The sequence below is a fragment of the Thermocladium modestius genome (genome assembly GCF_055398215.1).
This window is the reverse complement of sequence record NZ_AP043731.1, coordinates 114,233-169,643: the sequence shown is the minus strand read 5'-3', so window position 1 is coordinate 169,643 and position 55,411 is coordinate 114,233. Positions and strand designations below refer to the sequence as shown.

Genomic DNA, 55,411 nt, shown 5'->3' with positions numbered 1-55,411 from the left:
CCTTCTATTGGGATTACGCTGAGGAGTACGTGTTATGCGATAACTACTTCACCGCGGTTATGACTGAGTCGCTGCCCAACTTCCTGGCCCTATGGAGCGGCACGACAGTGGTCAGCAACGACGTGGGCCCACCCCCATACCTGCCGCTGAACGATACCATCTTTTACCAGCTTTCTCAAAACAACGTGAGTTGGGGGGTCTTTGGGCTATATAGTTCAGCTCAATCCCCTCCACCGAGCGAGATCGGATGGCTAGACGACGTGCAGGGCTTCGCCGGGAACCCGGCAATGATGAGCCACGTGTACAACATGTCGGTGTTCTACCAAATGCTCAAGAACAACACATTACCGGCCTACGTGTTCATAGACGATTACGGAATCGCCCACGGCGTATCGGATCATCCCCCAGACAACATAACCTACTCCGAGATGTGGACCGTCAACGTGATAAACGCGGTGATGCAAAGCCCAGAATGGAACAGCTCGGCCATATTCGTGACCTGGGACGACGAGGGAGGCTTCTATGACCACGTTCCACCGCCCCAAATAAACGGCTTGGGCCTGGGGCTCAGGACCGCTTGCCTAGTAATATCTCCATACGCAAAGGAGGATTACATAGATCACCAAGTCCTCAGCCACTACAGCCTGCTGAAGTTCGTGGAGTGGAACTGGAACCTGCCCTACCTAAATGGTTACGTAGCCAATGCAAACCTGCCCCTGGCCGCCTTTAACTTCAACCAGAAGCCAAGGCCCCCCGTGATACTAGGGCCAACCCCGGACATAGCTGGAACGCTGGGGGTCAACCGTGGCTACGTGTACTTCGAGAACGGCTCTGCCTACGCATTGACGGCCGTCCAAGCATCCAAGCAATACCCAGTACCGCTTCAAATTCCAATCGATGAGCTTCCATACGCTGCGCCCCAAAATTATTCCGGCGATATGGGCTTTACGGCGAGTTATAACTACGTAACCCCATCATGGGTACTGCCGGTCCAATTCTACCTCCTCTTATCGTCGCTCGCGCTCCTAGTAGCAGTTCTCGCATTTAATGGGCGTGGCCCATCTTCATTAGATCTAAGATCGCCGCTCCTCGTGATCGCCATCGCTTTGGATCTACTTGGTTCGGCTCTGGGGATAATATATCCAGCCGTGCCTCCGGCCCCGCTGCCCCCCGCTCAACCTACTTACTCCATGCTCACTGGCATTGGCCTATTCGTATTGGCGGTGGAGATCGTTATTCTAGCCCTCCCGCTCATCAAGAGGTTCTCTGAGAAAAAACCTGGAGAGCTTTCCAGATAACCCGGTTTGCGGCCCTGCTTCTAATCATCGCGATCTAGAGCTTGTTATACTTAACGTTTCTCCCCCTGGCCTTCTCCACGGGGTATCTCTCCTCGTTTATGGCCAGTTTTCTAAGAAGTGATTGTGTTAGGTCGAAGCCGTACTTCTGGGCGAGTCTGAGAAGCATGAAGAGGACATCCGCCATCTCCATCGCCACCTCATCCCTGGCCTCCGCGTCCTTCATCAATTCCTCTCCCTCCCTCTCGCTCTTGAACCTGAATATCTCCAACAGCTCGGCCGCCTCGGTTATGGTTCCTATCGCAAGGTCCTTCGGGTTATGGAATTGATCCCAATCCCTGGCTTCACAGAACTCCCTCACCCTTTCCTTGAGGAACTCCAAATTGGTCGTACTATCGCTCATGGATTGATTAAGCCGCTCACGTTTAACTAACTTGTGAATCCAGGTTAAGGTATCACTGACCAGCCTCCTCTCGGTTCCTTGGGCGGATTTTGAAGAAAAATTTATTTTACTGATAAAGCATCGGCTAGACATGGTCTACGACGTGCCTTTCGTGCCCACTCCAGAGGTGGTGGTGAAGAGAATGCTTCAATTAGCCAACGTTAAGCCGGGGGAGGTCTTGTACGACTTGGGATGCGGCGACGGCAGGATAATAATAACCGCGGCGAGGGACTTCGGGGCGCGTGCCTTCGGCGTGGAGATAAGGAAGGACCTATATGAGCAGTGCGTGCGCAGGATAAAGGAGTTGGGGCTGGAGGATAGGATAACCGTGATAAACGGCAACTTCTTCGAGGTGCCTGTGTCGGACGCGGACGTGGTCACAATGTATTTATTGACGAGTGTTAATGAGCGGTTAAGGCCCAAGCTGGAGAAGGAGTTGAGGCCAGCCACGCGTGTGGTCAGCCATGATTTCGAGATGATAGGGTGGAAGCCTGTTATAGCCGAGGACCTATACGAGGAATGGAGGAGCCACAAGATTTACCTCTATAAAATGCCCGGCGCAGAGATACCGATACCGTCTCGGCCTTTGACTGACGTGGATGAGAAGTACAGGGACGTGGCCATGTTGATAGATGGGAATAACTCTATTGAGAGGATAGCATCCAAGCTCAACACGACTGTCAGGAACGTTAGAAACGTGGTTCAAGAGCTGCAGAAGCTGGGCTATGTTAGCGAGGTAAAAGTGGTCAAGTAACCATTCATATGGGCGCCCGGCCTCGCAGGTCCAATCCTTGGATCCCGCACCTTAGAGGCGAGAACTAAGGAAATGGCGTGCCCATCCTTGGGCTTCTCAAGGAGAAATAAAGTTATTAAATGAATATAGGCCCCCTCATTCGATGAACGTTGATCACCCTGTATTGGATGTGGAGCCTAACATACATACCATCGATGAGTTAATAGATGCGTTCGGGAGGAGCGGGGGCTTCATGGCGGGTCACCTATACGATGGAGTCAAGATAATGGAACAAATGCTGGCGGACCCCGATACGACTGTCTTCCTCTCCTTCACCGCCGACTTAGTTGCCACCGGCCTCAGGGGCCTGCTGGCCAAGTTCGTGGAGCGGGGCTTCGCCGACGTGGTGATCACCACTGCGGGCACGCTTGATCATGACTTGGCCAAATCCATGGGGGGCGTGTACTTCAGGGGCACCTTCGATGCAGATGATAGCTACCTGCTCAGGGAGGGCATAAACAGGATCGGCAACGTATTCGTGAGGAAGGAGCATTACGGTCCATTGATAGAGAAGGCGGTCCACGGGGCGTTAGCGGACGTGGAGGGCGTGGTGGGGGTCAGGGAGCTGATTTGGAGGATAGGAGGGGGGGTAAGCGATGATTCATCAATAGTCAAGGCAGCCTCCCGCTCCTGCGTCCCCATATACGTGCCGGGATTCGTGGATGGCGCCTTCGGCACGGCATTGCTTACCCTGAACGATATGAGGAGGGCCAGGGGCAAGTCGGGGGTATTGGTGGACGTCATCAAGGATGAGAGGGAGATAATGGATATAGTGTATTCAAGCAAGAAGCTTGGAGCTATAATAGTGGGAGGGGGGATCAGCAAGCACCACGTGATTTGGTGGAGCCAGTTCAAGGATGGGCTGGACTACGTGGTCTACGTCACCACGGCCACGGAGTGGGATGGATCGCTGAGTGGCGCTAGGCCCAAGGAGGCCATCTCCTGGGGTAAGGTGAAGCCCACGGCCGCTTCGTCATTCGTGTTCTCCGACGCAACGGTGGCATTGCCCATAATGTTCTCATATGTTGCAAATAAGCTGGGGTTCAGGCGCAGAAATTTGGGGATATATCCATGGAGTTGCTCCCAGTGATCTCTGCAGCGGCGGCGGAGGCGGTTGCGCTTTACTTGATCGCCAGGTGCAGGTGCGTCCTTGCGCCCGATATACATAAGGCGGGCCAGCCGCGCATTCCAAAGATAGGGGGTCTCGGCTTGATAGTCGCAATTCCATTTCTATGGCTTCTCTGGAACCCTGTCAGCAGCGTTGCCGTGGCGTTCTTCTCCGTGCCCCTAGTGATGGGCGTGGTGGGCCTCCTCGACGATGTATACTCCATCAATGAGTACGTTAGGGTTGCGGTATCGCTGGGGTACCCGGTGGCACTGTACGCGGTCGGCTTAATGCCCAAGATGATTTATGTGCCGTTGATAGGGAGGTTCAGCGACGCATTGCTGGTGGGAGCCATAACCGTGGCCTCCTACCTCATATTCTCGAACGCGGTCAACATGTTGGACGTGGTTAATGGAGTGGTTCCGTTCTCCATGTCGTTGATACCGCTCTCGTCGCTCGTGTACGGCGTGGTCGCCGGCAATGAAACCGCCGTGTACCTATCCATCGCCTCGCTGGTGGTCTCGCTTGTTCTCTTCGTATTTAATGCCTATCCGGCCAAGCTATTCAATGGCAACGGTGGGACCCACGTGCTTGGAGCGATCTTGAGCGGGCTATTCCTATACACGGGGGCATCCACGTTCGTGCTGATGGCCGCATTGCCGTACATAATAAACGGCATACTGATAATCTTCTCCTCCCGCGGCATAAAGGGCAGGGATAAGTTGAGCAGGCCAACAAAGGTAATCAATGGACTGGTTTATCCCAACGAGAACAGCAGGGGCGTGTTGACGTTAGTTAAGTCCATAGTAATGGATGGGCCAAGGGATGAGTGGGGAATAATAAAGGCCATATACGCGTTGTTCCTAGCCTCCTTCGTGTTATCCCTGTTGACAATTTACCTATGGCGATTAATATGAGGACCTCGCTATCGTTGCTGGCGTTCTCCTGGGCAACACTGGTGGCGGTTCTCCTCCTTCTGAGGTTCATGAACGAGGAGCTGGGCGGCTATATTCCATTACTAGTGGCTGGGCTAGTGCTAATATTTTTGTGGGCTGCCGGCGTCTACAGGCTGGCTAAGTCGTTGGAGGAAAGAATGATGCGAAAAGTTCCGCGCTGATTGGTGAGGATAACCGCCGACGCTGACGTGGGGGAGATTCCATGACCTCCAATGATGCTCCTCACTTCGGGGTAGCTATGCTGTCCCAGCTTATGCGCGGCGTCAACATGGTCATGTTGCATGATGTAAAGGCAGTTCAATAGTTCGCGTCTCTCGTAGATGTGGGGGAAATAAATATAATTATTTATTATTTAGAAAGGATGAAAATTTATAAAGATGCCTTATCGTATTGAGCCATGGCTCTGATAGAGCTTAGGTGGCATGGCAGGGGCGGCCAGGGGGCGGTGACCGCCTCGCAGGCATTGGCAACGGCCGCCATAATAGAGGGCAGATATGCTCAGTCCTACCCGGAGTACGGCGCGGAGAGGCGCGGAGCGCCTGTTAGGGCTTACACCAAGATAAGCACGGACCCCATAATGGATAGGGAACCCGTGATAAATCCCGACATAATAGTGATATTGGATAAATCCCTTCTGGTGATGCCGGATGTATTGAGCGGGTTGAAGCCGAATGGTTATGTGGTGGTGAACTCCAGGACCCCCGTCGCGGTGAACGGCGCGCGGGTCGTTTACTTGGATGCCACCGGCCTCGCCACCAAGTTGCTGGGAAAGCCCATAGTTAATACAGCCATGTTGGGGGCAGTGGCGAGGGTAATGGGAGATTTCATGAGCATAGACAGCATAACCGCCGCTCTTGCGCAATACTTTGGAGGCAAGATCCTCTCCATAAATAGGGAACTGGTTTTAAAGGCCTATGAGGCGACCACACTATGAGCTCGCTGTCATCATGGAAGGAGCTAGTCATTGGTGGGACGATAACTGAGCCGGGCAGCACCGTTAATGTTCGCACTGGTACTTGGAGGACGAAGAAGCCGGTCATAAATCAAGATGCTTGCACCAGGTGCAGGATATGCTGGGAGTACTGCCCGGAGGGGGTAATACAGGAGCTGGATAAGCCTTTCGTGTCGAAGAAGGGCATTAAGTATGCGGTTACCTACGAGGTAAACTACGACTACTGCAAGGGATGCGGCATATGCGCAAATGAGTGCCCGGTGAAGGCCATAGACATGGTGAGCGAGTATGAGTAGTACATCAATTGTAGAGAAGGCCGTGAAAAAACAGACAGGGCCGACGCGTGTCGCATTGACGGGCAATTACGCCGCCGCCTATGCTGCCAAGATGGCCGACATAGATTTGGTCGCGATATACCCGATAACTCCTCAGACCACCATAGCGGAGAAGCTGAGCGAGTTCGTGGCGGATGGAGAGTTGGCCGCGGAGTTAATACACGTGGAGAGCGAGCACTCAGCCCTCAGCGCAACCATAGGCGGCGCGGCCGTGGGGGCCAGGGCATTCACCGCAACGTCGTCACAGGGATTGGAGTTAATGCACGAGATACTTCATATAGCGGCTGGCCTTAGGTTGCCCATCGTGATGGCGGTTCCATCCAGGGCGCTGTCGGCGCCCATAAGCATCCATAACGATAATTCCGACATAATGAACGCGAGGGAAACTGGTTGGATAATGTTGAACGCCTCAGATGCACAAGAGGTGTTCGACATGGTGATCCAAGCATTCAAGATAGCGGAGGATCCGAGAGTGCTTCTGCCGGTAATGGTGACATATGATGGATTCGTGGTGAGCCACACCGTGGAGGGAGTGGAGCTGCCCGACGCAGAGGCGGTTAGGTCGTTCATACCAAAAGGCAAGTGGCATACCTTGGATCCATCGCGTCCATCATCCATGGGCCCCATAGCTGGGCCGGATTGGTATTACGAGATAAAATTCGGCCAGTACAACGCGATGCGTGACTCAATAAAGGTGATAGCGGAGGTCATGGATGGCTTTGGCAAGAAGTTTGGAAGAAGCTACTCGCCCGTGGTGGGCTATATGATGGGAGATGCCGACTTCGCCGTAGTGACCTACGGGGTAACTTGGGGTTTCGTCAAGGCCGCCGTCGATAGGGCAAGAAGCATGGGAATTAAGGCCGGCGCGATAAAGCTGAACGTGATAAGGCCGTTCCCCTCCGATGCCGTTTTCTCGTACCTAAGGGGATTGAAGTCCTTCGCCGTGGTGGACAGGGCAATATACTACGGCGCCCCGTCTCCGGGCCCCATATATACCGATGTAGCCTCCGCGCTCTTCATGCGCGGCTACGCCGTGCCCGCGCTCAACGTGATACATGGGATAGGGCAGAGGACCATGTACATAAACGACTTCGTCGAGGTGTTCAAGGAATTGACCAAGCTTGACGAAAGCAAGGTGGTCTTCATGGGGGTGAGGGAGTGATGCAGGAAGGCAGGCAGATAAGGACCATTAAGGACCTCCCCCGCGAGGAGAGGTTTGCCCCCGGCCACGCTATGTGCGCTGGATGCGGTGCGGCGATAGCGATGAGGTGGCTCAACAAATACATAGGGGATAACGCCATAATAGCGAACGCGACGGGATGCGTGGAGGTAACCACCACCACTTACCCCTACACTGCCTGGAGGAATCCCTGGATACACGTGGCATTCGAGAATGCCGCTGCCGTAGCCAGCGGCTTGAGGAAGGGAATAGACGTGTTAAAGAGGAAGGGAGCTTGGAAGAACGGGGACACCAGGATAGTGGTGGTTGGAGGCGATGGAGGCACCGTGGATATAGGCCTACAAAGCCTGAGCGGAATGCTGGAGCGCGGCGATAAGGTGATGTACTTCCTCTATGATAATGAGGCCTACATGAATACGGGAATACAGAGGAGCGGCGCCACGCCTATGTATGCGTGGACGACGACGACGCCCGTGGGGCATGTCCTTCACGGGAAGCCCCAGATGAAGAAGGACATATTTGATATAGTGCTCGCCCACGGCATTAAGTACGCTGCCACGGCAACCATATCAGACGTAATAGATATGTCCAATAAGATACGGAAGGCCATGGATTACAGCGAGGAGGGGCCTACATTCATTCATGTATTGTCCCCATGCCCGCCTGGGTGGAAGTACGACGAGAGCAAAACTGTGGAGGTAGCCAAGAAAGCCATTGAAACGGCGTATTGGATAAACTTGGAGTACGATCATGGGGTTTGGAGCGTGACCACCAAGGTGCCTGTTAGGAAGCCCGTCTCCGAGTTCCTTCGCATGCAGGGCAGGTTCTCCCACTTAACGCAGGGCGAGGTGGAGGAGATACAGAAGTGGGTGGATGCCAGGGTTGCCTCCGTCAATAAGCTGGTGGGCAAGGAAGTGATAGGCCCCGTCAAGGAGAGGTAAGCCGCCTCTCCATTGACTCAACATTTTTAATAGTAACTTTTAAAAATGCTCGAACATCTTCATCAACGTAATGTACAATGTCTTCATCGAGGAGCAGTCAGCGGAGTCCACCAGGTATAAGTTGACCAGCGAGATAGATGGCAAGATGATCGAGCTAAGCGTGGTTGAGTCTATTCCCGGCATCAGGCTCAGGCTTGCATCGCTGAGACCCATAAATGAGAACGAGTTCGCAATACTCGCGCCGGCCATGGGCAGGATCGGATTCTATGCAGACTATGTTAAGGAGTCCGGCATAATGATGTTGCAGCCATCGCTTGAGTTGAGGGGGATGGTTATGAAGGATTTAGACGATGTGATGCCCCTCCTGGAGACCATTAGGGAATTGGTCAGTGAGGTCAACTACATGATAAACAATCCGAAGTCTCTGCTGGAGTTGAAGGGCGAGTTGCTGGGCAATGGTTGGTTGGTGGGCGATGACTCGTCCCTCCACAAGCTTTACCAGGCATTGGATGGCGTTATAGACGTGGATATACGCATAAAACCCGACATGTATAGCTCTAGCATTGCCGACGTGGTTCTAAGCGCTATGTCCAGGCGCGGCTCTCTGGAGTGCTTGGCCGGCTCATTTGCGGTTCATGGGTTCACTAAGGCAGAGGACTTCGGGCACTTCATTAGGCTCGAGGGTAGGCTCCATACTCTGGGCGTTTTGCCCATAATAGCATCCAAAGTCGATGAGTGGATGAACCAGGCGATCTCAGCATGCCATCAACAGGAATAATGTTGACGCTGGCCTTGGCCCAGCTAGTGGTAACCATAAGCCTGGCCTACTTTCTCTACGATGCCAATAGGAAGTACATCGCCATGTCAACCCCCGCCTCCGAGATTAGGCTTCCCTCCTTCACAGATGATGAGTTGATGGTGATGAAATACTTATTGGAAAAAGATGGACAAGCGCTGCAAGCCAGCATCGGAAAGGACCTCAACATACCTAAGGCCTCGCTTTCTAGAATGGTAAAGCGGCTGGCCGAGAATGGATTGCTGGCCGTGGAGAAGAGGGGTAGGTACAACTACGTATTAATAACGAATAGGGAATACGTGGAGAAGATAATTAGGTCAAGCAATAACGAGAAGGTCAAGCAATAGATCCGTCAATTCATCCACGTTCCGTGAATCCATCACTCCATAAGGGCCTAAATGCCTTACCTTCTCCATGGATATGGCCATGGCTCTTGCAAAGCTCCACTCAATGTCCTCCCCCCTGCTTAAATACCACGCCAAAGCACACCCGGTCACATCCCCCGCGCCGGTGGGATCCACAACGCTTATGGATGGAGTGCGGCTAAAGCCGTATCGGCGACCATTATGAATTAAGTACCCCAGCTTGCTTCCCATGGTTACCAGTACATACTTGTTGTTCCTGGATAGCTTGACTAGATCTAGGTCATCTACATCATCTATGCTGAGCTTTAATAAATCGCCGTTAATCAGCAGGGAGTCCAGGGTCATGTGATCCAGCGAAACGCTTACATTGCCGTTTGAGTCGAATTTCCTGGAGAATCCCTGCGCGTCTATAGCCATGAAATCCGAGCTGCCCCTAATTAGCTTCAATAAATCCAGTGATACCTCGCCCGCTATTGGATTGACTACGGCGGTTCCCCGAATTCCGTTTACGTCATCTGCCTCGAGATCTCGGCACTTGCTGGCCAATCGCAGCTCCCTGCCCCCATCCCGCCTATATTTGAGCTCGTATGATGTTGTCCTGCATGTTGGCTCCACCCGTATTCCATCTATCGACAATCCCCTCTCCTTGTAGTGCCCCAATCCATCGAAATCAGGCCCCACCACGGAAATTGGCGTGATGTGTACATCAAGCTGGCTCAAGTAGAAGCCACAATACGTAGGAGCGCCGCCAGCGCTCATAATTATGTTTCCGTTGGGGTCCACTATCTTGTCGATGCTGATGTGGCCTATCACGTGCATTGTATACGTCCCCCTATATTAACGCTTATAAATATTGCAATTACCATGTTTCTAAGCAGCAATATGTGGATAAAAACATTAAGGGCGTGGGGGCCTCCTGGCAAAGCATTAAACTGCCCCGGCGATTATTGATTGGATGGGAACGCTGTACGTGATTGGAATCGGGCTGCAGCCCGGGCATTTGAGCATTGAATCCATGAATTTAATCAAGAGTTCGGACGAGGCGTTCGCGGAGTTTTACACATCTAAGTCAATCCCCAACCTCATTAACGAGTTGGAGCGACTAACGGGGGTTAGACCTACAATTCTAGGGAGAAGGGATATCGAAGATGAGGGAGGGAGGATTTTGATGAAGGCGTTGGACGAGGGAAAATCCGTGGTTTTTCTCACGATAGGCGATCCCTTAATGGCAACTACGCACGGCGCAGTGGCGGTGGAGGCGGCCAGGAGGGGACATACCGTGAAGATAATTAACTCCGTCAGCATAGTTTGTGCGGCGTTCAGTCAAGTCGGTCTATCTCCCTATAAGATGGGGCCCATTGCGACCATAACTTATGAGCGGCTGGGCTATAGAAGCAAGAGACACGTGGATGTCTTGCTCGACAACTTATCCCGCGGCCTCCACACTCTCCTGTTACTGGATATCGGCGATGATGGAAGCTTCATGGATGCGCGGCATGCCGCTGGATTGGCATCCAACGATATGGCTGAGAGAGGATTCAATCCAGGCGAGTTATTGGTGATATACCTCGCCAGAATAGGGTGGAGCAATCAAACCATAATGGTCTCCGCCATGAATGAACCACCTAATGGGCTTGGGGAGCCTCCTCACGCCCTCTTAGTGCCAGGGGAGCTTAACGCTGTTGAGGAGGAGTTTCTGCTCAACGTAGTAAGGACCGATCCAAGCCTGCTGAAGAAACACAAGGAATTTATAAGGAAATTACTCCGAAAAGCGGAGGTGCCCGGTTGAAGGCTTAAGCACAGCCCCCGCTGGACTTCTTTTTCTGGGTTTGTTGAGCTTTTTTCTCGGCCATACCTTTCCGTCGCATTGCATTTATTATTAAGGTTATCGAGCCGGTTCGATTTTAATGAACACCGAATTGTGGAGGGCAGGCTAATGTTATGTCTTGTTGTTGCTCATAGTTGGGTCAAACGAATATCCCGGAAGCTTTAAATAAAAACTGGAAATGTATTCCCATGAGATCTATAAGGTACGACGATGCATTAAGTCAAATAGATCTGGAACCTGGGGGGTACCGTGATTTAGTGTCCGTGTATTTGGCTGAGTCGAAGGGGAAGGCCGTCTTGATAGAGTCGGGCCCCGCCATTACTGCTGACGAATTGGCAGGCTTGGTGAGAAACGCGTCTATTACCCACGTGATTGTGACCCATGTTCATATAGATCACGGCGGAGGCGCGGGGGGATTGATCAGGAGGTTTCCAGCGACAATTTATGCGCATCCAAGGGCCACCAAGGTGATTCAAAACCCGGACTTGATATGGGAACCCGCCAGGATGGCCATGGGTTGGTTAGGCGAGCTATACGGCAAGCCATTCGATGCGCCGCGCGACAGAGTACGCGAGACCAGCGACGGGGAGGTAATAACGGTGGGCGACCTATCATTCAAGGTGATCCACACTCCCGGTCATGCTAGCCATCACCAATCCATTCTCATGGAGCCGGGCAGGGTATTGTTCTTGGGGGATGCGGCTGGAATTTACTTAGCGGACGTGGATTACGTGATACCCACCACTATGAGTCCCATCAGGCTGGATCTCTATGTTGATAGTATTAAGAAATTGATAAGGGAAAACCCGTCGAAGTTGGCGTATACTCACTTCGGCATAGTTGGCAATGCGGTTGAGAGGCTGGAGGATCACCTGACCCAGGTCGAGTCATGGATTAAGGCATTGAGCGAGTCCTTGGCTGAGAAGAGCGACGCGGAGGAGATACTCATCGAGAGGGATTATAGGTTAAGGCAGGTTATCGATAAGATAAGGGAGAGGAAAGCCCATTACCACTTATTCAAAATGGCGGTTGAGGGAATGGTATCCGCGATATCCCAGTCCAGCGAGAATTTGCCAAAATGATGTTTGCTTCTTCCAGTTAAGCGGGATGGTTTTTTGCATTGTTGGTGTTGATAGAGGATTCTAGTGTTGGAGAGAGGGGGAGGGTTTTTGCGTGTTTTTCCGTGAATGGTGGCCTGTGATAATTAAAAATCGGTAAAGGAACGATAGTCCTCGCCCTTCAAGGCGGGAGGAGGTAGGCATTGAATTAAGGCATTGCGACGCGGTTGGAGCCAGGTATGAGGGGATGTGTTTTCGAGTTGATCGGTTGCCCGGTTGAAGGTTCGATCGCTCAGCTTTATCATAGTTAAAATTGATAAAGGCGCTCCGTTACAGCTTAAACTACATGGATATCAATTCGTGCTTGACGGTACTGATACCTGCTAAAATGGAGGCAGGGATAGGTAAGGTAATAGAGGAGCTGCACGAGCATGGATTGAATAACATCATCACCGTTGTAGATGACTATGATGATCCAACGGCAGCCGCTGCGGCATCTCTTGGTTCACAAGTTGTTAAGAGTGGTGGGATGGGCAAGGCAAACGCGGTTTATGCAGGGCTCAGATACGTGAGGACCCCCTTCGTCTTGGTTATGGATGGCGATTATACATACGATCCCAGCAGCGTGCGGGAAATGCTTAGAATGGCTATCCAGAACGACTTGGACGAGGTGTTGGGGGCTAGACTTATGGGGAAGGAAAACATACCCCCTCTTCATAGGTTCGGCAACGCTGTGTTGACGGGTATTTTCAATCTATTATTTGGAACGAGCTTAAGCGATGTGTTGACCGGGATGTATTTGCTGAGGAGTGATGCGGCTAGGTCGATAATACCGGGATCCAAGGGATTCAGCGTGGAGGTCGATATAGCCTCTCAAATAGCCTCCACCGGAAAGATAGGCGAGCTGCCGATTAAGTACAGGAAGCGAATAGGCGATCCAAAGCTTAGGTGGAGTCATGGGTTAAATATAGGAGTGGACATCATAAGGCTAATGATAAGATACAATCCCATTTTCATTTTCTCGCTGGCCGTTGCCCTCCTCCTAGTTCCTGGCCTTCTATTAACTCTATATACGGGAGTTCAGCTTCTCTTTCGCCACGTGAATCACTTCATTTGGGGAATAATAGCGGTTGAACTGACCAGCACGGGAATGATAGGGCTCATGATGGCCCTCCTTGCGCTTATGATAAAGCGGTTGGAGTTCAGGTTGGTGAATGCGAATAAGGCAGGCAAGAACCCATGCGAGGGACTCGAGCTATAATTCGACCATCCTCCCTGAATTTTCCTAGATCTGCAATATGTCCCTCCTCCGGCCTGGCAATGGTGTTTGCGAAAATATTTAATAAAGAAGGGAGGGTTATGATTGCGTGTCCAATATACGTCGTCTAATACTTGATGTAGATGTGCCCAGCTCCGCCCACCTGATGGATTTAGCCCAAACCTTGACCGAGGTGGCGGGCGTTAAAGCGGTTAATATAACCGTTACCGATACGGACGTCGACGTGCTTGGTCTCTTGATAGTGGTGGACGGCGTGGGCATAGATTACAAGGCATTGGAGGAGTCCATAACCAGCATGGGCGGCGCTATCAGGAGCATAGACCAGGTAATAGCGGGGGAGTACGTCTTGGACCTTGATGCTAAAAAATTAAAGGATGTAGGAGACTAAGTTATGAATGTCGCTGGGCCTCGGCGCCGGCATCGGTAGATATTTGGTGATGGGATTCCTCGACAGCACCGTTACAGCGATAGCCTTATCTCCATTCCTTCCATTGCGGAGTGGAGAGGCGGGCGTGGGTTCGGCATTAATAATAATGTTCATCAACCTAGTAACGGCATTCATGGCTGAGTACACTGAGGAGAGGAGGGATTTGGGCAAGATGGAGAGATCGCTGTTCATGAGGCAAGGAAGCATGTTGAAGACAAAGCTTTACAGGGAAAGGATAATCGAGGTAATCCATAGAAGCGCAGTGTTCGGCGCCGTGTCGTTTGGGGCGGCCATGGTTACGGAGTTAACGGCGGATTTGGTGAAAGTTATGGGAATTCCCGTGATTCCCATTGCATTGCTTGGGATATTTGGTTCGCTCATGAGCAGGTACTTTGGCGGCAATGAATTCGTGTGGTTTGCGTTTTACCTATCAATAGGGATCGCGGCAGCTGGGTTGGGCTTATTAATTAGGTTCTTCCTCCCATGACTAGCGTCGAGGGATGGGCTCCCCGCCGCCTCCCCAACTGCATTATCAGGGCGGGAATTGCATGAATAGACCCAGCACGGCGGCCAGTATGAACATGGTGAGGATTGGGCTGGTCATCTTGAACATGGTCCAAAAAGCGTCGTCGGTTGGGTTCAGCAAGGATTTGGCGGATATGTATATGGACATGGCAACGAATGGAAGTAGTATTATGTACCCGGGAATTGAGTTTACGTAAATGACGTAGAGGAACAGCATATATATAGTAGATAATATGTTGAGCCCCGATATGGTGCTTATGGCGGTGCTCCTCCTCACCAGCACTGGAAGCATTGGGATCCCTGCCTTCCTGTAATCGTCGGAGTACCTCATCACCAGGGACCATATATGGGCCGGTATCCATAGATAAACGGCAAATGATAGGAGCATTGCCTCCAGGTTTATGGGCGCTGCGGCAGCCCAACCGCTCAGCAAAGCAGCATTGCCGGCGAATCCCCCTATCAATATGTTCAACCAAGTCCTTCTCTTGAGAATGAGCGTATATATTATTGAATAGAACACCCACCCCGCTAGCATAAATATGAAAGGCATGAGGCCTAGCCATATGTAGCCCAAAACAAGCCCGGCAGCCGTTAATACGATCATCTCAACCCAAGCCGCTTTCACCGATATTGAACCGGCGGGAAGAGGCCTCTTGGCAGTTCTCGTCATCAATGCATCGACATCCTTCTCGAACAACATGTTTGCGGCAGCGGATCCACCGGTGGATAGCAATCCAGCAATCGCTATCTCAACTAGCCTTAACGCATTGATCTTGGGGATAGCGGCTATTAGATATCCACCAATGGCGGATAGGACCAACAGCCAAATCACGCGAGGCTTCATTAATTCTATGGCATCGCCCAGCTTCATCGACTCCATGGATGAAGCGGGTCGCTTATAATTTTTTCTACCATGCTATCGGCGGTGAATTCTACAAAGCATTGCATCAAGCCGTTGATTTGGCCCGGGCCCGCTCCATGCTCCATTGATGTTTGCTTCTTCCAGTTAAGCGGGATGGTTTTTTGCATTGCGGGTGTTGATCGAGGATTCTAGTGGGATGGGAGATTACGTGTTTTTTCGTGGAGAGGGCGTGGGTCATCGTCATCATGGTCAAGAAGATCTTATTGCTCCGGTTGCTGGAATTAAGGATTGAGTCTTGAGTCTCTTAATCAAATCGCGGGAGATCAATGCATTGAATATCTCCACGTATGCGTCGCTTGGCTCCACGGATCTGATCACTATATCGTAAGCCTTGGAGAGGTTCTTGACGTTTTTAACGCATGCCTCCCTGAACGGGCATGTCTTGCAGAGACCGGTGGATCCCTTGAATATCAATATTCCATATTGAGGATCCATGAAGGCACCTCTATCATTTCTCAGGCGGAGCTTTATCTCTCCATCGGAGTAATCCGCGTTGAAAGCCACGAATAGTGCCGCGGCGGGCTCGTAGCATTTACCCCTATGGATCAGCCAGTTGGCCTTAATCAATGCCTTCAAGTGCCTAGCCAGTTGGCCCCTCGGTATTCCGCTTGACTTCAATAGATCGGTGAAGCTGCATTCCCCCTTAGCCGCCGCCTCCATTATCTTGAGATTAAGCGACTGGAACACAATGTCGAAGCTGTCCACGGGCATCAGGATGTAGCTCTTCAATTCCCCCTTAAGGTTACCCATTGATACAAAAACGTTACCTGCATTGACTTCCTGCATGTTTACTGCGCCGGGGGCAAGCGGAAATTCTTTACGCGGCTAACAGCGCGTCGTGTTGCCGGAGATGCTTGATCTGTCCTAGATGGAGATAGCGGAGCATGCTGGATCGAGTTGCTGCATTAAGGCATTGCTCAACGCCGATTCGCTAAGCAATGGGGAATTACTAGGAGGTTAGTTGAACATGCGTATCGCTTGCGTTGGGCTTCACCTGATATATGTAAATTGGGTAGGCAGTTCCCCCCGCGTCTGGGAGCAACGTGACTCCGGTCCCGAATTGAGTCACCTTGGTGGCATTGATTACTTGATCTGTGACCAGGTAAACGGTTCCATTCAAGGCCTCCGCGGTTTGTTGCGGGTCGTATGAAACCACTATGTTGTGGCCAAACCTATCGGCCAGGTGCATGAAGGTATAGGTGCAGTAATCAGTGACGTAAGTGCCATTATGGGTATCCGCGTATAGCCCGGCCTCGTACGCGTACCGCTCCGTGGGAACCACGGTGCAGGCCCTAGCATATGTTCCCTGCACTAGCAGCGTCGAGTCGCCGGGAAACAGGGATGGAACTATTGGCGCCCATGTCCACGCGATGTCCAGCAACATGAAGGCTACTGCGAATGCCGCCGCTAAAAACTTGGGCTTTGTGGATAGCGGGACTAGGGCTACCGGCAACATCAAGCTCCACCTCCACCACTGAACGAAGCTATAGGCCGGGGCCAGGGCGGCCGGCAGCGTTATTATGAGGAGCCAGAGAAGAACGGCGGCGATGCTGAACGGCGGCCTCCTCCTGTAGTGAGAGGCGAGCAGTATGAGAGGCCACATGGCCACCAGCAGCGGTCCAAGATACTGGCTCAACGCTTGGGTGAAAATTACGGAGCGACTCTCGGTCAGTGGACTGGACACGCTAACGCTCACGCCCGTTGTCGTGTGCATTAACGCGACGTGGAGCGGGGCAAAGTTAGTGTAAACTATATCTCCCATAACGCCCACCAGGCCCAGCATAAGCCATCGCGGGTTCCTGTCCTTAACGGCGAAGTATGACAAGAACAAAAGGGCAGTGAGGGTGGCGGAGGTTTGGTGAGCCAGCGTCGACAATATGGCCAATATAGCCAACATGCCCCACTTTCTCTCTCCCTTTATATGCCTCTCGAATTCAGCGATGGTTAATAGAAGGAATATTATTCCCAGCATGTTCCTGCTGAGCTCCCATGAAATCGAGTATGTGGTGGGGTAGAACGTGAATAGCGTGGCTCCTATGAATGCCTCCCCCCTCTCCATGCCCAGCCTCTTCAAGGCGTAATCCATTGCCACGCCCATAAATCCAAGCAATGCTGGGTTAACGAATTTGAAGATGATCCATGGGCTCACAGCAAACGATAATGGATACAAAAACATATAGAGAAGCGGTGGAAGAATAGAGGGGCCGCCGTACCACCACGTATAGGTAAAGAAGGTGGGTTTCAAGGCATAGTCCATCAATGTGGCTGCGTATTCAGGAGTATCATAGCCCACAAACCATGGCCAAGTAACGATCTCTGGTATCAATCGTACCAGGAATGCCGCCGTGAATATCACTAGATAATCATGGGCAATGGCGAACTCGGCAATGCTCTTGAGTCCACCCATTAATTCATCCTTTATTGATGGATGTCCCTTGCTGCCCGACAATGATAAGGAGTACTCCGCCATTTCCATGCCGGCCAGCATGATGATAGCATACGCATCGGCCGGTTGCCTAAGATAGCCCCAACTGTTGGTTCCTATCAATGGAAATACGCCCCCCGTCAACACTACATAATTAAATATCAATAACCCCCTACCCGCCCACGCCAATAATACGCCCAACAGAGACATTAGTGAGGAGCTGCTCCATTTTCTGTCAATCTCAAGCGCGAAATGAGCCGTAATCCATATTAAAACCAGCCAAAGCAATACATCCACGAAGCCCGTGGGGCGGGCTAGTTGATAGGCAATTAATATGGGGGACACAATCATTGATATGAAGGCCAGGATCCTCTTCATTACATACGAGGCGATTTCCATTTTAAAAATTTGTCGATGCTCCATTCGCTCCCTTGCATCGGTTCCCGTGACGATCGGCTTCAGTATTTAAAGCTCGGAAGCAATTCGCATTCCGTGCTTTCCGGTAAGGTGGTGCTGGTCACGGGCGCGTCGAGGGGGATAGGGAGAGCCATAGCAGTTGAATGCGCGAGGCGAGGCGCCTCGCTGGTGGCGGTGAATTACTTGAGCGACGAGGAGGGCGCTGAGGAGACGGGCAAGTTAGTGAGGCGGAGCGGGTCGAGGGCATTGCTGGTTCGCGGCGATGTGTCCATTGAGAGCGATGTAATTGATATTTATAGAGAGGTAATCAATGAGGCTGGCAGGCTAGATGGCGTTGTCAACAACGCCGGCCACGGGGACTCATCCATTTGGAATAAGGACTTAGGCTCCCTAACGCCTAGCGACTGGATCGATGTGATGCGGGTGGATGTGATAGGCACGTTTCTATCAATCAAGGAGAGCCTGAAGTATATGCGAAGCGGCGCAATAGTTAACGTGGCCTCCATAGCCGCATTCCAGGGAGCCGAGGGAATGGGGATACCTTATGCGAGCGCTAAGGCGGCTGTAATAGCGTTAACCAAGACGGTGGCGCGCTTGTTCCCATCGATAAGGGTGAACGCCGTTGCCTTGGGGAACATAGCCACTCAATGGGTGAACTGGATAAGCCCCGATACCTTAGCAGCAATAAGGGAATCGATACCCGTTAAGAGGCTCGGCGAGCCCGAGGAGGCTGCTAAGGTAGTTGCATTTCTGCTCAGCGATGATGCAAGCTTCATCACGGGTCACGTGATTCCAGTCGATGGCGGTCAATGCAGTTGCTAGCACTTGCTGAGGAAATCCATCACTGCGGCAATGAATTCCTTCGGCTTATCTAGATAGGCTGGGTGGCTTGCTCCCGGTATGGTAATCACGTTGAACTTCCTCGACAGCAATTCCCTATTCCTCGGATGGGATACGCTATCCCTCTCCCCCCATATGCCGAGGACCGGCACGCCTATCCTATCCAAGTTAACCCTATCCACGTTGACGGGCCCCACCACTATGCCGCATCTAGCATCGTACCCCATTTCCAGGTACCGCAGAACCGTGGCGCCGCCTATTGATGCACCCAGCAATGCCGGCCTCGTTATCTTGAGATCCATTAGAACGCTCCTCAGAAATTCCGCGAAATCCCCCTCATCGCCGTTTATGTGATCTGTTCGAGATCGAGGCCCGTAGGGCATGTCTATGGCATAGACTGCGTAATGAGTGGAGAGGGAGTCAAACACCCCGGACTCCATCCATGCATTGGAGTCGAAATTAAATCCATGAACCAAAACGACCGGCGATCCGCTTGACCTCGACGCCAGATACCTATACTTGATTCCGTTTACACTTCCATGCATTTCCATGTGGGTTACGCCGCTTGCGCCCGCTCAAATGCTTTTCCTAAGCTGGCCGTCGAAAATCACAGTTGAAAATCACAAATCCCTCCACGCAGCCCATTGCCTCCTGGGAAGGCCGGGAGCATTCCTCGTTATTTTTCCATCATTTCATCATATAAGGCCTCGTTAAACGAATCATTCGCCGATATCGCATGCATGTATACATTCACTTGTGCTGGGATCAATAATTTGCCCAGCAAGCCATTTTCGGCCGTCGCCACGTATAGAGTTATATTTACGTCGATGGGGATGCCATTTCCATTAAGGCATGAAATCACAGTTAGGTTATACGCTCTGCTTGCGGCGAAGGGCAGCGGCAGCCGCGGCAGGGTCCTGTTCCCGGTCTCCTCATATTTATAGCAATACAATCCCTGCAAGTTCTCATAAAATGCGGCCTTACCTTCCGTCCCGTTAAATTCAAGGCACTTCCCTAAGGGCACGTGATCGGTCCACGGGCATATGATCAATGACTTATTATATATCCATGCTGCTCCAAAGTAATTGCCCATCAATATGAATCCCCTCTTAATCGTGTTTTGCCCATAGATAGCCTCAAAGCTCTTGGAGATGCCAAGATTGGGCACGTATACATTGCCGTTATATACCACAGTGAAGGTGCCCGACGTGAGGCGGTCTATAGGCGATGCATACAAGAAATAAGCGGCCACTCCAATAACTATTAATGCTGCTCCAATCAATGCAATGATTGTTTTCATGTTCATGTGAAAAGGAAGAGGACCCGGTCGATATTTAACGTTACCTCTACTCCCGGCGTTATTAGAGAACTTAATAAAGGGCCTCAAGCTCTAGGGCGTGGACATAAATGGACGGCGGCGAGGAAGTACTTTGGGTGGAGAAGTATAGGCCGGGGAGGCTTGAGGACATGGTGGACCAGGAGGCGGCGAGGGAGGCCCTCGAGGGGATGCTGCCCAACATACCCCACCTCCTCCTCCACGGCCCCCCCGGCACGGGGAAGACCACCGCCGCCCTCGCGGTGGCTAGGCGGTTGTTCGGGGAGTCCTGGAGGGAGAACACGCTGGAGCTGAACGCCAGCGACGAGAGGGGGCTCGCGGCCGTTAGGGAGAGGGTTAGGGAGTTCGCGAGGAGCCTCCCCAGCGGCGGCGCCCCGTTCCGCCTCGTGGTTATGGATGAGGCGGACAACATGACTGGGGACGCGCAGCAGGCCTTGAGGAGGATGATGGAGGTGCACAGCGGGACTGCCAGGTTCATCCTGATAGCCAACTACGTCTCGAGGATAATAGAGCCCATCCAGTCCAGGTGCGCCGTTGTTAGGTTCTCCCCCCTGCCCAGGGAGGCCGTTGAGGCTAGGCTGTCCCAGATAGCGGCTGCGGAGGGGGTTTCCCTGGACTCGGGGGCCCTCGAGGCGTTGTGGGAGGCCAGCGGGGGGGATTTGAGGAGGGCGATTAACGCGCTTCAAGCCGCCTCCTCCATCTCCAAGAAAGTCACCGCAGAAACAATATACAAGGCAATGGGCAAGGCAAGTCCATCAGTGCTGCGGGCGGTGTTACATGAATTGATCATGGGCGATTTCAACCGTGGAGTGGCCGAACTTCGGCGTTTAATAAAGGATGAAAGCGTGGATCCATTGGATGTGATAGGTTTCGCACATTATGATCTCTTATCATCTTATTCAAGCTATAAATTGCCGGAGCACTTGAAGCCGCAACTAATATATTTATTATCATCCTCCCACTACAGGATAATCAGGGGGTCTGACTCCCTCATCCAATTGCTGGGGCTCTCATCAAAAATAAGATCGTTAATCTCCTCGTCGGTTGCGGGCAGTGAGCCCAGCGTTTAGTTGATCATTTATATAGCTCGCTGAGCTTGAGTATCGTGTTCCAATACGCATCTATCTTGGCTTCGTATAGCTTCATCGCGTCCTCGCCTACTTTAGCGAACCTTCCCTGCAGCTTCATGTACTCGCTTAATGGTTTTCTCTTGGATTTATCCTTGTACATCGCGCTCGGGGGACTTATGGTTAGCTTGCCTTGATTGTACTCCCAGAGAACCCAGATTCCGGTCTCCACGGCTAGCTGTGCTATCTTCACTGTGTAACTATCATCGAACTTCAAGCCAGGGGGACACGGCGCGTAGAGGTGGATGAACTTGAATCCCCTTATCTGGCTTGCCTTCCTTACCTTTGCAATGAAATCCAGGGGATACGCTATGGATGCCGTGGCCACATATGGTATCTTATGCATGAGCATTATGAGCGCCATCTCCTTGCGTTCCTCGGTCTTACCGTTGGGGGATGTCGTGGTCCAAGCCATCCAAGGAGTTGTTCCAGACGCCTGTATGCCGGTGTTCATGTACGCCTCGTTATCGGCCAGTATGTATATCAAGTCCTCATTCCTGGCAGCTGCCCCGCTCAACGCGGCGAATCCTATATCCGAGCTAGCCCCATCCCCCGCCCACACAACTACTGGACCATTATTTCCCCTCATCCTGACGGCGGAGACGAGACCGCTTGCCACGGCGGGGCTTGATGCAAATGGTACGTGAATGGTAGGCACTCCATATGAGGTGGCAGGCGACATGCCTGGAATCACGCTTGAACACCCAGCCGGTATCACCAAGGACATCTTGCCGTTGAGCGCCATCATGACCTGCCTAAGCCCTATCAGCAGTGGACAGCCGGGGCACGCCGCTGTTCCTGGCATTATGAATTTATCCCTGGGAAGCTGATCTATCCTAATGCTCATGACTCATCACCCTCCATCTTCTGCATTAACCATGTCTTCCTGACCCTAATGGGGCCGTTTTTCTCAGTGTCATCTATGAAATCCTTGATTGCCGTCTTCACCTCGCTTGGCGCGACATCGACCCCGGCCAACCCAGCTATTACTCCCTTAAACGAGACGGACTGAGGCACGAGTCCCATTATCTCGGTCGCTATTATGCCCCCCAGCCCAGTCGAGTAGTCCCTGTCGAAGACGATTATGCCCTTAGCCCTGGACGCTATATCCATCACCGCCTCCTCGGGGAATGGCCTTAGGAATCTAATCCTTAGGAATCCCACGCTGTAGCCCTCCTCCCGTAAGTCGCTTATTGCCTTCATTATATCGCCTGACCACGCGCCCGTGGCCACCACTACGTAGTCCGAGTTCTGGCAATTGATGCATTCGACCAGGTCTCCATGGTTTCTCCCGGTCAGCTTGGCATACGAGGCAAACACGTCGCGTATAACCGTCTTCGCCTCATCCATTGCCTCATCCATCATTTTCTTGAGCAGCATGTGGTACGCGTCCGACTTAACCATGTTACCCATAGTTATGGGTTCCCCGCCCGGTTCTATTACGTATGGAATGCGGGGATCGCGTGGGGGCAACCATCCATCGACAACTTCTTGGCTAGGCACCTCCAGCACCTCGGCCGTGTGGCTTAATATGAATCCATCCAATCCTACGGCGACGGGCAATAACACCCTCGGGTCCTCAGTTATCTTATATGCAGTCAACGTCATATCCAGCGCTTCCTGCACGTTCTGAGCCATTCCAATTATCCACCCGCTGTCCCTGATCGCCATTATGTCGGTGTGCTCATCGTGAATGTTCCACGGCGGCCCCAATGACCTAGTGACCACCGCCATGACCAAGGGCAGCCTTGAGGCGGCGGCCCACCAAAGCATCTCGTACATGTAGAACAAGCCGTGGCTGGACGTGGCGGTGAAGGCCCTTGCCCCTCCCGCGGATGCTCCGTACACTGACGCCAATGCGGCGAATTCGCTTTCCACCCTTATGAACTTGGCATTTATTTCCTTGTTATCCACCATCTCGGCGAGCCTCTCCACTATGAGTGTCTGGGGAGTTATGGGGTACGCAGATATGACTTGGGCCCTGGCCAATTTAACCGCCTCGGCCACCGCGTGATCTCCTACCAGTACCTTCCTGGCTTGTCTTTGAATGGTTTCCTGCATGGTCACACCACCGTCTCCTTTACCATATCTATTACCTTGACTGGGCACACCTCCGCACATATGCCGCATCCCTTGCAGTAGTCATAGTTTATCCTCACCGACTTATCCTCGAGCCAATCTATGGTATCCTCGGGGCAGTAGAGCCAGCATAGGCCGCACTTTATGCACTTATCTTGATTCACAACAGGCCTATATGTGCGCCACGTGCCCGTGGCTCCAGCAGAGCCGGGGGCTGGCCTGGATAGCAAGTACTTGGTGAACTCTAGGCCTGCCATCACGCGATCACCTCGGTCTCAGTCGCGATTTCAGTCTCATTGAATGCCCGCCTCACGGCCTCTATGTTCTGCTTCAGGACGCTGCCGCGTATGAACTCCCCCAGGGAGTCCAATATGGAATCCAGCTTTACGAGGCCCGTTGCCTTTGATAGGGCGCCAAGCATGGAGGTGTTCACAACGTGCCACCCAGCTATCACTAGTCCTAGGTCCTCCGCTATTTGATTTGCATTCACCCAATACGTCGGCAGCTCGGTCTTGATGGGCGCCGGCGAGTTGATGATAAGCTTGGTGCTCCTTGACTTGGCCATTCCCATTACATCGACCTGGTTCAAGATGGTGTGCGTCAGCATCATGATTATATCAGCCCGCTTTATCGCGCTGTGCAGCATCACTGGTTCCATTCCTATCCTGGCATAAGACCTGACAACTGCGCCGCGTCTCTCTGCTCCGAACTCCGGCATGGCTTGGCCCCACTTTCCTTCCTTCATGGCTGCAGAGACGAGGATCCTGGCGGCCGTTACTCCTCCTTGGCCACCCCTGCCCAGGATCAATATGTCGGTTATGTTCATGGTTATCGCGGCTCTCATTTCCTAATGGTTTTATAAATTTTTCTCCGGTGTTATCTTTGCTATATTTTCATATATTAATTGATATATATAAAACATAATATTACGAAATACTTATGTAAACAACGAGCAAATATAAAACGACCATTCTGTGCATTACAATGGCGATATACAGACTGTGAATATAATAAGTATTATTATTTAATATATAAAACATATGATATATAAATGATTAATAACAATATATTTTATTAAATATTGTCTTGCATGTGAAGGACTGATTTTTAAGCTGGTAATTTCGACTTGTTGAAAATAAGGTTTAATAGTGGCTACTTGGATGAGGCTCTATGACTAAGTTCATCTTTGTGACAGGAGGAGTATTAAGTGGGGTTGGCAAGGGCGTGACCACATCATCTATAGCCAAGATATTACAGATGAGAGGGGCCTCCGTGACTGCCGTCAAGATAGATCCTTACCTTAATGTGGATGCCGGGACAATGAATCCATTTGCGCATGGGGAGGTTTTCGTCACCATGGATGGCGGAGAAACAGACCTGGATTTGGGGCACTATGAGAGGTTCTTGGACATAGAGTTGAGCAAGGATCATAACATAACGTCTGGTCAAGTATATTTAAAGGTGATAAATGATGAAAGGCAAGGCAGGTATTTGGGGCAGACGGTTCAATTAATTCCCCACGTCACGGATGAGATAAAGAGGCGTTTGAGGTTGGTTGCAGATGAATCCAAGGCTGATGTAGTAATGGTTGAGATAGGAGGCACGGTTGGGGATTACGAGGGGTTGGCGTTTCTGGAGGCGATTCGGCAGATGCGGTTGGAGGAGGATGGCAATGTCATGTTCATACATGTGGCCTTGGTGCCGATACTTGAGACCACGGATGAGTTCAAGACAAAGCCATTGCAGCACAGCGTCATGGAACTGAGGAGGGTTGGAATACAGCCAGACGCCATAGTGGCTAGATCGATGAAGCCCCTCACCCCCGATATAAGGCGCAAGATAGCGCTTTTCACTAACGTTGCTGAGAGCGCCATATTCTCTTCGTTCGATGTCGATACTGTATATAGGGTTCCCGTGCTATTGGATGAGCAAGGGCTTGGGGACCACATAGGCAAAATGCTTGGTTTGCAGCTGAGGAAGGCCGACTGGTCGCTTTGGCTTAAGCTGAGCGATGCCATAGTTAACGCCAAGGATGAGGTCAATGTAGTTCTATGCGGGAAGTACGTGAGGCTTCATGACTCATACATAAGCATAATAGAGGCCTTAAAGCATGCCGGGGCTCACCTTGGCGTGAAGCCCGTGATAACTTGGTGCGACAGCGATGAGGTGGAATCCAGCCCCGACGTGTTGAGCAACATGAAGCCGGATGCGGTGATAGTGCTGCCGGGATTTGGGGCTAGGGGCGTGGAGGGGAAGATAATGACCATAAGGTTCGCGAGGGAAAATAATATTCCATTCCTTGGGATATGCTACGGCATGCAATTGGCGGTGGTGGAGTTCGCTAGGCACGTGATGGGTTACGAGGATGCCCACACGACGGAGGTAAACCCATCAACCAATCATCCCATCATAGATTTAACTCCGGAGGAGGTCGGGGTAACGGAGGTCGGGGGAACAATGATACTCGGCAATAGGGAGATAAAATTGATGGAGGGTTCCATAGTTCATAATATATATGGGTCCTCCAAGATAGTCGAGCGCCATAGACATAGGTACGAGGTCAATCCCAAGTACTTCGATGAGTTGAGGAGGAGCGGTCTCGTATTATCAGGCTGGCGCGCGGATCTAGACAGGGTTGAGACGATAGAATTGCCTAATCACTACTTCTTCGTCGGAACTCAATTCCATCCAGAGTTCAAAAGCAGGCTGACTAGGCCGCAGCCGCTCTTCGTTGCTCTTCTTAAATCTGCCATGTATAGAAAACGGGGATTGTCATCTCCGTATACCGGAGTTCAACCATGACAAAACGAAAGGCAAGCCTCGCCTTTCAAGGCAGGGGCTAGGTTTTTTAAACTACTAAGTGCTAAGCCATGTGGAAAATGTGTCCCCCTAGGGGGATGCCCCATGAGGGCTCTACATATCCCCCGAGTCCCTGGGATCTGGGTGTGGGGGGCTCCCCTCGGCGAGGGGTAGGGGTAATGCTGAGGGCCGGGCCCGTGGTTCACCGCTGGACGAGCGGAGCGGGGTGGGTGCTTCACGCACCCGCCAGCTGTGAAGTGGTGAGGGTGATGGCGGTGCACCACGAACCAATGAACCGCCCAGAGGGAAACCCACTAGGGCGGGGAGGAGGTCGGTGTTAAAACTAGGTGTCAAGGGGAGTTTTTACTAGCCTTGCCATGATTGCTATCCGCCTCATCAATTCATGGGCTTCATCTATAACGTCTCTGGGCGCGCCGTATATGGCTAGGTCGCTGGATATATCCCCGAGCAGCGCGGCAATTCCGTCTATCGATGATGGGGTGCCCATCGATTCTAATTCCATGGTCAGCACCGTCAAGAACGTTATGGACACCGCAATTAACCTGGTCTTGAAGTCATCATCAATCGATGGTATGCATGGAAAACCAAGCCTCCGGCTTTTGATGCACACTTCATCTAGGCTAAACCCATCGCTTGATATATAGCGGCGAAGCAATTCCGGGTCCCTAACCATGCTCCAAAATGCCTCTTCTACGTTCATGCCTACATATTTATTATTTCTAGGGATTATTAAACAATGCCCAATTCCCTCCCATCAAAGCGGTCAATGAGGTTTTTGCCCTAAAGAGCTACTTGAGGTTTATTTAACCGGAGGTTAAAGGGTGGGCAGTAAATTGAGGAGATCCCCAATAGCGAGGGAGGGTCAATCCTTAAGGGATTGTTCGATTAATCGGTGAGCGATCTCTAGAACATGATGGATTTTTAGGCAAGTTTTTTAATGATGGGAGGCAATGCCTCTTGGTGATGAGGCAGCTCGATGATGATCTTGGTGATGTATAGTCTTCGATCGCTGATTGATGGGCGGTGGAGGACCAAGTAATGGATTATACATGCCCGCCATAAGGTGGATTTCGTCTTTCCTTCATGCGGTGGCCAGCGGTCTGGCTCGTATTCTATATTATTTGAAATCGCTCTATGATTTGCATTGTGTGGCATGATTTCGTGAAGCACATGGAACTACGTTGGCGGTCTGGGGAATGATGCGTGTATATACTTATTAAAACCAGAGCGCAGTTGAGCAGTGGCGTCTCTGAGCGTGGTCAGGTATGTTAATGGGAAATTAGCTAGAGAAAGAGTAACGGTGCTGGGGGAGGGGTTTGTGGAATTGCCGAATAGCATTATTGCCTTGCCTGGCTTTGTTGATATGCACGTTCACTTGAGGGGGTGGGAGCAATCCTACAAGGAGGATTTAGAAAGTGGTTCGCGGGCTGCCCTGGCCGGTGGAGTGGTGGGCGTGGGGGACATGCCCAACACGTCGCCTCAGATACGTAATTCCGAGATTGCGGCGAAGAGGCTGGTGGAGGGTCGATCCCTCCCCATAGCTTATAGACTTCATGGTGGCGTCCCCTCCTATTCGGATGAGTTGGCCAAGTACGTGGGTCTTGGAATAAAGACGGTTAAGGTATACCCGGAGGACTTGGCAAGGCTAGATGATTTGGCATCAACCGCGGCATCTCTTGGAATCATGTTTGTGGTTCACTGTGAGGATCCCAACATGTTCAGGTCAGTGGATGGAAGCGATTCATCGATTCATAACTTGGCGAGGCCCCTCGATGCGGAATTGTCGTGCTTCCTTCGAGTGGCTAGGGCTTCCTTGATGCATGGAGTTAGAATACATGTGACCCACGTATCGAATCCCCTGGTAATTAAATTAGCCAATGAATTGAGACATTTGGGCTTGAGCACCGATGTTACCATGCATCACGCATTGCTGGACTACGAGGAATGCGGTCGAGCAGTGGGCGATCCCTTTTACTGCAAGGTGAATCCTCCATTAAGGCCGCATCATCAAAGGATTGAATTGCTAAGGCTACTGATTGAGGGCAAGATAGATATGGTCGCGAGCGATCACGCGCCTCACTCGTTTAATGAGAAATACGGCAGGAATTACCAAGACACCGCCCCCGGATTCCCCGGCCTGGAGACGACTAGCTTGCTTTTAATAGACTTATGGCGAAGGGGATTAATGGAACTTCAACAAATAGTCCTCCTATACTCCACCAGACCGGCAAGCCTGTTGGGAATAGACTTGACTAACTCCCTTGCATTGATAGATACTAAGGCCATCACGGAGATAGATCCCTCTAAGTTTCAATCAAAGGCTCGACACAGTCCATTTGCTGGAAGGAGCGTTATGGGAAGGATTGTGGGCACCATAGTTAATGGGAGGTTGTTAATAGTGGATCAAGAATACGAGGGCAGGTTCGGACCACTAATTGGGGATTATACGATGGTCAAGCCCTAACATTGGCTCTCCGCTGCCTCTCTCTCTAACCGCTTCAGGGATTCAACCGGATCGCTGGATTCGTATATGGATCTGCCCACTATCCCGAAGTCAGCTCCATGCTTCACGGCGCATCCAATGCTGCCGCCCTGCGCGCCTATTCCTGGGCTTATTATCACGTCGCTGGGGAATTGCTCCCTTGCTTTCCTAATTATGTCCGGTTTATTGCCTGGCACCACTATGCCTCGCCGATCTATTGCCTTCGTGTAATCCATGGCCCGCTCCAGCGACGCGTCGTACAGCGTTGGTCCCTGCGTCATGGATATGAGCACGAATACGTCCATCACGCTAGGCGGGGCGTTGCTTGGACCTATGAAGCCATGCATTATTATACCGTCAAAGCCTAGGCCAGCCATTCTTCTAGCTATCTTCTCGTTTATGAAATTTACGTCGGCCATCTTGGCATCCATTATGAAGTACTTATCATCGTGGCCGTTTATTAAGGATTTAACCCCATCGCTGCCCAGCGATAGAATAGCCATCCAACCCAGCTTCACGGCCTTAACGGAGGACCCCACCGCATCCAATACGTTCCAGTACTTCCTTGGTTCCTCCTCATCTATGGCTAATATTACTCGGCTTCTCCCCCTTATTTCCTCAATATTCATGTGGCTAGCCTCTCCGAACCGTATATAAAAATCGCTCTCGTGAATATTAGGCCCGTCGCTCTCCAAGGAGAGGTCTAACGTGGTCGGGCGTAGTTATTATCGTCTTCTTCTCTTTGTCGAATTTTACCTCTATTACTAAGGCCTTACCCCTAGTTCCGACGACGCTCCCCACCTTTCCCTGATACCGCCTATGCGGCGCAGTCACTATGTTGGTGGGATCAATGTCTATTATCACCTTATCTCCTGCGTTATACTTATACATCCACCTTATCAATCCAGGCCTGCCCCTCTCCCTCGGGTGCTTGCTCAATACCTCCCTGCTTTTCGCTCTATATCCATGGGTTCTCTTTGTCATTACCCCTCGCTCACGTCGTTGCTCCACCGTTTAAAAAGCTTCCGAGGAGCTAGGCATAATGCCTTCTCCTTCTCCTCACCTCCACCAACGTGAGCAGAACTACGAGGTTAACCGCGAAGTATATTAGCATGTATGCCAATATCACGTCTAATTGTATTATTCCGTTTATGAATCCATATGCTAGGCTTATCAATATGAAGAGGGGCGATACCATGGATATGGCGACCACGTGGCCATATGGTAGCATCCTTGACTTGGAGTATATCTCCATGGCATTTACCCCAACTATTATTCCAAGCACGAACCCCATCGCGTTTATCAAGGTGAAGCCAGGGCTTATCAACGATGAGAGCGGGGAGCGCAGAACTACCAAGTCTATTGCAACGTATATAGCCAGCAGAAATGATGATACTATAGATAGAAAGAACGTCACCTCATATGATCTTGCGAATTTAACTATCGGCTTGTGTATATTCAACGCGAAGCCCAGCAGGCCCATCCCTATCGATAATAGGAGTATGGACGATACCAATCCCTTTATGCTCAGGGGGATGAATAGCCAAGCCGCATAGATCAATATTATGAGGGCGGGCAACCCAACGGTGTACTTCCTGAGCTGGGGCTCCATCAACGCCTTCAATATGTAGTACCTAGTAAGGACGGCCACCTCCTCGAACCCCCTGGTCTGCTTCACGACTATTCTCTTAATGGATATTATGGGCCTGATGGATCTTATCACGTCCGCAGCGGCTTCATCAGATGGTCCATCAGAGACGAGCACTATGCCGTCGGCGTTGAATTTCCCAATTACGTCGCTGACCTCCCTAAGCACCTTCATGTTGGCCATCACGTCCCCCTTGCTGGAGCCCGCCACGAGCGCCACCTCTATGTTATTCTCACCAAATGAGGTCTTCATGGAATCGTACAGCTGTATTGCGCCGAATATGGCGTTTGCATCCGAATCATCTGGGTACCTCAATATGTAATCCATGGCGACCTTGAGGACGTCCTCGCGGCCTATCACGGGGGTTCTGACGCCCAGCCGTTCCCCTACATCGTCATCTATGTCTACGCACAATATAAGTATCTTGCTTACGTTTGACATTTCGTTTAACTATCCGTTTCCAGTTCGCTTAATATCTTTAACTCCTCGAATGACACGCGCTCCCCATTATCCAGCTTCCTTTTGATCTCCTCTGCACGAGTCCTCAATATCTCCTTTTGCTTCTCCTCCTCGGCCCTCTTCTTATCTGCGTTTATGGATTTATAGGCAGCCACCAAAAGCATTTTGTTCTTGTTCAGTTCATCATATAATTGCCTCCTCCTCTCCTTTAGTTGCTTGGCCTCCACGTATTTGGACAGCATGTATGCCTTGATCTCATCCCTCTCCTTCTTGAGCGAGTCCCGTTGTTCCTTTAATTTTATCAATTCCTCTCTCTCCTTATTGATTTCCTCTATTAACGATTTTATCTGAGCCTTTATTTCCTGGTATCGTCCCTCATATAATTCCTTCATTCTAGCGGCCAATTGCTTCCTCCTCTCCGCCATTTCCTTCACTTTATTCCTCTCCTCATCGAGCCTGGCCTGCAGCTTCTCAAGAGTCTCCGCGGTAACCATCTCCTCCTCCAACTGGGATATCATTTTATAGAACTCCTTCTCACGCTGGGGATCGGTGGGGGTCGTTTCATGATCGTATTCCATCTTCTCTATCAATTCCTTTAACTGATCCTTATCCCTTATCCTGCCATCCGTGTATTCCATGGCTAGCTTAATCAAGTCCCTTAGCTTCGCCACCTTTTCCCTGACCTTATTCATCTCATCGAGTATTCCATCCCTTTCCTCCTTCATTTTTCTCATCTCGCCGACAAGGGAGTTCCGCTCCTCAACTAGCTTTGCTATGTTGGACCTAATCTCCCCCAGCCTCTGTCTTTTCTGGTTAACTTGGCCTATCAATTCATTTATCCGCCCCCTGATCTCGTTCAGCCTATTCTTCTTCTCGTTCATGTCGGCATAAAGATCGTCTATTTGCTTACTGATGACCCCTATTTCATTATTTATCTCGGAAATCTTGCGCTTCAGCTCATCTATGTTTAGCAAGGCCATCCGTCCCCAGAGATTAATGACATGTTTATAACTTTTTCCAAGGAAAACATGCAATCACATGCGCGTAATGCTGAGCGAGGCTAATGTGTGAAGCGATTAATTCAAAAGGATTAACGGGCCAAATAGCATCGAAACCCGGTAGTGCTTCGTTTGAACTGGGGGCTTGGATACATTTTATAAAAGTCCGAAGCAGCCGCGTTATAGATGGGCGCCGTAGAGGCTAGGGAAATTAAGAAGCGATTCGCTGCATTCGAGAGGACCGGATTGATTGGCAGGAGGAGGATAGTAGTCAACGCGTTGACTGGCTTATCCTTCGACATAAGATGGGGAGAAGCCTACGGTCTCCTGGGCCCCAATGGAGCGGGGAAATCCACCGCGGTGAAGATACTATCAACGTTGTTGCTGCCTGATGAGGGCTCCGCCACGGTTAATGGATTCGACGTGGTATCCCAGCCGCGGGAGGTGAGAAGGAGCATAGGCTTGGTGCTTTATCCAGATAAGGGATTCTATGCCAGGCTGAGCGGGCGCGAGAACCTTGTATATTTCGGGCGCCTCTACGGTTTGAATAAATCGGAGGCGGATAGTAGGGCAACGGAGTTGTTGAAGTTGATGGATTTATCTAATGCCGCTGATAGGCCTTATGAAGAGTACAGCCTAGGCATGAGGGTTAGGCTCTCCATTGCTAGGGCGTTAATACATGATCCTCCAGTGATTTATTTGGATGAGCCCACCATAGGTCTGGATCCCATTTCCTCCAAGTCCGTTAGGGAGCTATTAATGGAATTGAAGAAGAACGGAAAGGCAATACTCCTGACCAGCCACAACCTCTGGGAGGTGGAGGAGGTGTGCGATGAGGTGGGCATAATAAACGGCGGTCGCATAATTATGGAGGGGGAACCAAGCGAGATAAAGGCTAGGCTGGGTCTCAAGTATGTGATAGAGATTGATGTAAATGTCGGGTCATCCCTGAGGACTCTTAGGGTGGAGACTAAGGATCCGGCGGCTGAGCTGAGAAGGTTGTTGGGGGAGGTGAATGGGGAGGTTAAGGGGATCAAGATAAGGGAGCCAACCCTGGAGGAGGCGTTCGTGGCGGCGGTCAGCAATGGGCGCAATTAATGAGTTCACGGCGGTTATGGAGAACGAGTTCAGGATAATAAGCAGGGAGCCAGGAGGCCTCGCGTTGCTCGTGATATTGCCGTACTTCGTGGCGGGGGGCACGGCTGTGATAGCCTCGTTCCTGGCCAGCGTGAACAGGTATAGATTCGCGGAGCAGTTCATAGGGTTCGAGGTTGTCATGCTTTCCATAATAATGATGCAGACGGGCGCGCGGTTCTTGCGGGAGGAGAGGAACGGGGGTCGGCTGGAGTACTTGCTGGCATCCCCAACTAATATGTTCGTGATACTATTCGGGACCTCGCTTGTCATGGCGTCATCCATAGTCGCCGCATTCACAGTGTCCCTCATGCCCATAGCCTACGGAGTATACGGGATTCAGGGAATGATGAGGGCACTGGCATCGATAGTTTTATTGCTGATAGGCTTGATGCCTTTATACGGATTAGGCCTGGCGCTCAGCGGCTTGGTTCTGAGGTTCAGGGACTCGGATTCATTGATGGGATTAATAACGTCGGCGGCGTCGTTGTTATCGGGGGCCACGTACCCCATACAAGCGCTGCCTCTCTGGTTGGGCTTCTTGGTGAGGGTTCTTCCAATGCATGCTTTGGATGATGCCTTGTATTACGAATTGATCGGTTATTTAAACGCGACCCACGTGGCTTACCTGGTCCTGGCCTCGGCCGTCTACCTATCACTGGGTGCGTACCTATATGGCAGGCTACAGAAATCGCTTCTTAGGAAGGGCATTGTATGACGTGCTCAACGAGGTGGAGCGGGGACTTAGGTCTCTCCTCTCCAGGCCCGCCTCGTTGGTGATGGGGATGATCAGTGCCCCTCTCTGGTTGGCCTTCTTCGTCCTATCACTGGAGGGATACGGCCTGTCCCTTGGGGGCCTTACCATTCAATTATTGATATGGATATCATACTCCTTCTCCCTCTACTCCACGTGGCTCTGGGAGTTCGGGCAAGGCATGCTGGACGAGCATCAAGATGGCGTGTTGGAGTACGTGATGGGCAGTGGCTCCTCGCTGTTCAGGCACGTGATGGGCAGCGGCCTAGCCCTGCTGATATACACCGTGCTGGATCTGGCGGTGATACTGGCCAGCTTCGCCGCTGTGTTTAGGGTGGAGCCCACAATAATGGATCCGGCCGCGTTTTTCATCTCAGTGGTGATGGCCTCCCTCTCCCTGCTTTCATTAGCATCAATATATGCCATAATGGTCGCTGGGTTAAGGTCCAGCTGGGTGGTGACCGACGTTCTCCAATTCATCTTGCCTGCAGTGGGCGGTCTACTGCCCAGCGAGTTCAGCCCAGCCATAAGGCTGATAAACGAGTACTCGCCGCTGGCATATCCCTTCGTTTTGATGAGGGAGAGCGCGACCGGCGTGAATGAGTTGGGCATTCCAATTCAGTTACAGTTGGCATATTCGCTTATATTCACGGCAATCATGTTAGGCGCGGCGTGGCTGATTCTCGGAAAGGCCGATGAAAGGCTGAGGAGAACTGGCTCTCTCGGCTTGAGGTGAGGGCGAGTAGTCAGTAGCGGTGGGCTCCTATTATGGGCGAGGTCAGTCCATTCATTCGTTCTCCACGAGTAGCTTAATGCCGCGCGTGGCTCGCCGCAGCACCTTGTCATTTATGCCGAGCCTCGATATTATGTCTTTCAGTTCGTTTTCATTTATGGCCAACCGCCTCTCGCCGTTTACATTTATGATCCTACCTCTCACCTGCAACTCATGGACCAGCCTCTGCAGTCTGTCCTTATTGGACTGGGCGGCTAGGATTGCATCATCCAATCCCCTCCCACCCACCACCGCGTCCAGCAATATCTTTACTATCTTGTTTATCCTATCGGGAACGCCCACGCGGGAACCCCATAGCGTCAATTTGTATCGAGGCACTCCATAATTATCCAGTCCCAGGGATCTATAAAGCGAAAAAGTCTCATTGCTTACCTTTCTCTCCTTATCAACTATCCCCCCAACCAGGAACACATCCACGCCCTTGAGCTCCTCCTCGCTGACTGCGTCCCCGTACGGATCAAGCACTGCGGATCTGGCTCCCTTCATGAATTGAAGGGGTGGATTGGATGTGATGCGAACCATGTGCCTCATGTCGGGGGCATACCTATTGAACAGCTCCATGAAGCCGCCGGGGGCACTGCTAACCAGTAGATTGCCGTCCCATAGGTACTCCCTCACGTAGTTGATGGATGATATTACCTGCTCCACCAGTTCCTTCTTTTCCACCTCGCTGTGCTTGTCCCAGAGCGATAGATCAATTATGAATAGGGGGGACCTGGGCATGGCGTTCCTCAGCGATTCCACGTCTAGATCTCCCGGTCCCTCTACTATCATGCAATCCGCCTCGCTCGCTCCGTCCCTGGCCGGCACAATCACTGGAATGGGGGCATCAATGATCATTCTTCCCGCGCAACGTTCCCGCGCAACGCTCAATCTACCAATCAACGCATCGACAGCCACTCCCTGCAGTCCGCGCCGCAAATACCGGCCCGGCACGCATAATGAGCTGCATCCAAGCTCACTCCTCAATGCGCTCGCCAACAGCGATGCAGCGATCACGGTTAAGGCTAGGCCTTCCCCTGAAAAACATTTCCCTCCGAGGCTCGCGATGCGCTTCCGCGTATTAATTGATTAAGAGGCATCGGTGAACTTCGCCGATGGGCCTCAGCAGGTCGTTGCTGCTCGGGTACGTGGTGGCATGCGTATCACCGCTCCCGCTTGCCGTTTCCCATGAGGATCCACTGGTCTCCGCGTTATCGGCATTGGCGATCAGCCCACTGGCCATCTTGATATACCTGCTTGTCAAGAGTAAGTGGAGCAGCGGCGGTTTTTACTCCTATTCTAAACGCGTGTCGCCGACGCTTGCCAGGGTTCAATTGTATTCCTGGCTGCTCAGCTACGTCCTATACGTGGCCTACACGGTTGATTATATCTCGTTCTACGTATTAAACCTGCCCGCTTCTGGGTCCATAGTTATGGTTCTCTCCCTGTCCGCCATCGCATCCGCGCTGGTGGCAAGCGGGTTCGTTTACGTGGCTCTGCTGGCGACGTCAATTGTTCAAATAGCGCTGTCTATTCCAGTGGGTTGGCGCTTCTCCCCCTCAGCCGTCGTGCCGAGCCATCCGTTCACTGCCATATTATCATCTGGCCTATTGTTGATATGCATATCGCTGGCTCCTTACGCGAGCGGGGATGAGAGGCATGCATGGATAATACCATTCGCGTTTACCTTATCCAGCGTACTTATGATAATCGGAGGCTTCTTCGTGGCTCCTTCCTTTGTGGTTTATCTGCAGTCAATTGGTCAATACTCCATAGTTCTCGCCGAGTACGCCGCTGTGAGGGGCGTGTTGGTCGACGAGCTTCAGTTGAGGAAAGGCACTGTGGGCTTGGTGGTGCTTGTGATGATCCTCAGCATTGTAAGCCTGCTTAATTATGGCTTGTTTTATGACCTAACCATTGTTCCATCCATAGCCGCGTTGTACCTATCCTTGTGCGCTGGCCGCCCCCCTCTCTGCCGCGTACCTCAGGAGTTCACTGGCATACATATTGGCTTTTCTCTCCATGGTGTTCTTCGCCTATGGCTTGCTCAACGTATTGACCACTGCTAGGGGGATATACTTTATAGATGCGATTCTTGCGATAGTGTCGCCCGCGTCCTTAGGCTTGGCGGTCGGCTGGGCAAAGCATATTAGGGAGCGGGGATGATTGATTCAATGAAAGTCGCGGTTGTCGGTTGTAGGGGGTTTGGGCGTGTTCACTTGGAGGCGTTGAGGTCCATGGGGAGTGTGGATATATACGTCTTCTCGAGGGATAGGGCAGCGGCCGAGGCATGCGCGAATGAGTGGGGGGCCTCCGGGTTCTTCACGTCATACGATGACGTCTTGAGATCCTCGGTGGACGTCGTGGATTTGGTGGTTGACCATGCTTCTCACTTGGAGATGTCGGTCAAGGCATTCAAGGCAGGCAAGCACGTCCTGCTGGAGAAGCCCATAGCCAGGACGTTGGAGGAGGGCTTGGCCATTATAAAGGCGGCGGAGGAGTCCGGGGTTAAGTTCATGGTGGCCGAGAATCACTTCTTCGATCCAGCCGCAAGGAAGGCGGCGGAGTTATCCAAGGATTTGGGCGTACATACGATAATAGCGCGCGGCTTATCCTTTCATGCTCCGACGGGTTGGCGAGCCAAGTTGGATGAAATGGGCGGTGGATCGTTAATAGATGGGGGCATTCACTTGATGGATACATTTCTAAACATAGGGGGCGATTACGAGGCTGTTTGCGGCTCCTCCCGGCGGGCTATGCCTCAAATGGAGGGCGAGAGCGCTAGCATGGCTTTATTCAAATTTAAATCGGGCGCCGTGGGCGCGTTCATGTATGGCTGGGCCTTCCCCAACTCGCCCCGCGTGCCCTTATTCGAGGTTTACGGGGTTGGTGGATCCATAGTGGAGGATCCGGCGAGCAGGGTACGCGGCAGGAATTACGGGGATATACTATTTAATGGCGAGAGGATCGAGCTTCCGAAGGTTAATACCGTTCAACTTGAGATTGAGGGCTTCCTGAGGTCGATTCGGGAGGGAACGGAGGTCCCAATGCCTCCCCAGCTAGCCCTTCGGGATTTGAGAGCTGTGCTGGACATCTATACATCCAATTGCCCTTAATCCTAGCCTTGGGCTTCCTCCAGGGTAGGGATCAGGTGCCGCGGGAAGATTTTAAAAGGGCAGCGCATCTCGACTTTGTATGGCCCATCAACTCGATGCGCCGATACCAAAGGTAAAGGCGCCTAGATTGCTTGGCGATAGGGGAGCTGAGAAGCTGAGGGCTGGCAGGGGATTCTCGCCGTCGGAGGTGAAGGAAGTTGGCCTTTCAATAAACGATGCCAGGCTGCTCGGGATACCTGTTGATACGAGGAGGAGGAGCTCGTATGAGTGGAACGTTAAGGCGCTGCGGGATTACCTTTCATCCATAAAGGAAGGAACCCCTGCAAAACCCGCCGTCGCATTGGAGATCATAACTAAGGAAAGCAAGGGCAAGGCATTCAGGGGCTTGACTCCTGCCGGCCGCCGTTCCAGGGGCTTGTACTCGGTTGGGCTGCTGGAGGTCCATAAGCATAAGTGGAGCAAGAAGCAGAAGGAACGCGATGCCAGGAAAAGGCATGAAGCGGTGCGCAGGAAGGGCGGCAATTAGGCCATCAATTTAAAAGCAATTACTTAAGTGAATTCACTCATGAATAAATTACCACCCCAGGAGGCGTCGGAGAGGCTTCGGCACTTGAGTGGTTGGAGGATCGATGATGATCGATTGATAAAGGAGTACATTTTCAAGGATTTCCGGGAAGCCGTGGAATTCATTAATAGGATCAGGCCATTAGCGGATGCAATGAATCACCACCCAGACCTATGCATCTCCTATAATAAGGTCAAAGCAGAATTGACCACACACGACGCGGGTGGATTGACGGAGCTGGACTTCGAGTTGGCCAAGAAAATGGATGAATCATTCAATGCGGTGCATTAAGGCCCTATTTTATCTAATAAAGCAATTGACAAATTAAGCCCTTAAGGATGGGAGGGGTCAGCCCTTGCCTTCGCGTTTATTCCTAATAATCTCGCTGGCTTGGGCTCCCGCCGCGCCGCCTAGCCCGGCGTTCAAGAATGCCAGCGTTAAGGTTAATGCCAGGGGTATGGCGGGTCCCCCCGGTGCTCCGATTATTGCGGCGGTCACCGCGCCGTCCTGAATCGCGTATGGATTGAGCAGTATCGATGCCATGGCTCCCACGGCCCCGGCCAGTCCAAGCAAGGCCAGGGAAACAATGGAGCGGCTGCGCATTGCGTAACCCATTGGGATCATTGGAATGAACATGAATTCCCAATAGCCGACGGCCGATAAGGCAATCGCGATAATTACTCCCGTTATGAAAAAGACAATCATGCGCGTTTTGCCGATCATGGCTTAGCACCTGGCAGGTATAGGTAGTAGAACTCCGCGGGTAGGCCGCTCGGTATTAATTGATAATAATCGCCGGTCAACCAATACGCGGTGGTATCGTTATACAAGCCAAGCGGGTTCTCGGAGATACCGCCCGGATACACTCCGACAGCATCCATGGGATACTTCATGTCTACTACCATGCGCCAGCTGGGACCTATAGTTGACACCAACCCGTATGCGGCATTGATGGTGTTGCCGTCCCCTGGGGATTGGAAGGGGCCCACAGATAATCCAGGCAAGCCGAATAAGCTGGCCAGCAATCTTTTATGTACGTAGCCCCAATCCCAATGAGTTGGATCGGGGCCCAGCAATTCCTGTAAGTATTTCACGGTTTGGTTGAATGCCAAAATCATTACATAATCCGAATTCCTGGCCTGGTGGTTGAGCGGGTCATAGAACCATTGCGAGTCAGGGTAGTATTGGGTCCAATTGGCTAGATCGAGAATGAGTTGGCCATGATACACCGAGTCGGGTCCCAGGAAGAATGAGAACTCGCCCAACCCCTCTGGGCGCGTTATGTTGTAGTAAATTAACCAAGGCATGAACGTATCGTTCAGGTATTGTTGCAGCCAGAAGTAATATATAGTGGCTGCCGCGGAATCCACCGTGAAATTGCCGTTCCATTCAGTTAATAAATCGGCGGCCCCCCTTTCCACTGCGCTTAGCTTGCTGCTGGACAGCGCGGAGATTAGGCTGGGAAGGAATAAATCGGTGGAGTAGTCATGCACATCCAATTGAGTTGCCTCCATTGATGAGATACTCAAGTTATTCGCTTTCTTGAATATTGATAAATCATGATTTATCTCGTCGGCCCTGAAGCCGCTCTCGTAGCTCCAGCCTAGATAATAGGGGTACCCAGGCGATACCGGCACTTGATTCGCGCTGGCGGCGAAGCCGCTGCTGGGATCAAGCACGTAGGGTTGATTGCTGGCAGGTATGAATCCGGTCCAATCATAATTACCATAGCCCGGCAGAACTGCCCTGGGATTTCCGGCCCTTATAATGGGATATAGGCCATATGCGAATATGCCGAAGTTCCCTTTATTATCTACATATGCGAAATTCTGAATTCCAACCTTGAAATTGGAGAGGGCGGCCAGGAAGTCGCTTAGGTTCTTGGCTAAGTCAAAGCCCAGGAACGTTGCCACCTCATTGTTGGGATAGAGCCCCGTCCAATCCATTACTATCACTACGCCGCTGTAATTGCTCACGACCACCCCGTTTGCTGCTCTCTCCACTAAATAATTGATATCTCCCCTGCCCTTAACTTGAATGATTTCGTGGATTACGGTGAAGGGGATCCACGATCCATTATGGAAATACTCGCCGGGATGGGAGGGGCTCGTTTCCTCCACATAGAAGTAACACACCTGCGGTTCAGCATCGGTGGCTCCCCAGGCTATGTATGGATTATGGCCCAGTATGACGCCGGGAGTGCCCGGGAAGTCGACGCCGACCACGTTTAGACCTGGTGCCACGAGTTGGAACCCAATCCATATGGAGGGCACCGTGGTAGTCAGGTGGGGATCGTTTGCCAGCATTGCGGCGCCCATCGATGCATTCACCACCCAATTATTGCTGCCGGCATCCGTTAATCCCTCCACTACGTGGAGAAATGGATCGAAACCCGGAAGGACTTTTCCAACAATCGACGAGGAAAATGAGGGATCGCCTTGAAAGAATGCTATGGCGTTCTCGACAGCCTTATTGAATGCAGTCAATGCGATTCCCGGCGGCAGCGGGTTCATGGAATAGAGACTTAGGTTCCCTGCGTTGCCGCTCCCCTCGTATATGGTTGGGTTTAAGTCGTACGGGTATATTGGATATTGAACAGAGGGGGGATAGGCGGGATAGAGGGCTTCCACGGCTTGCTTGGGCATGTTCTCCAAGGCGAAGGTGAATCCCAATGGATCATCCGTCCCGCTCAAGCTCCAAGTGAGCAATTGTTGTATAGCGAAGGTGTCCCGCATTAACCATGGAGTGGGTTTATATCCGAGGACCTTGAGGATCAACGGCAAGCGAGAGGGCTGCATTGATTTTATATAATCATTTATGCCGAGCACATAGTAATACAGCGCCATGTACTCATAACTGGATTTATTTAGTTGATTAACGGTTTCCTGTGCCACTATGGTTGTCTCCAGCGCCCTGTAGAACTCATCGCTCTGAATCATGGATGGCCCTACCATTGATGAGAGATTGCCCTCCGCCATTGCCCGCATGAAGACCAGCTGAGCCAATCTATACTCAGCGGTTAGATATCCCTGCTCGTAGAAGAGAGCCCAGTCTTGGTTAGCGGCTATTCTTATGAATCCATCAGGCGTAATGCACACAGTCACCTCAGCCATAGATGAATTAATGGTCAAGGTATGGTTTATGCATCCGACGCCAGGCGGCGGCGTTGATCCCCAAACGCCGATGCCGATGCCTGGATTGAGCACATCGGCTAAGGGAGCTAATGGAGAGAATGGTACGTACATTACGGCCAGCACCACTGCTATGCCTATGACTGTTGCGGATAATTTAGTTATTGATGATATGCGAAACAGCATATAATTAGGCGTAGTTTTAAAATATATAAATATTTATTTTTATAATAAATAAAAATTTAAGAAACGTATCGCTGAGCCAGTTACTGCTGGCTTTAGCGGATTATAATGGCTTGAACTGCACAGTGAACATTATTGAGGAAAGCGATTAGGAGAATATTGTATTTTAATATTATATTTTTAGAAATAAGAAGCCCCATTGTTACTCGCGCCCTCGACTGGGCATCGCTCCTTGATGGTCGCAATCAACTCGGGGAATCCCCTACTAACGGCAATGCTCCAGTGTTCTAAGGATTCCATAAATCCTTTAGATCATGTATCTTAACCGCGACGCTGCCGTCCCCGGAGTATATGCCCAGCAATATCTTCCTCTGATGGCATCCGTTCACGTTTACTAGGAATGGAAGGAGGACGGCGACATGCGGCGCCTCCTCCTTGAGGGATCTCAGGACTGCGGGTTCCATATCGGCCAGCCAATTCCTGACGCTGGGCACGAAGGCGGATGACTCGAACACTTTGAAATCCCCCATGACTCGCATAACTGGAATATCTCCATCCCTCCTAGAGACATATATATAACCATCCTTCACCGAGGCAACGGAGTAAAGCTCAGGGGGATTAACTATCTCGCGGAGCTCTTGCGGTTTTCCTATGGAGATTAGGTACTGCATTAACCTAAGCAGGAGGCTGGGTATGCAATGATTGGATATATCGAATCCCTCGCAAGAATTATAGAAGAATTGATCCACGAATCTACCGCAAGCCGTTAATCCGCTGGATCTTATGAACTCCATGAGTTGCCTGGTATACTCTATCTCGTCTCTCCTGGAGAGGCCATGCTTTGCCGCCGCTTCATCTATTGGTAGCTGCATCATGTCTCTCAAGACGCAGTTCCTCGCCGCTGCCCTACCCAGCAGTGTGGCGGCCTCCATTAACCGGCCCTTTGATATCATCATGCCCAGCTCCATTAATTCCTCGCCTATCTCCCCATTCCTCACCAAACCCAGATCCGTCAATGTGGGCATCAATGCCCTAACGTTGGAACTGCTCAGCCCTCTTTGCTTGAAGTAGCGCGCCGCTGCTTCACTGAATGGCTTTCCACGGAGTCCGTTATCATATATGAATTTCGCGAAGTCAAGCAGCCTGCTCAGGGGAAACCTTATGTACCAATGCTTGTGCTCGCAATCATCGCTCATGAACTTCTCCCTTATGAAGGATAGCGCATCGTCCACGGTCTTAAACTCCCTGCTGTACAGCCCATCCTCCACCACCACCAAGTCATCCTTCCTCTCCACCACTAAACGCACGATTATGGATGGCTCATAGAATTAAAAACAATACAAATAAAAATAGGTAATAATACGGAAATCCAGGCTAGAGAGGGGGATTTAATCCCTCACCTGCTCCAGCACTGCTATTATCTGGAGTATCATTACCCTGCTGAATAGGGGCATGTTGGGATCGGATAGAACATCATCGAGGATTCCTATCACGGTGGCGGCGCGTAGGCTCGGGCTCATCTGGGCATTCCTCAATATCTTAACTGACTCGCTGGCCGCCCTCCTTATGTTCCTCGGTATGCCCATATCCTGGACTATTCGCTCCAGGTAGTAAAGCGCTTGGGTTATCTTTTCCTGCACCTCCGAGTTAATGTTTTGGTTGCTCATCCAATCACCTCTTGATTAATATCGCTCCGTGATCAATAGCTCCTTTTAAAAAGTTTTTTACCCGGCCAAGCTCTATGTATTAGATGAGAGTAAAGATATTCCCTGTGGACGTGACGTATGGGATCACTGGGTCGGAGCCTGAGATTAGGGTGTTTGGCGTCGACCCTGCCGGCAGGCCCATAGCGATCGCTCACAGGGGGTTCAGGCCGTACTTCTACGCTGTCGTGGAGGGGGAGAGGGCATTGGCCGGGCTGAAGAGGATGAAGGACGTGATCTCGGTTTCCAAGGAGAGCAAGAAGCTCTTTGGGCGACCCATTGATGTAATTAGGGTGACTGTCACATCCCCGGATAAGGTAAGGGAAGCTAGGGAGAGGGCCAAGGCAGTGACCGGGGTTAAGGATGTTCTGGAAGCCGACATAAGATTCACGCTTAGGTACATGATAGATAAGGGAATTAAGCCTGGCTGGGTGGAGTACGAGGTGGAGGAGGGAGGGCAACTGGGAAGAGGGGTTGAGGCATCGTATAGGGCTCTCGGCGATCCCGTTCAACTGGATTCCATTGATGTGCCCCACCTCAAGTACGTTGCCTTGGATATAGAGACATATAATCCAAGGGGGACGCCGAGCCCAGAGAGGGATCCAATAATAATCATCTCGTTAATGGATTGGAATGGCAACATTTATCTATTTATAAATGATGGGGATGAGGGAAAGATGATTGGGGAATTCATCTCTAAGTTCAACGAATTGAATCCAGATATAGTGTTCGGGTATAACTCTGGGCGGTTCGACTTGCCGTACCTCTCGAGGCGGGCTTCGTTGTTGGGCATCGGTCTTCCCCTCAGTAAATACGGCACCGAGCCGGAGCAGAGCACCTACGGGCATTGGTCCATAATAGGGCGGGCTCACATAGATCTATTCAATATAATAGATGAAATGAGCGATGTGAAGCGAAAGAGCTTGGACTATGCGGCCGAGCATTTTGGGGTAATGAAGAGAAGCGAGAGAACCTTGATTCCAGGCCACCGGATATACGAGTATTGGGATGATCCTGTCAAGAGAGAGGAATTGCTGAAGTACGCTAGGGACGACGTGGTCAGCACGCTTAGGTTGGGCGAGAAGCTGCTGCCCCACGTTATTCAATTGGCCAGTATCTCGGGATTGCCCTTGGACCAAGTCGTGGAGGCCAGCGTGGGCGCCAGGGTGGAGTGGATGATAATGCATGAGGCGTTCAAGATAGGCGAGCTCGCCCCCAACAGAGTGGATCGGGAAAGCGAGCCATATAAGGGCGCCATGGTGCTGGAACCAAGGCCTGGCCTGCACGAGAATGTGGTGGTCCTGGACTTCTCCAGCATGTATCCCAGCATAATGATGAGGTTCAATGTATCCCCCGACACATTAACCGATGAAGCCGAGTGCGATTGTTACGTGGCTCCGGAGGTGGGCCATAAATTCCTCAAATCCCCACGTGGTCTTTACCCCAGCATGCTGCAGAAGTTGGTTGAGGCGAGGAGAATTATTAGGGATGAAATGAAGCGGTTCAAGGAGGGCTCGCCTGAGTTCATTTACTTGGACGAGAGGCAACGCGCGCTTAAGATAATGGCGAATGCCATGTATGGATACTGTGGCTGGGCTGGGGCCAGGTGGTATAGGAGGGAGGTGGCCGAGGCCGTAACGGCTTGGGGTAGGTCCCTCTTAATGGATGCGATAAGGCATGCAGAGTCCATGGGGGGAAAGGTGATTTACGGAGATACGGACAGCCTCTTCTTGCTGAACGATGAGAACGTCGTTAGGAGCGTGATGGATTACATGGCTGACAAGGGATTCGAGGTCAAGGTTGATAAGACGTACGTTAAGCTACTGATTACGGAGTCCAAGAAGCGCTACGTCGGTCTTCTGGAGAATGGGGAGGTCGACATAGTTGGATTCGAGGCCGTGAGGGGGGATTGGTGTGATCTAGCCAAGGAGGTTCAAGAAACTGTAGCCGAGCTAGCCTTAAAGCAGGGCGTGGATGCCGCCGTGAATTACGTTAGGGCAGTGGTGGATGAGTTGAGGAGGGGTGGGCGGAGCGTGGATGAGTTGATTATCTGGAAGACCCTGGATAAATCCGTGGATGAGTATAAGGCCAATGCTCCTCATGTGGCGGCGGCCAGGAAGTTGTTGGAGAGGGGTTTCAAAGTGGGTAAGGGGGACTCCATAGGTTTCATAGTGCTAAGGGGAGAGGGACGGCTGGCCGATAGGGTGATGCCGGTGCCCCTATTGAAGGGCGGGGAGGAGGTCGACGTGGATTATTACGTGGAGAAGCAAGTGATACCGGCCGCCATGCGGATACTGGAACCCCTTGGAGTTGATGAAAATAGGCTGATTGGAAAAAGGGGAGGCGGAAGTATACTTGATTTCCTCGGCTAGGCCGGGGGCTTGGCCTCCGCCTCCATAGTCTTCAATATATCCTCAATCGATGCCAGCTGAAGCGATGCAGGGACCTTGGCTATATTGCCTAGACGGGACATAGCCATCAATTTAACTCCCTTCGATGCAGCGGCGTCAACCAAGCGCTGCGTGCAGACTCCATCAAATATTATTGCGTGGGCATTAGTTACTTGCTGCAAGGCATCCACCAAATCCCTAACTGGGACTCTCTTAATCATGTTCCAGTTCTCGTCGTAAATCACTGCCTCCAATGTTCCCTCCAATTTGCTCATCTCCTCCACTACTTGGGGCGGTATCTTTACCTCAAGCTGCATTGACGGCGTTAGATGCGGCTTCTCTGTTTTAATCTCTTCCGGAGCAGCCTCGCGCTTCTCCACGGGCACCTCCACCGCGCCGCTCGCCTCCGCTTCCTGCTTGCCCTCCCTGGCGGTTTGGGCTTGCTCTTGGCGTTGCTCCTTAGCTTCCTGCTTCGCCTCCTCTATCACTTGCCTCTCCTTCTTCTCTATGGTCAACAAGTACTCCTCTATCGGCAATTTATTGCGAAGGGCCTTCGATATTTCCTTGCCAGTCAATTGCTCTACCTCCTTTCCACTTGGGGCCCTGGCAACGTAATCCACGTCCACGGACTTCAGCAATTCCCTCAACACCAAATCGCCTCCCCTATCGCCATCCACGAACGCTATCACGGTCTTCTTCCTGCTTAGATCTATGACCGACTTGGGTATCCCACCCGACGCTCCCTCTATCGCTATCACGTTGCGATACCCATGCTTGAGCAGGTTAATTACGTCGGCGCGGCCCTCCACTATTATCACCGTGTCCGACTTATCCACGTCCGGCCCAGCCGGTAATCCCTCGGGTCCGTATTTAACCAGCTCCGCCTCCTTCATTTGATCCACGAAGCGTTCCACTATCTCCTTGGTATCGGGCAGCGTTTCGGCCTCTATCTTGGATAGAAGCTCCCTGGCGCGGTCCATTATTTTCTTGCGCTTCTCCTCTCTCAAATCCCCTATCCGAAGGACTTGGACCTTGGCATTATACGGCCCGACCTTATCCACGGATTCCAGCATCGCGGCTAGGAGGGAGGTCTCGTAGCGATCCAGGTTGGAGGGGATATAGATCTTGCCAACTGTCTTATCCCCCTTGTGCTCCACCTCGACCTCTATCCTGCCTATCCTGCCCGTGTTCTGCAGGTTGCGTAGGTCGAGCTCGCTTCCGAGCAGTCCCTCGGTTTGGCTGAACAATGCCCCAACTATATCGGGCTTATCAACCAAACCTTGTATTTCCACCGCTGCTTCTATTAGGTATTTGGCCACTATAGTTAATGCTCCCATGGCTCATTTCACCTCAATTTAACCGAACCATTCCGTGCAATTCACCTTTATTAACGTTTCTGCTAAGAACCTCCAGGCAAATCGCTGGCATCAAGTGGAGAGCTTTTTATATGGGGCGGCTTCGGTCATCAAGTGAATTACGGCTTATTGGTCGGGATGGCCATCAAGAACATGAGGAGCAAGAAAAGTAGGACGCTGCTCACTGCTCTGACTGTCGTGTACGCAGTTGCATTGATGATAGCCCTCGAGACTGTCACGCACGACGTTCAACTCGCCGTCACAAATGAGGTGAAGAGCATACTGCCGGCCGACGTCATAATATACTCCTCCACGATAGCCATGCCTCAGCAAGTCGCCGTTTCCATGAATGGAATGAAATATGTATCCAACGCCGTACCGGCAATACTGGTGGGCAATGCGGTGGTGGGCGGCGAAACCATAACGCTGATCGGAATGCCATCCAGTGCATTGCAGTACTTCTATCCCGATTTGATCAGTGGGGGATTAATAGAATCGCCGGGCGATTGCATAATATCCAGCCAATTAGCGCAAAAGCTGGGAGTTGGGGTGGGGGATTACATATACGTCATGATTCCGGAGGGACTGGGCGGCTTGGGCTCCACGTATCAAGTGGTGAGGATGAGGGTGGCCGGCGTTTTCTCCAGCATATTCGGGGGTCTCTTCGGGTTTCAAGTGAATATGGTGGTCACATCCCTCAGCTACCTGCAGGATCAGTTGGGAGTGAGCGGCTTCGTCAACACCATATTCGTGAAGCTGACCAGCGATTCGTCCACTACCCTCACGGCCTTCGTGGATGCCGTGCACTCTGCCTACCCTGATGCACAAGTCTACGAGCAGCAAGACATAATTGGGGCAATTGGGGATGTAATAAGCCTCGTAAATACGTTCTTCATATTGATAATAGTGCTCAGCCTAGCAATAGCTGGGCTCAGCATAGCCAACACGATGTTGATGAATGTAAATGAGAGATTAAGGGAGATAGGCATACTGAAGGCAATAGGCGCATCGAATTCTCAGATAATGATGATGTTCCTCTTCGAGTCGCTTTTCATAACCATGATCGGATCCACAATAGGGCTAGTGGTGGGCTTCTACGGGGCTCACGGCGTTTCCGCTCTGTTGAACGCGTTGGGGTACTCAATCAATATAATAATACAGCCAATCCCCTCCCTCTTCGCGTTGGGCTTCGCCGCCTCAATAGCCATAGGTATATTGGCGTCCATCGTTCCAATAAGGCGTGTGGCCAAGGTTAGGCCCATGGAGGTTCTCCGCATCGGCTGAGGATGGAGGAACTTCGATCAATTTGCCGGAATATCTTTAAATAGCGTAATGATGATTGGCCCGGCATGAAGGACAGGGCATTCTACGCAGCGAGGGAGGAGGAGGTCATAGACGGCAAGGTCACTGATGTTTACTTCATCCGAACCATTGAGACCATAAAGAAGGCCGGGCTTGAGGACGTCAAGGTAAGGGCGGAGTTCCACGTGATGGGCCTCCCCCCTGGCTACTCGTGGGGCCTATTCACAGGGTTGAGGGAAGTGATTGAGCTGATAAGGAGGGCTGGGCTGAACATAGATGTATACTCGATGAGGGAGGGAACGGTGTTCCTGCCGAAGGAGCCATTATTGGTGATTGAAGGGAGGTACGCAGATTTCGCGGTGTACGAGACGCCCATCCTAGGCATACTGAGGCATTACTCATCCATATCCACGAAGGCCGCTAGGATAAAGAGGCTGGCGATGGATAAGCAATGCCTCTTCTTCGGGGCTAGGGCTCTCCACCCCTTGATACAACCCATGGCTGATAGGGCTGCCTATATAGGGGGATGCGATGGAGTGGCCGGGACGCTGGGGGCCGAGCTGCTGGGAATAAGGGCTAGCGGAACAATGCCTCACGCATTGATGATAATATTCAAGCATGCGATGGGGGATCACTCCCTTGCGTGGAAGTTCTTCGATGAGGCCGTTCCCAGCGACGTGCCCAGGATAGTGCTGGCGGACACCTTCTTGGACGAGAGGGAGGAGGTGGGGCTCGCCATTAAGTCCCTCGGCAATAAGCTGGCGGGGGTGCGGCTGGACACGCCCAGCAGCAGGAGGGGGAACATGAGGGATATAGTGAATGAGGTGAAGTGGAGCGCGAAGGCGATGGGTTACGACTTAAAGGTGGTGGTCAGCGGTGGGCTGGACGAGGAGGCCGTGGCATCGTTGAGGGACGTCGCCGACTCGTTTGGGGTCGGGACGTCGATAGCGTTTCCACCCAGCATTGACGTGAGCATGGATATAGTGGAGGCATTTGATGAGAAGAGCGGGAAGTGGCGCCCAATAACTAAGAGGGGAAAGCTGGCCGGCTTCAAGCAGGTGCATAGGTGCCCCGGGTTCAGGGACGTGGTTACCATGTGGGGGTCGCGCATTGATTGCCCCAATGGAGCCCCGGAGGAATTATTGGTGAAGGTGATGGAGGGGGGCAAGCCATTGATGGAGGATGACGACGATGAGATCCGCGGCAGGGTGCTTCGCCAACTGAGGGAGTTGGACGGTGCCTCCCCCTCAGTTATATTCAATTATTAAATAAGGAATGCGGTCCTTCCCATCTCCTCATTGGCGTCAGGGCTTAGCTTTAATTAGCAGTGAGAGGAATTCCCCGCATGGATTTGATGATAGTGGGGGCGGGGCCCGGCGGCTCGTTCACTGCCTTGGAGGCCGTCAGGAAGGAGTTTAACGTTACATTGATCGATAAGAAGTCGGCCCGATATGGACCCATCGTGTGCGGCGAGCTGCTTCCGTCGAAGGACTTACTGGCCAATTACCTGCCCTCGAGAATAAATGATTTGCTGGCATACACCTTAGATGTCGTGCTCTCAAGAGATGTGATTATCAATAGGATAAAGCGGTTAAACGTAATTCTGGGCGATGTTTCAATAGGATCGTTTCCGTTCGATTCATTGGTGATAGATAAGGGCGCAATGATTAGACACGTAATAGATGCCGCGGAGCAAGGGGGCGCTAAGGTTCTCTTCTCCACCACAGTCACGGGGTGCGTTGTTGACGATCCATACGTTAAGTGCTCCGTGAAGGGGCGGGATGGTGAGTCATTCATGGTGGCGGACAAGGCAGTGGGGGCCGATGCCTATCCCTCCACGCTGAGCGAGTTGGCTGGGGCCTCAGAGATGGGGCCTCGGGACTTAATAGTGGCCACTAGCCAGCGCGCAGCCGGCAGGTTCGATGATGAGGAGGCGATGATAATAATGGATCCAAGGCTGGCTCCAGGCGGCTATGCCTGGATATTTCCAAGGGGGGATGGGACTCACAACACGGGCATCGGTGTGAGGGGCGATGCAGCGTGGGGAGGGGGGGCGTCCGTGCTGGATCTCCACAGGAGATTCATCGATAAGTTCGGCTTACGGCCGCTACAGAGGGCCGTTCTATCCAAGACGATACCGGTGGGGGGCTTGGTTAGGGCCAGGGGAGGTGCGTACTTGGTGGGCGATGCGGTGGGCAGCGTGATACCAACCAACGGGGCCGGGATAAACCCCGCCATGATAACTGGGAAGTTGGTGGTTGATTCTATGATTCAAGGCATTGATTACTACTCGCTGCTCTATTCAGTATTTGGGTCATTCATGAAGAGGATGGTGGATTACAGGAAGCTGGCTGACCCCATCCTCTACGATTACGAGGCGGTGAAGAGATTGCTTAAATTCCCCAAGCCATTGCTGAGGACGGCGCTCAGGGATGCAGTTATGGGGTCAAGCAAGGCTAGCACTAGCTTAATGTTGGGCATACTATCTCCCCTCATTAATTCGTTGGTGGCGAGCCAGCGAAAGCATTGATGATCAAGGAGATGGATCGCGCTCCAGCCTCACGCAGTTCCCCCTGTATACGTAAAACCAGCAATGCCCCTTGGGCACTACCTTCAAAGCCCCCGTCGGCGTTAATATCAGGAAGGAGTTCCTCCTCCGCTCCACGATTAACCCCCTTATCCCGTTCATGTATGGATTAAGGCACTTGGCGGTTTCCACCAGCATAGGCTTGATTTACCCTCTCCGTTAAAAAAGCTGGCGATGCGGTGAACCGGTCCCCCTCCCCAAAGCTATTACGGGCTGGGTTTGCCGTTTGTCTCATCAAGGATAGCCTGTGATTGATTAGAAAATGGCTCCCCTTCCTCCCCGAGGGCCCTCCTCACTTCCCCCTCTCCCCTCTTCAACGCGTCAGTCAAGCCCCCTCTCCCAGCCGACCTAACCATTAACAGCAGCAACAGGAGGAGGGTGAGCAGCTTGGTTAATCCCTTGATCTTCACGCGTGATGTATCCAAGTTAAAAGCTTATATTTGTTTCCTTTAATGCTAGGATGAGATGCCGACCAACTTGCCTCCCGAGGCAAAGGCGAAGTGGATGAAGGCCATGAATGCTAAGACTGACGAGGAGAGGATAGCCGCGTTGGAGGAGTTCCTCAGCGCGATACCCAAGCATAAGGGAACGGAGAACCTGGTTCACTTCGTCAGGCACAGGATAGCCGCGTTGAGGCGCGAGGTGGAGCTAAAGCAGAAGAAGGAGAGGAGCAGTAGGGGGGGCAGGACCATATATGTCGAGAAGGAGGGGGACGCCCAGCTGGGCGTGGTTGGTTTGCCGAGCTCCGGCAAATCCAGCCTGCTCAAGTGCCTCACCAATGCCAACGTGGAGCCGGATGATGTGCCATTCACCGATTCGCAGCCGATTCCCGGCATGTTCATAGAGGACTTAATATATTACCAGTTAGTGAAGTTCCCCTCCTTGAATCCATTCGATGCGGAGAGCGATAATAACGTGCTCTCGGCATCCCTGGCCAGGAACGTGGATGGCTTGCTGCTCGTGTTGGATGCATCGATGGATTTGGAGGATCAGATCAATAAGATAGAGGAGATATTCAGGGGGCAGGGAATACTGATCAGGCAACCCAGGGCTGCCATAAGCATCCGTAGGACTGTGAGCGGGGGCATCCAGGTCTCCGGTTCCTTTAAGGGTTGCTCGGTCGACTCAATAAAGAAATTGTTGACGGATTATGGGATACTCAATGCTCAAGTCACCATAAATGGAGAGGCTACGTTGGATGACGTGGAGGATGCATTATTCAAGAACTACGTGTATAAGCCCAGCATATTCATAGTAAACAAAATAGATCAATCCGACAGGGATTACTTGAGGATGCAGGCGTCGGGGCTGGAGCCCAAGATATTCGCCTCGCTCATTAAATGCAAAATAAATAGGAAGCAGTTGAGCGAGGCAATACTAAAGCGGCTTGACTTGATCAGGATATACTCCAAGAACACTCAATCCGATAGCTACTCCAGGAAGCCCCTCATAATGAGGAGGGGATCCACCGTGGGTGATGTGGCGAAGACGATACACACCGGGCTTTATGAGAACTTCAGGTACGCCAGGGTGTGGAGGATCGATGATTACCCCAATATGTATAAGAAGGTGGGGCTTAATTACATCCTAGACGATCAAAACATCATAGAAATACATGCATGATGACGGAGCCGGACGGTTTGCCAAAACATTAAGTTGACCGGCGCTCCTGCATCAATGATGCATGCCGCGGGCGGTGGAGAACGGGCATGAGTTCCAGTAATCGCAGTGGCTGCAATTGCTTGGTGAGTTGTTGTGGGTCGGGTTTCTCTTGTAAAGCCAGTACTCCATGGCCCGCTCTATGTCCCGCATTATGGTAGCCTCATCTATCTTGGCGCCCTTTATGGCGACATCCCCCATCCTAATGGCCTGGCCCGGCGACATGCTGCTCAGCCTGCTTGCCAAGGAATCGGCCTCCCTCATCAAGTTGAAGCTCGTTCCCCTGATCACCTTAACAACGAACGCGTTGGAGCAGTTATAGCCTAGCCGCCTCATCATTACGCAATAAATCGCTGCCTGCATCAACTCGTGTTCGTGTATCACGGCGAATCTATTCCCCGTGGTCTTCAGCTCAACGATTCCCAGGGAGCCTTGGAGCGGGATCACCATATCGACCTGGCCAAGTATGGGCACTCCCTCCACCACATCAACTATGGCTGCCTCGGCCGTTGGCCTGCTCAAGTCCAGCTTGCCTATCCACCTCCTCCCCACCACGCTGTTGAAGTACTCCACCCCCTCCTCTCCCCTATTCACCAGAGTGGGCACTCCCTTCCCCACGTCCAGATCATAACCGGCCTCAGCCCTCACTCCCAACTGCCTCCCGTGCTCCTCTATGCCCTCCAAGCTAGCCTCCCCCACCTCCCTGGGCTTCATGTAGCTGAGGTGTATCCTATACTCGCATATCTTGGATTGAACGGCTATGTTACTTACCATCAGGAACACCGCGTCGTGCTTCAGCTTGGGCAGTTGCAGTTGCTCGCCGTTCCAAACTATGTAATTCCTGGCCAAGAGAGGCGCATCCACTGCCTAAGCCGGTGGATCGCTTGATAAAAACGTATCGCGCCGTTCCTCCCATTACTCAAAGCTTATTAACATGATTGAAGGTCTTTATACATGGATGTTATAGAAGAAATGAGAAGGGTCGTAGGCCCCGGCAATGTGCTTACAAAGAAGGAGGACATCCTCCCATACATGCGGGACGCGTCCTACTTGTCGGGCGGCGAGCCCCTCGCCGTGGTGATTCCAGGCACCACAACGGAGTTGGCCAAGGTGGTCAAGGCATGCTACGAGGCCGAGGTTCCCATGTATGTGAGGGGCGGCGGGACTTCCCTCACGGGCTCGTCGGTGCCCCTTGAGGGCGGCGTGGTGATAAGCATGAATCGCTTCGATAAGATACTGGAGGTCAGCGTCCCGGATAGGTACGTGGTGGCGGAGGCCGGCGTCAGGCTGGACGCATTGAACGCGTATCTATCCAAGTTCAGGTACTTCTACCCGCCAGATCCGGCGAGTTCCTTGGCGGCCACGGTGGGCGGGTCCCTGTCCACAAACGCTGGAGGCATGAGGGGAGCCATGTATGGCGCCACCAAGGAGTGGGTTCTAGGCATGGAGGTGGTGCTGCCCACGGGCGAGGTTGCCCAGTTCGGTGGGCGGGTGTTGAAGAGGTCCATCGGATATGACCTGACCGCGTTGATGATTGGGAGCGAGGGGACCCTGGGCATAATAACCAAGGCCACGCTGAAAATAACCCCGCTTCCCCGGCGGACGGGCAGGATACTAGCCTATTACAAATCTATTGAGGATGCGGGCAAGGTTGTGGCGAGACTTACTGAAAATGGAATAATACCTTACATTGCGGAATTCATGGATGGAATAGCCATGGATGCGGCGAAGAAGAGCAAGGGGATAGACTACCCAAGCGAGGCCAATTACATGATGATAATCGACATAGCGTCCACCGAGGAATCCATAAAGAAGGACCTTGAGTCGGCCGCGGACGCGATAAGGACCACGAACCCCCTCCATGTCAGGATAACCACGGATCCCGAGGAGATGGATAGGATATATCAAGCCAGGAAGGGGCTTTACTCCTCTCTCCTAATGGAGAGGGCGAGACCAGGCGAGAAGGTCATAATAGGAGACGTGGTGGTTCCCCCGACGGAGGTGCCCTCAACCCTCGTCGACTTGGATGGGGCCATAAAGAGGTATGGGTTCAAGGTATCGCTCTTCGGCCACATAGGGGATGGCAATGTTCACCTCAACATATTCGCCAACGCCGATGACGAGGAGGAGATGCGTAGGGTGTCGGAGTTCCTCTTGGAGACGGGCATGATAGCGGTGAGACACGGTGGAAGTGTCTCCGCGGAGCACGGCATTGGGCTGGAGAAGAAGCAGTTGTTGGTGGAGGAGTTCAAGGCTCGGGGCACCCCCGTTAATCTGGAATTGATGAGGCAGTTAAAGAAGGTGTTCGACCCCAAGAATTTGTTGAACAGGGGGAAGCTCTTTGATTGATGTATTGAATGCAATATCAAGGGAGGCTGGGGCCTGCATAAACTGCGGGTTCTGCGAGGCCGTGTGCCCCACGTTCCCGGCGTCCGGGTATAAGGCATCGATGGGTGCAAGGGGGAGGATAAACCTTGCCAAGGCGTTTCTGGAGGAAGTGGGGCGGGGAGGCAAGTCTAGGCTAGCCGTGGGGGACGCATTCAACTCATGCCTGAGCTGCTACGCCTGTCTCCAGGTGTGCCCGGCCGGCGTGAATGCTGGGAGGGTCAGCGATTACATGAAGCAGGCAATAGCTGACGGCAATTTCCTGGCGGGGAGGCAGGAGCACCCCGTCGCCAAGATGATAGTGGAGCTCACCATGAGGTACTGGGACCCGCTTGGGTTGAGGAAGGAATGCGCGGAGTGGGCCCGGGGCATTGAGTTCGACGGGAGCTCCAGCACCGTGCTCTACACGGGCCATATGTATCAATTGATGGCATATAATAAGAAATTGAAGGAATTATTAAATGGAAACATGAAATTGATGAGCATAGGCTCCGCTATACTGAGCCGCGCTCCCTCCCTCTCCAAGATGATGGCGGGGCTTT

At 52.0% G+C, this 55,411-nt stretch carries 59 protein-coding genes (2 of these 59 cut by a window edge); 34 read left to right on the top strand and 25 right to left on the bottom strand.

Going from position 1 to position 55,411, the window contains the following annotated elements; genetic code table 11:
- Positions 1-1,298, top strand: partial view of a phospholipase C gene (locus tag ACZ5ZS_RS00850; protein ID WP_188596042.1) — the 3' portion only. 439 nt of this gene lie to the left of the window's left edge; the window shows 1,298 of its 1,737 coding nt (coding positions 440-1,737); its start codon lies off the left edge, out of view; it ends in the stop codon at positions 1,296-1,298.
- Positions 1,299-1,332: 34 nt separating this feature from the next.
- On the opposite strand, the gene ACZ5ZS_RS00845 is transcribed toward ACZ5ZS_RS00850, so the two are convergent.
- Positions 1,333-1,698 (bottom strand): nucleotide pyrophosphohydrolase, encoded by a 366-nt coding sequence (locus ACZ5ZS_RS00845; RefSeq protein WP_188596041.1) that lies wholly within the window; start codon positions 1,696-1,698, stop codon positions 1,333-1,335.
- Between the two features lie 130 nt (positions 1,699-1,828).
- On the opposite strand from ACZ5ZS_RS00845, the gene ACZ5ZS_RS00840 reads away from it, so the two are divergent.
- The 10 genes from ACZ5ZS_RS00840 (at position 1,829) to ACZ5ZS_RS00795 (ending at position 9,142) form a co-directional block, all read left to right on the top strand.
- Positions 1,829-2,491 carry a class I SAM-dependent methyltransferase gene (locus tag ACZ5ZS_RS00840; RefSeq protein ID WP_188596040.1) on the top strand — a complete coding sequence of 221 codons (663 nt, stop codon included), beginning with the start codon at positions 1,829-1,831 and terminating at the stop codon, positions 2,489-2,491.
- A gap of 142 nt (positions 2,492-2,633) precedes the next feature.
- Positions 2,634-3,620 (top strand): deoxyhypusine synthase, encoded by a 987-nt coding sequence (locus ACZ5ZS_RS00835; RefSeq protein WP_188596039.1) that lies wholly within the window; start codon positions 2,634-2,636, stop codon positions 3,618-3,620.
- The gene (locus tag ACZ5ZS_RS00830) at positions 3,602-4,552 is read left to right on the top strand and encodes an MraY family glycosyltransferase (RefSeq protein WP_188596038.1); all 951 of its coding nucleotides are present in this window, start codon (positions 3,602-3,604) and stop codon (positions 4,550-4,552) included. Before ACZ5ZS_RS00835 ends, ACZ5ZS_RS00830 begins: the two co-directional genes overlap by 19 nt.
- The gene (locus ACZ5ZS_RS00825; protein ID WP_075059781.1) at positions 4,549-4,752 is read left to right on the top strand and encodes a hypothetical protein; all 204 of its coding nucleotides are present in this window, start codon (positions 4,549-4,551) and stop codon (positions 4,750-4,752) included. Before ACZ5ZS_RS00830 ends, ACZ5ZS_RS00825 begins: the two co-directional genes overlap by 4 nt.
- 236 nt (positions 4,753-4,988) lie before the next feature.
- Positions 4,989-5,525: a 2-oxoacid:acceptor oxidoreductase family protein gene (locus ACZ5ZS_RS00820; RefSeq protein WP_188596037.1), complete on the top strand. Its 537-nt coding sequence runs from the start codon at positions 4,989-4,991 to the stop codon at positions 5,523-5,525.
- Positions 5,522-5,839, top strand: coding sequence for a 4Fe-4S binding protein (locus tag ACZ5ZS_RS00815; protein ID WP_188596036.1), 318 nt, complete (start codon positions 5,522-5,524; stop codon positions 5,837-5,839). Before ACZ5ZS_RS00820 ends, ACZ5ZS_RS00815 begins: the two co-directional genes overlap by 4 nt.
- On the top strand, positions 5,832-7,040 hold the full coding sequence (locus ACZ5ZS_RS00810) for a ferredoxin oxidoreductase (RefSeq protein WP_188596035.1): 1,209 nt from the start codon (positions 5,832-5,834) through the stop codon (positions 7,038-7,040). Before ACZ5ZS_RS00815 ends, ACZ5ZS_RS00810 begins: the two co-directional genes overlap by 8 nt.
- Positions 7,040-7,999 (top strand): thiamine pyrophosphate-dependent enzyme, encoded by a 960-nt coding sequence (locus ACZ5ZS_RS00805; protein WP_188596034.1) that lies wholly within the window; start codon positions 7,040-7,042, stop codon positions 7,997-7,999. Before ACZ5ZS_RS00810 ends, ACZ5ZS_RS00805 begins: the two co-directional genes overlap by 1 nt.
- A 70-nt stretch (positions 8,000-8,069) precedes the next feature.
- A complete protein-coding gene (locus ACZ5ZS_RS00800; protein WP_188596033.1) occupies positions 8,070-8,777 on the top strand; it encodes a hypothetical protein in 708 nt (235 codons plus the stop codon).
- Positions 8,759-9,142 carry a helix-turn-helix transcriptional regulator gene (locus ACZ5ZS_RS00795; protein ID WP_188596032.1) on the top strand — a complete coding sequence of 128 codons (384 nt, stop codon included), beginning with the start codon at positions 8,759-8,761 and terminating at the stop codon, positions 9,140-9,142. The genes ACZ5ZS_RS00800 and ACZ5ZS_RS00795 overlap by 19 nt, the downstream gene beginning before the upstream one ends.
- Here ACZ5ZS_RS00795 and ACZ5ZS_RS00790 read toward each other — a convergent pair.
- Complete coding sequence (locus ACZ5ZS_RS00790; RefSeq protein ID WP_188596031.1) at positions 9,113-9,979, bottom strand: PfkB family carbohydrate kinase; 867 nt, start codon at positions 9,977-9,979, stop codon at positions 9,113-9,115. The genes ACZ5ZS_RS00795 and ACZ5ZS_RS00790 overlap by 30 nt on opposite strands.
- Positions 9,980-10,115: 136 nt before the next feature.
- On the opposite strand from ACZ5ZS_RS00790, the gene dph5 reads away from it, so the two are divergent.
- The 5 genes from dph5 to ACZ5ZS_RS00765 all read left to right on the top strand — a co-directional run bounded on the left by dph5 (position 10,116) and on the right by ACZ5ZS_RS00765 (position 14,239).
- Positions 10,116-10,949: a diphthine synthase gene (dph5, locus tag ACZ5ZS_RS00785; RefSeq protein WP_188596030.1), complete on the top strand. Its 834-nt coding sequence runs from the start codon at positions 10,116-10,118 to the stop codon at positions 10,947-10,949.
- Between the two features lie 227 nt (positions 10,950-11,176).
- Positions 11,177-12,070, top strand: a complete 894-nt coding sequence (locus ACZ5ZS_RS00780) for an MBL fold metallo-hydrolase (RefSeq protein WP_188596029.1) — start codon at positions 11,177-11,179, stop codon at positions 12,068-12,070.
- A gap of 322 nt (positions 12,071-12,392) precedes the next feature.
- Positions 12,393-13,307: a glycosyltransferase family 2 protein gene (locus tag ACZ5ZS_RS00775; protein ID WP_188596028.1), complete on the top strand. Its 915-nt coding sequence runs from the start codon at positions 12,393-12,395 to the stop codon at positions 13,305-13,307.
- Between the two features lie 106 nt (positions 13,308-13,413).
- Positions 13,414-13,713: a DUF211 domain-containing protein gene (locus ACZ5ZS_RS00770; protein WP_075059790.1), complete on the top strand. Its 300-nt coding sequence runs from the start codon at positions 13,414-13,416 to the stop codon at positions 13,711-13,713.
- A 7-nt stretch (positions 13,714-13,720) separates the two neighbouring features.
- The gene (locus tag ACZ5ZS_RS00765; RefSeq protein WP_188596027.1) at positions 13,721-14,239 is read left to right on the top strand and encodes a hypothetical protein; all 519 of its coding nucleotides are present in this window, start codon (positions 13,721-13,723) and stop codon (positions 14,237-14,239) included.
- 45 nt (positions 14,240-14,284) lie between these two features.
- On the opposite strand, the gene cyoE is transcribed toward ACZ5ZS_RS00765, so the two are convergent.
- The 3 genes from cyoE to ACZ5ZS_RS00750 form a co-directional block, all read right to left on the bottom strand.
- On the bottom strand, positions 14,285-15,148 hold the full coding sequence (gene cyoE / locus ACZ5ZS_RS00760; RefSeq protein WP_188596456.1) for a heme o synthase: 864 nt from the start codon (positions 15,146-15,148) through the stop codon (positions 14,285-14,287).
- Positions 15,149-15,388: 240 nt separating this feature from the next.
- The gene (locus tag ACZ5ZS_RS00755) at positions 15,389-15,949 is read right to left on the bottom strand and encodes a winged helix-turn-helix domain-containing protein (protein ID WP_188596026.1); all 561 of its coding nucleotides are present in this window, start codon (positions 15,947-15,949) and stop codon (positions 15,389-15,391) included.
- Positions 15,950-16,148: 199 nt separating this feature from the next.
- Positions 16,149-18,002, bottom strand: a complete 1,854-nt coding sequence (locus tag ACZ5ZS_RS00750) for a hypothetical protein (RefSeq protein WP_188596025.1) — start codon at positions 18,000-18,002, stop codon at positions 16,149-16,151.
- Positions 18,003-18,116: 114 nt separating this feature from the next.
- Between ACZ5ZS_RS00750 and ACZ5ZS_RS00745 the strand changes: the two genes are divergently transcribed.
- Entirely contained in the window at positions 18,117-18,863 is a 747-nt protein-coding gene (locus tag ACZ5ZS_RS00745; RefSeq protein WP_229657647.1) for an SDR family NAD(P)-dependent oxidoreductase, read from the top strand.
- Here the strand turns inward: ACZ5ZS_RS00745 and ACZ5ZS_RS00740 are convergent.
- Both ACZ5ZS_RS00740 and ACZ5ZS_RS00735 read right to left on the bottom strand, forming a co-directional pair.
- The gene (locus ACZ5ZS_RS00740) at positions 18,860-19,432 is read right to left on the bottom strand and encodes an alpha/beta fold hydrolase (RefSeq protein ID WP_229657646.1); all 573 of its coding nucleotides are present in this window, start codon (positions 19,430-19,432) and stop codon (positions 18,860-18,862) included. The two genes, ACZ5ZS_RS00745 and ACZ5ZS_RS00740, sit on opposite strands and share 4 nt — an antisense overlap.
- Positions 19,433-19,557: 125 nt before the next feature.
- Positions 19,558-20,187: a hypothetical protein gene (locus ACZ5ZS_RS00735; protein WP_188596023.1), complete on the bottom strand. Its 630-nt coding sequence runs from the start codon at positions 20,185-20,187 to the stop codon at positions 19,558-19,560.
- 101 nt (positions 20,188-20,288) lie between these two features.
- On the opposite strand from ACZ5ZS_RS00735, the gene ACZ5ZS_RS00730 reads away from it, so the two are divergent.
- Complete coding sequence (locus tag ACZ5ZS_RS00730; RefSeq protein WP_464858383.1) at positions 20,289-21,287, top strand: replication factor C small subunit; 999 nt, start codon at positions 20,289-20,291, stop codon at positions 21,285-21,287.
- Positions 21,288-21,291: 4 nt separating this feature from the next.
- On the opposite strand, the gene ACZ5ZS_RS00725 is transcribed toward ACZ5ZS_RS00730, so the two are convergent.
- The 4 genes from ACZ5ZS_RS00725 to ACZ5ZS_RS00710 are packed head-to-tail and all read right to left on the bottom strand — an operon-like array spanning position 21,292 to position 24,267.
- Entirely contained in the window at positions 21,292-22,191 is a 900-nt protein-coding gene (locus tag ACZ5ZS_RS00725) for a 3-methyl-2-oxobutanoate dehydrogenase subunit beta (RefSeq protein WP_188595985.1), read from the bottom strand.
- Positions 22,188-23,405 (bottom strand): transketolase C-terminal domain-containing protein, encoded by a 1,218-nt coding sequence (locus tag ACZ5ZS_RS00720; RefSeq protein ID WP_229657639.1) that lies wholly within the window; start codon positions 23,403-23,405, stop codon positions 22,188-22,190. The genes ACZ5ZS_RS00725 and ACZ5ZS_RS00720 overlap by 4 nt, the downstream gene beginning before the upstream one ends.
- Positions 23,406-23,407: 2 nt before the next feature.
- A complete protein-coding gene (locus tag ACZ5ZS_RS00715; protein WP_188596022.1) occupies positions 23,408-23,680 on the bottom strand; it encodes a 4Fe-4S binding protein in 273 nt (90 codons plus the stop codon).
- Positions 23,680-24,267, bottom strand: a complete 588-nt coding sequence (locus ACZ5ZS_RS00710) for a 2-oxoacid:acceptor oxidoreductase family protein (protein WP_188595983.1) — start codon at positions 24,265-24,267, stop codon at positions 23,680-23,682. The genes ACZ5ZS_RS00715 and ACZ5ZS_RS00710 overlap by 1 nt, the downstream gene beginning before the upstream one ends.
- Positions 24,268-24,593: 326 nt before the next feature.
- Here ACZ5ZS_RS00710 and ACZ5ZS_RS00705 point away from each other — a divergent pair, with 326 nt between their 5' ends.
- Positions 24,594-26,225, top strand: a complete 1,632-nt coding sequence (locus ACZ5ZS_RS00705; protein WP_188595982.1) for a CTP synthase — start codon at positions 24,594-24,596, stop codon at positions 26,223-26,225.
- A 340-nt stretch (positions 26,226-26,565) separates the two neighbouring features.
- Here ACZ5ZS_RS00705 and ACZ5ZS_RS00700 read toward each other — a convergent pair whose 3' ends face one another.
- On the bottom strand, positions 26,566-26,943 hold the full coding sequence (locus ACZ5ZS_RS00700; RefSeq protein WP_188595981.1) for a hypothetical protein: 378 nt from the start codon (positions 26,941-26,943) through the stop codon (positions 26,566-26,568).
- A 540-nt stretch (positions 26,944-27,483) separates the two neighbouring features.
- Here ACZ5ZS_RS00700 and ACZ5ZS_RS00695 point away from each other — a divergent pair.
- Positions 27,484-28,707, top strand: a complete 1,224-nt coding sequence (locus tag ACZ5ZS_RS00695) for an amidohydrolase family protein (RefSeq protein WP_188595980.1) — start codon at positions 27,484-27,486, stop codon at positions 28,705-28,707.
- On the opposite strand, the gene ACZ5ZS_RS00690 is transcribed toward ACZ5ZS_RS00695, so the two are convergent.
- The 4 genes from ACZ5ZS_RS00690 to ACZ5ZS_RS00675 are packed head-to-tail and all read right to left on the bottom strand — an operon-like array spanning position 28,704 to position 31,812.
- Positions 28,704-29,354, bottom strand: a complete 651-nt coding sequence (locus ACZ5ZS_RS00690) for an orotidine 5'-phosphate decarboxylase / HUMPS family protein (RefSeq protein ID WP_188595979.1) — start codon at positions 29,352-29,354, stop codon at positions 28,704-28,706. The genes ACZ5ZS_RS00695 and ACZ5ZS_RS00690 overlap by 4 nt on opposite strands.
- Positions 29,355-29,400: 46 nt before the next feature.
- Complete coding sequence (locus ACZ5ZS_RS00685) at positions 29,401-29,709, bottom strand: 50S ribosomal protein L21e (protein ID WP_188595978.1); 309 nt, start codon at positions 29,707-29,709, stop codon at positions 29,401-29,403.
- 49 nt (positions 29,710-29,758) lie between these two features.
- Positions 29,759-30,814 carry a DUF373 family protein gene (locus tag ACZ5ZS_RS00680; RefSeq protein ID WP_188595977.1) on the bottom strand — a complete coding sequence of 352 codons (1,056 nt, stop codon included), beginning with the start codon at positions 30,812-30,814 and terminating at the stop codon, positions 29,759-29,761.
- Positions 30,815-30,819: 5 nt separating this feature from the next.
- Positions 30,820-31,812, bottom strand: coding sequence for a coiled-coil protein (locus ACZ5ZS_RS00675; protein WP_188595976.1), 993 nt, complete (start codon positions 31,810-31,812; stop codon positions 30,820-30,822).
- Positions 31,813-32,016: 204 nt separating this feature from the next.
- On the opposite strand from ACZ5ZS_RS00675, the gene ACZ5ZS_RS00670 reads away from it, so the two are divergent.
- Genes ACZ5ZS_RS00670 through ACZ5ZS_RS00660 form a run of 3 tightly spaced genes read left to right on the top strand, consistent with a single transcriptional unit; the run spans position 32,017 to position 34,454 of the window.
- Positions 32,017-32,928: an ABC transporter ATP-binding protein gene (locus ACZ5ZS_RS00670; RefSeq protein ID WP_188595975.1), complete on the top strand. Its 912-nt coding sequence runs from the start codon at positions 32,017-32,019 to the stop codon at positions 32,926-32,928.
- Positions 32,915-33,682 carry an ABC transporter permease gene (locus ACZ5ZS_RS00665; protein ID WP_229657638.1) on the top strand — a complete coding sequence of 256 codons (768 nt, stop codon included), beginning with the start codon at positions 32,915-32,917 and terminating at the stop codon, positions 33,680-33,682. Before ACZ5ZS_RS00670 ends, ACZ5ZS_RS00665 begins: the two co-directional genes overlap by 14 nt.
- The gene (locus tag ACZ5ZS_RS00660; RefSeq protein WP_188595974.1) at positions 33,639-34,454 is read left to right on the top strand and encodes a hypothetical protein; all 816 of its coding nucleotides are present in this window, start codon (positions 33,639-33,641) and stop codon (positions 34,452-34,454) included. Before ACZ5ZS_RS00665 ends, ACZ5ZS_RS00660 begins: the two co-directional genes overlap by 44 nt.
- A 51-nt stretch (positions 34,455-34,505) precedes the next feature.
- Here the strand turns inward: ACZ5ZS_RS00660 and ACZ5ZS_RS00655 are convergent, their stop codons facing one another.
- Positions 34,506-35,510: an RNA methyltransferase gene (locus ACZ5ZS_RS00655; RefSeq protein ID WP_188595973.1), complete on the bottom strand. Its 1,005-nt coding sequence runs from the start codon at positions 35,508-35,510 to the stop codon at positions 34,506-34,508.
- Between the two features lie 98 nt (positions 35,511-35,608).
- Here ACZ5ZS_RS00655 and ACZ5ZS_RS00650 point away from each other — a divergent pair, with 98 nt between their 5' ends.
- The 4 genes from ACZ5ZS_RS00650 to ACZ5ZS_RS00635 all read left to right on the top strand — a co-directional run bounded on the left by ACZ5ZS_RS00650 (position 35,609) and on the right by ACZ5ZS_RS00635 (position 38,465).
- Positions 35,609-36,562 carry a hypothetical protein gene (locus tag ACZ5ZS_RS00650; protein WP_464858378.1) on the top strand — a complete coding sequence of 318 codons (954 nt, stop codon included), beginning with the start codon at positions 35,609-35,611 and terminating at the stop codon, positions 36,560-36,562.
- 105 nt (positions 36,563-36,667) lie between these two features.
- Entirely contained in the window at positions 36,668-37,609 is a 942-nt protein-coding gene (locus ACZ5ZS_RS00645) for a Gfo/Idh/MocA family protein (RefSeq protein WP_188595971.1), read from the top strand.
- A 79-nt stretch (positions 37,610-37,688) separates the two neighbouring features.
- Positions 37,689-38,135, top strand: coding sequence for a ribosomal protein L13e (locus ACZ5ZS_RS00640; protein ID WP_188595970.1), 447 nt, complete (start codon positions 37,689-37,691; stop codon positions 38,133-38,135).
- 39 nt (positions 38,136-38,174) lie between these two features.
- A complete protein-coding gene (locus ACZ5ZS_RS00635) occupies positions 38,175-38,465 on the top strand; it encodes a 4a-hydroxytetrahydrobiopterin dehydratase (protein ID WP_188595969.1) in 291 nt (96 codons plus the stop codon).
- A 57-nt stretch (positions 38,466-38,522) separates the two neighbouring features.
- Here ACZ5ZS_RS00635 and ACZ5ZS_RS00630 read toward each other — a convergent pair whose 3' ends face one another.
- The 4 genes from ACZ5ZS_RS00630 to ACZ5ZS_RS00615 all read right to left on the bottom strand — a co-directional run bounded on the left by ACZ5ZS_RS00630 (position 38,523) and on the right by ACZ5ZS_RS00615 (position 43,155).
- Positions 38,523-38,897, bottom strand: a complete 375-nt coding sequence (locus ACZ5ZS_RS00630) for a hypothetical protein (RefSeq protein WP_188595968.1) — start codon at positions 38,895-38,897, stop codon at positions 38,523-38,525.
- On the bottom strand, positions 38,894-41,491 hold the full coding sequence (locus ACZ5ZS_RS00625) for a penicillin acylase family protein (protein ID WP_188595967.1): 2,598 nt from the start codon (positions 41,489-41,491) through the stop codon (positions 38,894-38,896). Before ACZ5ZS_RS00625 ends, ACZ5ZS_RS00630 begins: the two co-directional genes overlap by 4 nt.
- A 284-nt stretch (positions 41,492-41,775) precedes the next feature.
- On the bottom strand, positions 41,776-42,795 hold the full coding sequence (locus ACZ5ZS_RS00620) for a hypothetical protein (protein ID WP_188595966.1): 1,020 nt from the start codon (positions 42,793-42,795) through the stop codon (positions 41,776-41,778).
- 81 nt (positions 42,796-42,876) lie between these two features.
- The gene (locus tag ACZ5ZS_RS00615) at positions 42,877-43,155 is read right to left on the bottom strand and encodes a UPF0147 family protein (protein ID WP_075060187.1); all 279 of its coding nucleotides are present in this window, start codon (positions 43,153-43,155) and stop codon (positions 42,877-42,879) included.
- 83 nt (positions 43,156-43,238) lie between these two features.
- Between ACZ5ZS_RS00615 and ACZ5ZS_RS00610 the strand changes: the two genes are divergently transcribed.
- Positions 43,239-45,563, top strand: a complete 2,325-nt coding sequence (locus tag ACZ5ZS_RS00610; protein ID WP_188595965.1) for a DNA-directed DNA polymerase — start codon at positions 43,239-43,241, stop codon at positions 45,561-45,563.
- Here the strand turns inward: ACZ5ZS_RS00610 and dnaG are convergent.
- Positions 45,560-46,918 (bottom strand): DNA primase DnaG, encoded by a 1,359-nt coding sequence (dnaG, locus tag ACZ5ZS_RS00605; RefSeq protein ID WP_188595964.1) that lies wholly within the window; start codon positions 46,916-46,918, stop codon positions 45,560-45,562. The genes ACZ5ZS_RS00610 and dnaG overlap by 4 nt on opposite strands.
- Positions 46,919-47,050: 132 nt before the next feature.
- Here dnaG and ACZ5ZS_RS00600 point away from each other — a divergent pair, with 132 nt between their 5' ends.
- From ACZ5ZS_RS00600 to ACZ5ZS_RS00590, 3 genes are all read left to right on the top strand, one after another.
- Entirely contained in the window at positions 47,051-48,220 is a 1,170-nt protein-coding gene (locus ACZ5ZS_RS00600) for an ABC transporter permease (RefSeq protein ID WP_188595963.1), read from the top strand.
- A gap of 65 nt (positions 48,221-48,285) precedes the next feature.
- Positions 48,286-49,506 (top strand): nicotinate phosphoribosyltransferase, encoded by a 1,221-nt coding sequence (locus ACZ5ZS_RS00595; protein ID WP_188595962.1) that lies wholly within the window; start codon positions 48,286-48,288, stop codon positions 49,504-49,506.
- Positions 49,507-49,583: 77 nt separating this feature from the next.
- Positions 49,584-50,768, top strand: coding sequence for a geranylgeranyl reductase family protein (locus tag ACZ5ZS_RS00590; RefSeq protein WP_188595961.1), 1,185 nt, complete (start codon positions 49,584-49,586; stop codon positions 50,766-50,768).
- A gap of 3 nt (positions 50,769-50,771) precedes the next feature.
- Here the strand turns inward: ACZ5ZS_RS00590 and ACZ5ZS_RS00585 are convergent, their stop codons facing one another.
- Together ACZ5ZS_RS00585 and ACZ5ZS_RS00580 are read right to left on the bottom strand one after the other, a co-directional pair.
- Positions 50,772-50,963, bottom strand: coding sequence for a ribonuclease P protein subunit (locus tag ACZ5ZS_RS00585; protein ID WP_188595960.1), 192 nt, complete (start codon positions 50,961-50,963; stop codon positions 50,772-50,774).
- Positions 50,964-51,031: 68 nt separating this feature from the next.
- Positions 51,032-51,235, bottom strand: coding sequence for a hypothetical protein (locus tag ACZ5ZS_RS00580; RefSeq protein ID WP_188595959.1), 204 nt, complete (start codon positions 51,233-51,235; stop codon positions 51,032-51,034).
- 55 nt (positions 51,236-51,290) lie between these two features.
- On the opposite strand from ACZ5ZS_RS00580, the gene ACZ5ZS_RS00575 reads away from it, so the two are divergent.
- Positions 51,291-52,448, top strand: coding sequence for a TGS domain-containing protein (locus tag ACZ5ZS_RS00575; RefSeq protein ID WP_188595958.1), 1,158 nt, complete (start codon positions 51,291-51,293; stop codon positions 52,446-52,448).
- 51 nt (positions 52,449-52,499) lie between these two features.
- Here ACZ5ZS_RS00575 and ACZ5ZS_RS00570 read toward each other — a convergent pair whose 3' ends face one another.
- Positions 52,500-53,348 (bottom strand): PD-(D/E)XK nuclease family protein, encoded by an 849-nt coding sequence (locus ACZ5ZS_RS00570; protein WP_188595957.1) that lies wholly within the window; start codon positions 53,346-53,348, stop codon positions 52,500-52,502.
- 90 nt (positions 53,349-53,438) lie between these two features.
- On the opposite strand from ACZ5ZS_RS00570, the gene ACZ5ZS_RS00565 reads away from it, so the two are divergent.
- Complete coding sequence (locus tag ACZ5ZS_RS00565; protein ID WP_188595956.1) at positions 53,439-54,833, top strand: FAD-binding oxidoreductase; 1,395 nt, start codon at positions 53,439-53,441, stop codon at positions 54,831-54,833.
- Positions 54,826-55,411: the beginning of a (Fe-S)-binding protein gene (locus ACZ5ZS_RS00560; RefSeq protein ID WP_229657637.1), read on the top strand. Its footprint extends 653 nt past the window's final position; 586 of the gene's 1,239 nt are visible here — the first part of the coding sequence; its start codon is at positions 54,826-54,828; its stop codon lies off the right edge, out of view. The genes ACZ5ZS_RS00565 and ACZ5ZS_RS00560 overlap by 8 nt, the downstream gene beginning before the upstream one ends.

Coding starts and splice junctions, on each gene's coding strand:
- ACZ5ZS_RS00845 (WP_188596041.1), bottom strand. CDS start 1,698: ATGAGCGATAGTACGACCAATTTGGAGTTCCTCAAGGAAAGGGTGAGG.
- ACZ5ZS_RS00840 (WP_188596040.1), top strand. CDS start 1,829: ATGGTCTACGACGTGCCTTTCGTGCCCACTCCAGAGGTGGTGGTGAAG.
- ACZ5ZS_RS00835 (WP_188596039.1), top strand. CDS start 2,634: ATGAACGTTGATCACCCTGTATTGGATGTGGAGCCTAACATACATACC.
- ACZ5ZS_RS00830 (WP_188596038.1), top strand. CDS start 3,602: ATGGAGTTGCTCCCAGTGATCTCTGCAGCGGCGGCGGAGGCGGTTGCG.
- ACZ5ZS_RS00825 (WP_075059781.1), top strand. CDS start 4,549: ATGAGGACCTCGCTATCGTTGCTGGCGTTCTCCTGGGCAACACTGGTG.
- ACZ5ZS_RS00820 (WP_188596037.1), top strand. CDS start 4,989: ATGGCTCTGATAGAGCTTAGGTGGCATGGCAGGGGCGGCCAGGGGGCG.
- ACZ5ZS_RS00815 (WP_188596036.1), top strand. CDS start 5,522: ATGAGCTCGCTGTCATCATGGAAGGAGCTAGTCATTGGTGGGACGATA.
- ACZ5ZS_RS00810 (WP_188596035.1), top strand. CDS start 5,832: ATGAGTAGTACATCAATTGTAGAGAAGGCCGTGAAAAAACAGACAGGG.
- ACZ5ZS_RS00805 (WP_188596034.1), top strand. CDS start 7,040: ATGCAGGAAGGCAGGCAGATAAGGACCATTAAGGACCTCCCCCGCGAG.
- ACZ5ZS_RS00800 (WP_188596033.1), top strand. CDS start 8,070: ATGTACAATGTCTTCATCGAGGAGCAGTCAGCGGAGTCCACCAGGTAT.
- ACZ5ZS_RS00795 (WP_188596032.1), top strand. CDS start 8,759: ATGCCATCAACAGGAATAATGTTGACGCTGGCCTTGGCCCAGCTAGTG.
- ACZ5ZS_RS00790 (WP_188596031.1), bottom strand. CDS start 9,979: ATGCACGTGATAGGCCACATCAGCATCGACAAGATAGTGGACCCCAAC.
- dph5 (WP_188596030.1), top strand. CDS start 10,116: ATGGGAACGCTGTACGTGATTGGAATCGGGCTGCAGCCCGGGCATTTG.
- ACZ5ZS_RS00780 (WP_188596029.1), top strand. CDS start 11,177: ATGAGATCTATAAGGTACGACGATGCATTAAGTCAAATAGATCTGGAA.
- ACZ5ZS_RS00775 (WP_188596028.1), top strand. CDS start 12,393: ATGGATATCAATTCGTGCTTGACGGTACTGATACCTGCTAAAATGGAG.
- ACZ5ZS_RS00765 (WP_188596027.1), top strand. CDS start 13,721: ATGTCGCTGGGCCTCGGCGCCGGCATCGGTAGATATTTGGTGATGGGA.
- cyoE (WP_188596456.1), bottom strand. CDS start 15,148: ATGAAGCTGGGCGATGCCATAGAATTAATGAAGCCTCGCGTGATTTGG.
- ACZ5ZS_RS00755 (WP_188596026.1), bottom strand. CDS start 15,949: ATGGGTAACCTTAAGGGGGAATTGAAGAGCTACATCCTGATGCCCGTG.
- ACZ5ZS_RS00750 (WP_188596025.1), bottom strand. CDS start 18,002: ATGAAGAGGATCCTGGCCTTCATATCAATGATTGTGTCCCCCATATTA.
- ACZ5ZS_RS00740 (WP_229657646.1), bottom strand. CDS start 19,432: ATGGAAATGCATGGAAGTGTAAACGGAATCAAGTATAGGTATCTGGCG.
- ACZ5ZS_RS00735 (WP_188596023.1), bottom strand. CDS start 20,187: ATGAACATGAAAACAATCATTGCATTGATTGGAGCAGCATTAATAGTT.
- ACZ5ZS_RS00730 (WP_464858383.1), top strand. CDS start 20,289: ATGGACGGCGGCGAGGAAGTACTTTGGGTGGAGAAGTATAGGCCGGGG.
- ACZ5ZS_RS00725 (WP_188595985.1), bottom strand. CDS start 22,191: ATGAGCATTAGGATAGATCAGCTTCCCAGGGATAAATTCATAATGCCA.
- ACZ5ZS_RS00720 (WP_229657639.1), bottom strand. CDS start 23,405: ATGCAGGAAACCATTCAAAGACAAGCCAGGAAGGTACTGGTAGGAGAT.
- ACZ5ZS_RS00715 (WP_188596022.1), bottom strand. CDS start 23,680: ATGGCAGGCCTAGAGTTCACCAAGTACTTGCTATCCAGGCCAGCCCCC.
- ACZ5ZS_RS00710 (WP_188595983.1), bottom strand. CDS start 24,267: ATGAGAGCCGCGATAACCATGAACATAACCGACATATTGATCCTGGGC.
- ACZ5ZS_RS00705 (WP_188595982.1), top strand. CDS start 24,594: ATGACTAAGTTCATCTTTGTGACAGGAGGAGTATTAAGTGGGGTTGGC.
- ACZ5ZS_RS00700 (WP_188595981.1), bottom strand. CDS start 26,943: ATGAACGTAGAAGAGGCATTTTGGAGCATGGTTAGGGACCCGGAATTG.
- ACZ5ZS_RS00690 (WP_188595979.1), bottom strand. CDS start 29,354: ATGAATATTGAGGAAATAAGGGGGAGAAGCCGAGTAATATTAGCCATA.
- ACZ5ZS_RS00685 (WP_188595978.1), bottom strand. CDS start 29,709: ATGACAAAGAGAACCCATGGATATAGAGCGAAAAGCAGGGAGGTATTG.
- ACZ5ZS_RS00680 (WP_188595977.1), bottom strand. CDS start 30,814: ATGTCAAACGTAAGCAAGATACTTATATTGTGCGTAGACATAGATGAC.
- ACZ5ZS_RS00675 (WP_188595976.1), bottom strand. CDS start 31,812: ATGGCCTTGCTAAACATAGATGAGCTGAAGCGCAAGATTTCCGAGATA.
- ACZ5ZS_RS00670 (WP_188595975.1), top strand. CDS start 32,017: ATGGGCGCCGTAGAGGCTAGGGAAATTAAGAAGCGATTCGCTGCATTC.
- ACZ5ZS_RS00665 (WP_229657638.1), top strand. CDS start 32,915: ATGGGCGCAATTAATGAGTTCACGGCGGTTATGGAGAACGAGTTCAGG.
- ACZ5ZS_RS00660 (WP_188595974.1), top strand. CDS start 33,639: ATGGCAGGCTACAGAAATCGCTTCTTAGGAAGGGCATTGTATGACGTG.
- ACZ5ZS_RS00650 (WP_464858378.1), top strand. CDS start 35,609: ATGGGCCTCAGCAGGTCGTTGCTGCTCGGGTACGTGGTGGCATGCGTA.
- ACZ5ZS_RS00645 (WP_188595971.1), top strand. CDS start 36,668: ATGAAAGTCGCGGTTGTCGGTTGTAGGGGGTTTGGGCGTGTTCACTTG.
- ACZ5ZS_RS00640 (WP_188595970.1), top strand. CDS start 37,689: ATGGCCCATCAACTCGATGCGCCGATACCAAAGGTAAAGGCGCCTAGA.
- ACZ5ZS_RS00635 (WP_188595969.1), top strand. CDS start 38,175: ATGAATAAATTACCACCCCAGGAGGCGTCGGAGAGGCTTCGGCACTTG.
- ACZ5ZS_RS00630 (WP_188595968.1), bottom strand. CDS start 38,897: ATGATCGGCAAAACGCGCATGATTGTCTTTTTCATAACGGGAGTAATT.
- ACZ5ZS_RS00625 (WP_188595967.1), bottom strand. CDS start 41,491: ATGCTGTTTCGCATATCATCAATAACTAAATTATCCGCAACAGTCATA.
- ACZ5ZS_RS00615 (WP_075060187.1), bottom strand. CDS start 43,155: ATGAGCAACCAAAACATTAACTCGGAGGTGCAGGAAAAGATAACCCAA.
- ACZ5ZS_RS00610 (WP_188595965.1), top strand. CDS start 43,239: ATGAGAGTAAAGATATTCCCTGTGGACGTGACGTATGGGATCACTGGG.
- dnaG (WP_188595964.1), bottom strand. CDS start 46,918: ATGGGAGCATTAACTATAGTGGCCAAATACCTAATAGAAGCAGCGGTG.
- ACZ5ZS_RS00595 (WP_188595962.1), top strand. CDS start 48,286: ATGAAGGACAGGGCATTCTACGCAGCGAGGGAGGAGGAGGTCATAGAC.
- ACZ5ZS_RS00590 (WP_188595961.1), top strand. CDS start 49,584: ATGGATTTGATGATAGTGGGGGCGGGGCCCGGCGGCTCGTTCACTGCC.
- ACZ5ZS_RS00585 (WP_188595960.1), bottom strand. CDS start 50,963: ATGCTGGTGGAAACCGCCAAGTGCCTTAATCCATACATGAACGGGATA.
- ACZ5ZS_RS00575 (WP_188595958.1), top strand. CDS start 51,291: ATGCCGACCAACTTGCCTCCCGAGGCAAAGGCGAAGTGGATGAAGGCC.
- ACZ5ZS_RS00565 (WP_188595956.1), top strand. CDS start 53,439: ATGGATGTTATAGAAGAAATGAGAAGGGTCGTAGGCCCCGGCAATGTG.